Annotated in this window: 54 protein-coding genes and 4 tRNA genes (1 of these 58 only partly in view); 6 read left to right on the forward strand and 52 right to left on the reverse strand. The window is 52.5% G+C overall.

Annotated features, from left to right (window positions below; all coding sequences use genetic code 11):
• The 6 genes from rpoD to I4V53_RS01130 form a co-directional block, all read right to left on the reverse strand.
• On the reverse strand, positions 1–88 hold the beginning of the coding sequence (rpoD, locus tag I4V53_RS01105) for an RNA polymerase sigma factor RpoD (RefSeq protein WP_050697893.1). The gene continues 1,016 nt to the left of window position 1, outside the view; 88 of the gene's 1,104 nt are visible here — the first part of the coding sequence; the start codon lies at positions 86–88; its stop codon lies off the left edge, out of view.
• Between the two features lie 12 nt (positions 89–100).
• Complete coding sequence (dnaG, locus tag I4V53_RS01110; RefSeq protein WP_195983573.1) at positions 101–1,867, reverse strand: DNA primase; 1,767 nt, start codon at positions 1,865–1,867, stop codon at positions 101–103.
• Between the two features lie 28 nt (positions 1,868–1,895).
• Complete coding sequence (locus I4V53_RS01115) at positions 1,896–2,891, reverse strand: deoxyguanosinetriphosphate triphosphohydrolase (RefSeq protein ID WP_195983574.1); 996 nt, start codon at positions 2,889–2,891, stop codon at positions 1,896–1,898.
• A gap of 90 nt (positions 2,892–2,981) precedes the next feature.
• Positions 2,982–3,605, reverse strand: a complete 624-nt coding sequence (locus I4V53_RS01120) for a YigZ family protein (RefSeq protein WP_195983575.1) — start codon at positions 3,603–3,605, stop codon at positions 2,982–2,984.
• Between the two features lie 112 nt (positions 3,606–3,717).
• Positions 3,718–3,927 carry a 50S ribosomal protein L31 gene (gene rpmE, locus I4V53_RS01125; RefSeq protein WP_050697889.1) on the reverse strand — a complete coding sequence of 70 codons (210 nt, stop codon included), beginning with the start codon at positions 3,925–3,927 and terminating at the stop codon, positions 3,718–3,720.
• 138 nt (positions 3,928–4,065) lie between these two features.
• Positions 4,066–4,869: a M15 family metallopeptidase gene (locus I4V53_RS01130; RefSeq protein WP_195983576.1), complete on the reverse strand. Its 804-nt coding sequence runs from the start codon at positions 4,867–4,869 to the stop codon at positions 4,066–4,068.
• Between the two features lie 281 nt (positions 4,870–5,150).
• On the opposite strand from I4V53_RS01130, the gene pyk reads away from it, so the two are divergent.
• Positions 5,151–6,905 (forward strand): pyruvate kinase, encoded by a 1,755-nt coding sequence (pyk, locus tag I4V53_RS01135; protein WP_195983577.1) that lies wholly within the window; start codon positions 5,151–5,153, stop codon positions 6,903–6,905.
• Positions 6,906–7,292: 387 nt separating this feature from the next.
• Here the strand turns inward: pyk and I4V53_RS01140 are convergent, their stop codons facing one another.
• From I4V53_RS01140 to I4V53_RS01150, 3 genes are read right to left on the reverse strand one after another with little or no spacing between them, the layout of a single operon-like run.
• Positions 7,293–7,958 carry a DUF4097 family beta strand repeat-containing protein gene (locus tag I4V53_RS01140; protein ID WP_195983578.1) on the reverse strand — a complete coding sequence of 222 codons (666 nt, stop codon included), beginning with the start codon at positions 7,956–7,958 and terminating at the stop codon, positions 7,293–7,295.
• A 19-nt stretch (positions 7,959–7,977) separates the two neighbouring features.
• A complete protein-coding gene (locus I4V53_RS01145) occupies positions 7,978–8,631 on the reverse strand; it encodes a hypothetical protein (protein WP_195983579.1) in 654 nt (217 codons plus the stop codon).
• Positions 8,628–9,479, reverse strand: a complete 852-nt coding sequence (locus I4V53_RS01150; protein WP_195983580.1) for an ATP-binding cassette domain-containing protein — start codon at positions 9,477–9,479, stop codon at positions 8,628–8,630. Before I4V53_RS01150 ends, I4V53_RS01145 begins: the two co-directional genes overlap by 4 nt.
• A gap of 113 nt (positions 9,480–9,592) precedes the next feature.
• On the opposite strand from I4V53_RS01150, the gene I4V53_RS01155 reads away from it, so the two are divergent.
• The gene (locus I4V53_RS01155; protein ID WP_195983581.1) at positions 9,593–10,375 is read left to right on the forward strand and encodes a MerR family transcriptional regulator; all 783 of its coding nucleotides are present in this window, start codon (positions 9,593–9,595) and stop codon (positions 10,373–10,375) included.
• Between the two features lie 505 nt (positions 10,376–10,880).
• Here the strand turns inward: I4V53_RS01155 and I4V53_RS01160 are convergent.
• The 11 genes from I4V53_RS01160 to I4V53_RS01210 form a co-directional block, all read right to left on the reverse strand.
• Positions 10,881–12,284 carry an oxaloacetate decarboxylase subunit alpha gene (locus I4V53_RS01160; RefSeq protein WP_195983582.1) on the reverse strand — a complete coding sequence of 468 codons (1,404 nt, stop codon included), beginning with the start codon at positions 12,282–12,284 and terminating at the stop codon, positions 10,881–10,883.
• Positions 12,285–12,335: 51 nt separating this feature from the next.
• Positions 12,336–12,704: a biotin/lipoyl-containing protein gene (locus I4V53_RS01165; RefSeq protein WP_195983583.1), complete on the reverse strand. Its 369-nt coding sequence runs from the start codon at positions 12,702–12,704 to the stop codon at positions 12,336–12,338.
• A gap of 61 nt (positions 12,705–12,765) precedes the next feature.
• Positions 12,766–14,121, reverse strand: coding sequence for a carboxyl transferase domain-containing protein (locus tag I4V53_RS01170; protein WP_195983584.1), 1,356 nt, complete (start codon positions 14,119–14,121; stop codon positions 12,766–12,768).
• 180 nt (positions 14,122–14,301) lie between these two features.
• Positions 14,302–14,691 carry a hypothetical protein gene (locus I4V53_RS01175; RefSeq protein ID WP_195983657.1) on the reverse strand — a complete coding sequence of 130 codons (390 nt, stop codon included), beginning with the start codon at positions 14,689–14,691 and terminating at the stop codon, positions 14,302–14,304.
• Positions 14,615–15,457, reverse strand: a complete 843-nt coding sequence (locus I4V53_RS01180) for a pseudouridine synthase (RefSeq protein WP_195983585.1) — start codon at positions 15,455–15,457, stop codon at positions 14,615–14,617. The genes I4V53_RS01175 and I4V53_RS01180 overlap by 77 nt, the downstream gene beginning before the upstream one ends.
• A gap of 63 nt (positions 15,458–15,520) precedes the next feature.
• On the reverse strand, positions 15,521–16,696 hold the full coding sequence (locus tag I4V53_RS01185; protein WP_353616450.1) for a D-alanyl-D-alanine carboxypeptidase family protein: 1,176 nt from the start codon (positions 16,694–16,696) through the stop codon (positions 15,521–15,523).
• A 48-nt stretch (positions 16,697–16,744) separates the two neighbouring features.
• Positions 16,745–17,185 carry a GerW family sporulation protein gene (gene ytfJ / locus I4V53_RS01190; RefSeq protein WP_195983586.1) on the reverse strand — a complete coding sequence of 147 codons (441 nt, stop codon included), beginning with the start codon at positions 17,183–17,185 and terminating at the stop codon, positions 16,745–16,747.
• 40 nt (positions 17,186–17,225) lie between these two features.
• Positions 17,226–17,864, reverse strand: a complete 639-nt coding sequence (locus I4V53_RS01195) for a DUF2953 domain-containing protein (RefSeq protein ID WP_195983587.1) — start codon at positions 17,862–17,864, stop codon at positions 17,226–17,228.
• Positions 17,861–18,406 (reverse strand): SMC-Scp complex subunit ScpB, encoded by a 546-nt coding sequence (scpB, locus tag I4V53_RS01200; protein ID WP_195983588.1) that lies wholly within the window; start codon positions 18,404–18,406, stop codon positions 17,861–17,863. Before scpB ends, I4V53_RS01195 begins: the two co-directional genes overlap by 4 nt.
• Positions 18,376–19,116, reverse strand: a complete 741-nt coding sequence (locus tag I4V53_RS01205; protein WP_195983589.1) for a segregation and condensation protein A — start codon at positions 19,114–19,116, stop codon at positions 18,376–18,378. Before I4V53_RS01205 ends, scpB begins: the two co-directional genes overlap by 31 nt.
• A gap of 11 nt (positions 19,117–19,127) precedes the next feature.
• Complete coding sequence (locus tag I4V53_RS01210) at positions 19,128–19,820, reverse strand: site-2 protease family protein (RefSeq protein WP_195983590.1); 693 nt, start codon at positions 19,818–19,820, stop codon at positions 19,128–19,130.
• A gap of 203 nt (positions 19,821–20,023) precedes the next feature.
• Between I4V53_RS01210 and rpmB the strand changes: the two genes are divergently transcribed.
• The gene (rpmB, locus tag I4V53_RS01215; RefSeq protein WP_050697876.1) at positions 20,024–20,212 is read left to right on the forward strand and encodes a 50S ribosomal protein L28; all 189 of its coding nucleotides are present in this window, start codon (positions 20,024–20,026) and stop codon (positions 20,210–20,212) included.
• A 130-nt stretch (positions 20,213–20,342) separates the two neighbouring features.
• On the opposite strand, the gene plsY is transcribed toward rpmB, so the two are convergent.
• From plsY to I4V53_RS01275, 12 genes are all read right to left on the reverse strand, one after another.
• Positions 20,343–21,050, reverse strand: a complete 708-nt coding sequence (plsY, locus tag I4V53_RS01220; RefSeq protein ID WP_195983591.1) for a glycerol-3-phosphate 1-O-acyltransferase PlsY — start codon at positions 21,048–21,050, stop codon at positions 20,343–20,345.
• An 86-nt stretch (positions 21,051–21,136) separates the two neighbouring features.
• Entirely contained in the window at positions 21,137–22,459 is a 1,323-nt protein-coding gene (gene der / locus I4V53_RS01225) for a ribosome biogenesis GTPase Der (RefSeq protein ID WP_195983592.1), read from the reverse strand.
• Entirely contained in the window at positions 22,452–23,768 is a 1,317-nt protein-coding gene (locus I4V53_RS01230; RefSeq protein WP_195983593.1) for a DUF512 domain-containing protein, read from the reverse strand. Before I4V53_RS01230 ends, der begins: the two co-directional genes overlap by 8 nt.
• A gap of 72 nt (positions 23,769–23,840) precedes the next feature.
• On the reverse strand, positions 23,841–24,023 hold the full coding sequence (rpmF, locus tag I4V53_RS01235; protein WP_050697872.1) for a 50S ribosomal protein L32: 183 nt from the start codon (positions 24,021–24,023) through the stop codon (positions 23,841–23,843).
• Positions 24,024–24,048: 25 nt separating this feature from the next.
• Positions 24,049–24,543: a YceD family protein gene (locus I4V53_RS01240; RefSeq protein WP_195983594.1), complete on the reverse strand. Its 495-nt coding sequence runs from the start codon at positions 24,541–24,543 to the stop codon at positions 24,049–24,051.
• A 156-nt stretch (positions 24,544–24,699) separates the two neighbouring features.
• Positions 24,700–25,116, reverse strand: a complete 417-nt coding sequence (locus I4V53_RS01245; RefSeq protein WP_195983595.1) for a hypothetical protein — start codon at positions 25,114–25,116, stop codon at positions 24,700–24,702.
• A 54-nt stretch (positions 25,117–25,170) separates the two neighbouring features.
• Positions 25,171–26,511, reverse strand: a complete 1,341-nt coding sequence (locus I4V53_RS01250) for a glucose-6-phosphate isomerase (RefSeq protein WP_195983596.1) — start codon at positions 26,509–26,511, stop codon at positions 25,171–25,173.
• A gap of 207 nt (positions 26,512–26,718) precedes the next feature.
• Positions 26,719–27,867, reverse strand: coding sequence for a D-alanyl-D-alanine carboxypeptidase family protein (locus I4V53_RS01255; protein WP_195983597.1), 1,149 nt, complete (start codon positions 27,865–27,867; stop codon positions 26,719–26,721).
• Between the two features lie 220 nt (positions 27,868–28,087).
• A complete protein-coding gene (locus I4V53_RS01260; RefSeq protein WP_195983598.1) occupies positions 28,088–28,567 on the reverse strand; it encodes a 23S rRNA (pseudouridine(1915)-N(3))-methyltransferase RlmH in 480 nt (159 codons plus the stop codon).
• An 8-nt stretch (positions 28,568–28,575) separates the two neighbouring features.
• Positions 28,576–29,370: an MBL fold metallo-hydrolase gene (locus I4V53_RS01265; RefSeq protein WP_195983599.1), complete on the reverse strand. Its 795-nt coding sequence runs from the start codon at positions 29,368–29,370 to the stop codon at positions 28,576–28,578.
• 98 nt (positions 29,371–29,468) lie between these two features.
• Positions 29,469–30,752 (reverse strand): UDP-N-acetylglucosamine 1-carboxyvinyltransferase, encoded by a 1,284-nt coding sequence (gene murA / locus I4V53_RS01270; RefSeq protein WP_195983600.1) that lies wholly within the window; start codon positions 30,750–30,752, stop codon positions 29,469–29,471.
• A 451-nt stretch (positions 30,753–31,203) separates the two neighbouring features.
• Positions 31,204–32,700, reverse strand: coding sequence for a M23 family metallopeptidase (locus I4V53_RS01275; protein WP_286166973.1), 1,497 nt, complete (start codon positions 32,698–32,700; stop codon positions 31,204–31,206).
• Positions 32,701–33,178: 478 nt separating this feature from the next.
• On the opposite strand from I4V53_RS01275, the gene I4V53_RS01280 reads away from it, so the two are divergent.
• Positions 33,179–33,265 (forward strand) — tRNA-Leu (locus I4V53_RS01280).
• Positions 33,266–33,537: 272 nt separating this feature from the next.
• Positions 33,538–34,110 (forward strand): SOS response-associated peptidase family protein, encoded by a 573-nt coding sequence (locus tag I4V53_RS01285; RefSeq protein WP_195983602.1) that lies wholly within the window; start codon positions 33,538–33,540, stop codon positions 34,108–34,110.
• 54 nt (positions 34,111–34,164) lie between these two features.
• Here the strand turns inward: I4V53_RS01285 and I4V53_RS01290 are convergent, their stop codons facing one another.
• The 18 genes from I4V53_RS01290 to I4V53_RS01375 all read right to left on the reverse strand — a co-directional run bounded on the left by I4V53_RS01290 (position 34,165) and on the right by I4V53_RS01375 (position 52,647).
• The gene (locus I4V53_RS01290) at positions 34,165–34,542 is read right to left on the reverse strand and encodes a ComEA family DNA-binding protein (protein WP_207747803.1); all 378 of its coding nucleotides are present in this window, start codon (positions 34,540–34,542) and stop codon (positions 34,165–34,167) included.
• Positions 34,543–34,564: 22 nt separating this feature from the next.
• Positions 34,565–35,374, reverse strand: a complete 810-nt coding sequence (locus I4V53_RS01295) for a Cof-type HAD-IIB family hydrolase (protein ID WP_195983603.1) — start codon at positions 35,372–35,374, stop codon at positions 34,565–34,567.
• On the reverse strand, positions 35,375–36,256 hold the full coding sequence (locus I4V53_RS01300; protein ID WP_195983654.1) for an RluA family pseudouridine synthase: 882 nt from the start codon (positions 36,254–36,256) through the stop codon (positions 35,375–35,377).
• 46 nt (positions 36,257–36,302) lie between these two features.
• Positions 36,303–36,800, reverse strand: a complete 498-nt coding sequence (gene lspA / locus I4V53_RS01305) for a signal peptidase II (RefSeq protein ID WP_195983604.1) — start codon at positions 36,798–36,800, stop codon at positions 36,303–36,305.
• Between the two features lie 111 nt (positions 36,801–36,911).
• Positions 36,912–37,571 (reverse strand): DivIVA domain-containing protein, encoded by a 660-nt coding sequence (locus I4V53_RS01310; RefSeq protein ID WP_195983605.1) that lies wholly within the window; start codon positions 37,569–37,571, stop codon positions 36,912–36,914.
• Positions 37,572–37,586: 15 nt separating this feature from the next.
• A complete protein-coding gene (locus I4V53_RS01315; RefSeq protein WP_195983606.1) occupies positions 37,587–38,345 on the reverse strand; it encodes a YlmH family RNA-binding protein in 759 nt (252 codons plus the stop codon).
• Entirely contained in the window at positions 38,345–38,827 is a 483-nt protein-coding gene (locus tag I4V53_RS01320; protein WP_195983607.1) for a cell division protein SepF, read from the reverse strand. The genes I4V53_RS01315 and I4V53_RS01320 overlap by 1 nt, the downstream gene beginning before the upstream one ends.
• Positions 38,828–38,889: 62 nt before the next feature.
• Positions 38,890–39,621 carry a YggS family pyridoxal phosphate-dependent enzyme gene (locus I4V53_RS01325; RefSeq protein WP_195983608.1) on the reverse strand — a complete coding sequence of 244 codons (732 nt, stop codon included), beginning with the start codon at positions 39,619–39,621 and terminating at the stop codon, positions 38,890–38,892.
• Positions 39,599–40,978, reverse strand: a complete 1,380-nt coding sequence (locus tag I4V53_RS01330; RefSeq protein ID WP_195983609.1) for a biotin/lipoyl attachment domain-containing protein — start codon at positions 40,976–40,978, stop codon at positions 39,599–39,601. The genes I4V53_RS01325 and I4V53_RS01330 overlap by 23 nt, the downstream gene beginning before the upstream one ends.
• A gap of 13 nt (positions 40,979–40,991) precedes the next feature.
• Complete coding sequence (gene miaA, locus I4V53_RS01335) at positions 40,992–41,963, reverse strand: tRNA (adenosine(37)-N6)-dimethylallyltransferase MiaA (RefSeq protein WP_286166974.1); 972 nt, start codon at positions 41,961–41,963, stop codon at positions 40,992–40,994.
• Between the two features lie 32 nt (positions 41,964–41,995).
• Positions 41,996–43,960 carry a DNA mismatch repair endonuclease MutL gene (gene mutL, locus I4V53_RS01340; protein ID WP_195983610.1) on the reverse strand — a complete coding sequence of 655 codons (1,965 nt, stop codon included), beginning with the start codon at positions 43,958–43,960 and terminating at the stop codon, positions 41,996–41,998.
• Positions 43,961–43,984: 24 nt separating this feature from the next.
• Positions 43,985–46,603, reverse strand: a complete 2,619-nt coding sequence (gene mutS / locus I4V53_RS01345; RefSeq protein WP_195983611.1) for a DNA mismatch repair protein MutS — start codon at positions 46,601–46,603, stop codon at positions 43,985–43,987.
• Positions 46,604–46,717: 114 nt separating this feature from the next.
• Positions 46,718–47,122 (reverse strand): YlbF/YmcA family competence regulator, encoded by a 405-nt coding sequence (locus I4V53_RS01350; RefSeq protein ID WP_195983612.1) that lies wholly within the window; start codon positions 47,120–47,122, stop codon positions 46,718–46,720.
• A gap of 49 nt (positions 47,123–47,171) precedes the next feature.
• Entirely contained in the window at positions 47,172–48,536 is a 1,365-nt protein-coding gene (gene miaB / locus I4V53_RS01355; protein WP_502709348.1) for a tRNA (N6-isopentenyl adenosine(37)-C2)-methylthiotransferase MiaB, read from the reverse strand.
• 134 nt (positions 48,537–48,670) lie between these two features.
• On the reverse strand, positions 48,671–49,903 hold the full coding sequence (locus I4V53_RS01360) for a DUF4097 family beta strand repeat-containing protein (protein ID WP_195983614.1): 1,233 nt from the start codon (positions 49,901–49,903) through the stop codon (positions 48,671–48,673).
• Positions 49,900–50,250 carry a PadR family transcriptional regulator gene (locus tag I4V53_RS01365; RefSeq protein ID WP_195983615.1) on the reverse strand — a complete coding sequence of 117 codons (351 nt, stop codon included), beginning with the start codon at positions 50,248–50,250 and terminating at the stop codon, positions 49,900–49,902. Before I4V53_RS01365 ends, I4V53_RS01360 begins: the two co-directional genes overlap by 4 nt.
• Before the next feature lie 81 nt (positions 50,251–50,331).
• Positions 50,332–51,297, reverse strand: coding sequence for a glycosyltransferase family 2 protein (locus tag I4V53_RS01370; protein ID WP_195983616.1), 966 nt, complete (start codon positions 51,295–51,297; stop codon positions 50,332–50,334).
• Positions 51,298–51,384: 87 nt separating this feature from the next.
• Positions 51,385–52,647: an HlyC/CorC family transporter gene (locus I4V53_RS01375; RefSeq protein ID WP_195983617.1), complete on the reverse strand. Its 1,263-nt coding sequence runs from the start codon at positions 52,645–52,647 to the stop codon at positions 51,385–51,387.
• Between the two features lie 233 nt (positions 52,648–52,880).
• Between I4V53_RS01375 and I4V53_RS01380 the strand changes: the two genes are divergently transcribed.
• Positions 52,881–52,956, forward strand: a tRNA-Ala gene (locus I4V53_RS01380).
• A 376-nt stretch (positions 52,957–53,332) separates the two neighbouring features.
• On the opposite strand, the gene I4V53_RS01385 is transcribed toward I4V53_RS01380, so the two are convergent.
• Both I4V53_RS01385 and I4V53_RS01390 read right to left on the reverse strand, forming a co-directional pair.
• Positions 53,333–53,408 (reverse strand) — tRNA-Thr (locus tag I4V53_RS01385).
• Between the two features lie 5 nt (positions 53,409–53,413).
• A tRNA-Asp gene (locus I4V53_RS01390) sits at positions 53,414–53,490 on the reverse strand.
• Between the last annotated feature and the right edge of the window lie 8 nt (positions 53,491–53,498).

The following is a 53,498-nucleotide window of genomic DNA, read 5'->3' on the forward strand; positions in this document are numbered from 1 at the left end:
CCTTGGTGGAGAGCTGGCCCTTCGCTTTTCCCTGCTCGATCAAGTCTTTGATGACTGTTTTTTTATCCGGTGTTGCTGCTGCTCCCATGTGTACGTCCCCCTATTTCTTCTTCGACTTCAAGTCCGCGAGGTATTGTTCAATACTCTGCGTTGGAACCGAAGCGACATCTTCCATGTTTATTTTAGCATGCTCCTGTTCGATCACTTCTATATATTCGTCCGCATCCTCCCTGGTGGCGGATACGTCGCTGTATTTTGCAAAAATCCGGGCAATCGCACCGATTTCATCCACGGAAAATTCTCCGGAAATCTCCGTCAGCCCGTAATCCTTGCCATCCATCATTTTCCCCACGATTGTCTGATATACGCGGCGATTGAAAGAAGTGGTAAATTTTTCAGGCGGCAAACGGCGTACGACCTCTTTAGCATGATCCGGATATTTCGTAATATACGCAATCAGCGCCTCTTCCGCGCTTGCAGCGCGCAAATGCTTGACTTTTTCCGGATTGATGCTGTCTCCGATGCCGACTGCCTGCTGCTGAAATGTTTTAAACTGCTTCTGCTGGCGCTGTTTTTGCCGCTTCCGGCTGTTCTTGTCCACCTGCATCATGATGGAAGACCGGTCCACGCCGATTTCTTCCGCCAGCTTCCCGGCATAGATTTCCTGCTCCATCCGGTTGTCCAGCGTGGCCAGCAGCTCCGCCGCACCCGTCAGATAGGCTACTCGCCCGTCAGCGCTCTCCAGATTGCAGGTACTGCGAATTTTGGAGAGCCGGTATTCCACGTCGTTTCCGCAGGAATCCAACAGCTGCTTAAACCGGACCGGACCCTGCTCGCCGTACGATCGTATGTATTCGTCCGGGTCTTTTCCCCCCACAATTTTCAGCACCTTGACCAGAATTCCCGCGTCTCGCAAAATGGGGATCGCGCGCGCCGTCGCCTTTTGTCCCGCCTCGTCGGCGTCATAGCAGATGACAACCTCTTTTGCATACCGCGCCATCAGACGCGCCTGCTCAACGGTCAGCGCGGTACCCAATGTGGCGACAGCATTGGCAAACCCCGCCTGGTGCAGGGAGATGACATCCATATAGCCTTCCGCCAAAATGAGCTGTTCGCCGCCGTGATTCTTGGCAAAATTTAAAGCAAACAACGCGTCGCTTTTGCGGAATACCAGCGTATCCGAGGTGTTCAGATATTTTGGCTTTGCGTCACTGAGCACGCGGCCGCCAAAGGCAATGACATTCCCGCGCAGGTCGATGATCGGATACATCACCCGGTCGTAAAAGCGGTCGACCGTCCCGCCGTTTCGTCCCTTAAACGCGACGTTTGCAGCGATGATTTCCTCGGATCCATATCCTTTTTTTTGAAGATAATCAGTCAGCGCAAAGCGGGCAGACGGTGAATAACCCAAACCAAAATGCTTGATCGTTTTCATGGACAGCCCACGGCCCGTCAGATAGGAAAGCCCCGGTTCACCCTGCTCCGACAACAGCATTGCATGATAAAAGCGTGCTGCCTCCCGGTTAATCTCATAGATTCGGGTGCGCAGCTTTGCCATACCGTCGTCCACATGGTTTTCCGGCACCGGAATTCCCGCGCGCTGGGCAAGCAGGCGAATCGCCTCCATATAATCCAGGTTTTCAATGCGGCGGATAAACGTGATGACATCGCCCCCCGCCCCGCAGCCGAAACAGTAGAACGACCCGTTTTCCGGATAGACGTTGAAGGACGGCGTTTTTTCATTGTGAAACGGGCAGAGGCCCACCATGTTCCTGCCGCTGCGCCGCAGGGAAACATAGGACGAAACGACTTCGACAATGTCGCTCCGCATTTTCAGCTCCTGCAAAAATAACTCCGGCAAAGGCATGGCAATTCCTCCGATTCACGGCCGATACTCAAATATTCCAGGCCTTGGGAATATAAATCTCTCTGAACAGCTGAATCGCGAAATGGTCTGTCATCCCCGCGATATAGTCGCAGGCGGCCCGCTCCCGGCCCTCTTGCTCCGCAATCCAGCGCATATCGGGCGGCAGATGGTCCGGGTTCTTGAGATAGGTAAACAAAATCTCGATCAAACCGGGGACCTTCTTTTCCTCCCCTTTGGCATACGGGTTAAAATATACCCGCTCATACATAAAATCATTCAGCCGGTCGAACGCCTGTTTACGCTCCGGATCCATTTGAATGACGCCGTTTTGGCTGTTCTCTACAATAGCGCGTACCAGGCTGTTGATCCGCACGGATTTCCGGTTCCCCAGCAAATCCGTAATCTCTTTGGGAAGGTCGCTTTCTTTCAGCACCCCTGCCCGTTCCGCGTCGTCGATGTCGTGGTTAATGTAGGCAATGCGGTCCGCGTAACGGACAATGCGGCCCTCCAGTGTCTGCGCCTCCCGGCCCCTGGTGTGACAGAGGATGCCGTCGCGCACTTCCTTTGTCAGGTTCAAACCCTGCCCGCCTTTTTCCAGCTTCTCCACAATGCGTACGCTTTGCTCATAGTGCCGGAATCCCTCCGGCATAATCTCGTTGAGCGCCCGTTCCCCCGCATGGCCAAAGGGCGTGTGTCCCAGGTCATGTCCCAGAGAGATAGCCTCCGTTAAATCCTCGTTCAGGAGCAGCGCCCGCGCAATGGTGCGCGCAATTTGCGCTACTTCCAGCGTATGTGTCAGACGCGTACGGTAGTGATCCCCCTCTGGAGACAGGAACACCTGTGTCTTCCGCTTCAGCCTGCGAAAGGACTTGCAATGGATAATCCGGTCCCGGTCCCTCTGGTAAGGCGTCCGCAGCTCACATTCCTCATCCGGCACATCCCTTCCCTGGGTATTGCGGGACAGTGCCGCATAGGGCGATAAAATCTGCTCTTCAATATTTTGTGTCCGTTCTCTTACGGTCATGGTTACACACCCTCTTCCTATCAACGGTCGGTATAAAAGGCGCTTCCATGTATTATATACGCAACTTAATGCGATTTTCCTGCAAAATTTTTAAAAAACTCTAAAAAAATTTTTGCCAATTTTTGTCACAGTGACAGTCCCGCAGGTCGCATCCGCCAAACGCGGTTGAAGACGTTCCAGTTCCTCCTCTGTAATATGAAAGCAAATCTTCACCTGATCGGTAAACTGCGCGTCGTCCACCACGCCGCCGCATTCCGGTACCAGCGCCTGCAGCCGCCCGTACTGGTTGTAATCGCAGGACAGCTCTGCCAGAAGGCACTCCCGCATGGTGATTATCTCCGCCTGCTCCAGCGCAAGGGACGCACCATGCGAATATGCGCGCACCAAGCCCCCGGCGCCGAGCAGAATCCCGCCAAAATACCGCGTTACCACGACCACGGTATCGGTAACGCCGGATTTCAGCAAAACATCCAAAGTGGGAATCCCCGCGGTCCCCTGCGGTTCCCCGTCGTCGGAATAACGTTTCACCTGCCCGTCCCGCAAAGTATAGGCATAAACGTTGTGTGAGGCGTCCCAATACTTTCCCTTGAGTTCATTGATGAAGGCGATTGCTTCCTCTTCCGTCTTTACGGGCTTGGCATGGCCGATAAAGCGGGACCTGCGCTCCGTAAATTCCCCGCTGGCGCGGTTGAGCACCGTTTTATATTCCGTCATAGCGCCCTCCGGTATCCCGGCGTCCGGCGCGCCGCCAGAACGCCTGTGTTATAAAACAGAAGGCGACGCAACATCCATTGCGCCGCCAAAGTTGTTAAAATAAAGAACCCGATTATTTTTTGTCCTGAAGACCATAACGCTTCTTAAACATATCGACACGGCCGCTCGTATCAACCAGCTTCTGCTTACCGGTAAAGAACGGATGGCATTTGGAGCATATTTCAACGCGGATGTCTTCTCTTGTGGATCTGGTCTCGATCACATTGCCGCAAGCGCATTTAATGGTCGTCTCTTTATACTGGGGATGGATCTTTTCCTTCATCTGTTGTCACCTCTTTCAGCCAAACTGCAACCTAACGTTTGAATTTTAACACAGAACGACTAAAATTGCAAGAGCTATTGTATATTAATTTCCATTTCGCTGAAAAAGGGCCCTATCCGTCTGAAAACCGCCAAACGGCTAGCTGGATTGTTTGCGGATATACTGCGCGTACTCCTCCAGGCACATGGAGTATTCGCGCATTTTCATCGCATTTTCCCGGCCAACATATCGGAAGCAGGAGGGGTCGGATTCCATGCCTGTAACGCTGGTCTTATGATCCGGATACCGCAGGATAAAACCGTATTCCACGCCGTTTTTCACCAGCCAGCGGTATTCTGCGGAAGCAGAAAAGTCCGATTCCCCCTCCGCGGAAAACCGCACCAGCATGCCGGTCTGATATTCATTGTAGCCGCCGCGGCCAATCGTATTCTGCGCCTTGTCTTCCGCACGGACCTTACTGTAGCCCTGGTTTTGCGTCAATTCCTGCACCAGTTGGTCATACAGGGCATTCTGCTCCTCCGCGGAAATGTACCCGCCTGCAATCTGCAACGCGCATCCGTCTGCCTGCGCCGCCTCCATCATGCGTTCCAGCGCGAGCAGGATGCGTTCTTCAAAGGAGAATCCCTCATACTCTTTCAGATTAACAGTAAAATCCGATTTCAGCGGCTGGGTGGGATTGACTACAACCAGGCTGAACGCGTTGTCATAAACCGGTAGTTCCTCCCTTGCGGAAGATATTGGTCTGGAAGAGACAGGCGGGGCGCTGCTCACCGGGTCAAAAGGATGCTTAATTTCTACCCACGCCAGAATAGCGCCCGCCGCAACGGAGATACACAAAGCAACCGCTACAAATGTCATGACGACTTTGATCTTATGTACCTGGTCCGCTTTCTTCCAGCTTGGACGCGTTTTCACAACTTTCTCTGTTTTATCCCTGCGCATTTCTTCAGCCCCTTTTCCTGTTATCCCTTTATATGGATATGCCGCATCAGCGGACATATGTATTTTGATAAAATAAAACTTGTTCCCTATTGTATCGCGAAACACGAAATTTTTCAACAAACAGACCCGTCCTTGTATGCAAAATGGAAAACGCTGGGTACAGGCTTTTTCCCTGATTTTCTTGTTTACTTCTTAACAAAGGATACGGTATACTATATACTGAAGAAATTTTTAATATTATCCAAAGATTCATAAACAATTTTAAGGATGGGGTCTTAATTATGAGAAAAACAAAAATCATCTGTACACTCGGTCCTGCAACAGACGATGAATCCGTCTTAAAAGAGCTGATGCTCGCCGGCATGGACGTTGCCCGCCTGAATTTTTCTCACCAGACCAACGCGGAACAAAAAGTACGCATCGATAAGGTGAAACGGCTGCGCGAAGAGCTGGGCCTTCCGATCGCGCTGCTGCTGGATACAAAGGGCCCGGAAATCCGCACCGGAACCTTCGCAACATCTAAAGTAACTCTGGAGGCCGGAAAATCCTTTACGCTCACCACCAGAGAGGTGGAAGGCGATGAAACCATCACCAGCATCACCTTTCCCCGTCTTCCGCAAGAGGTCTGCATCGGTTCCCGCATCCTCATTGACGACGGCCTGATCGAGCTCCGCGTGGAGTCCTGCACGGAAACCGACATCCTCTGCACCATCGTCAACGGCGGCGTCATTTCGTCCCACAAGGGTATCAACGTACCCGGCGTGCAGCTGACACTCCCGTTCATCAGCGAGAAGGACAAGGAGGATATCGCATTCGGCGTGGAAAACGATTTTGACTTCATCGCCGCGTCGTTTACCCGTACTGCACAGGATATCCTCGACCTCCGCGCGGAACTGGAAAAACATAACTGCCATAAAATCCGCATCATCGCAAAGATTGAAAACTCCGACGGAGTGGAGAACATCGATGAAATCCTGCGCGTCTCCGACGGCATCATGGTCGCCCGCGGCGATCTCGGCGTAGAAATTCCATTGGAGGAAATTCCGGTCCTGCAGAAAAAGCTGATTAAAAAAGGCTACAACGCGGGCCTGCAGGTAATTACCGCCACACAGATGCTGGATTCTATGATGAAAAATCCTCGTCCGACCCGTGCGGAAACCACGGATGTTGCAAACGCCATTTATGACGGCACCAGCGCGATCATGCTTTCCGGCGAAACAGCAGCGGGCAAATATCCCATCCTCGCTTTAAAAACCATGGCAACCATCGCGGAACGCACGGAAAAAGACATCGATTATAAGGGCCGCTTCGCCAAGCGCGATGTCGCGGAGCAGCCCAACGTTACTTCGGCGATCTCTCATGCGACCGTTACAACGGCACACGACCTGGGAGCGGTCGCTATCATGACCGTTTCCAAATCCGGCAAAACCGCGCGTATGATATCCAAATACCGTCCCAACTGCCCGATCATCAGCGGCACCACCGATCCGACTGTCCTGCGTCAGATGAATCTTTCCTGGGGCGTGATTCCGATTATGGTGGATGAAAAAGACAACACGGACGAACTGTTTAACCACGTGGTCGACGTCGCACGCCAGCAGGGCCTGGTCAAAAACGGCGATCTGACTGTTATCACGGCAGGCGTTCCGCTCGGCATCTCCGGCACCACCAATCTGCTAAAGGTACAGCTTGTCGGCGACGTGCTGCTTTCCGGCATGGGCATTACGAAAAACATCGCGTGCGGCAACGTCTGCGTCTGCAAAAGCGAGGAGGAAGCGCTGGCTTCCTACAAAACCGGCGATATTCTGGTCATCCCGCAGACGAGTAATGCTATCCTTTCCCTGATCAAATCCGCGACCGGCATCATTACCGAGCAGGGCGGCTCCAATTCACACGCTGCAATCGTTGGTCTTGCGTTGGATAAGCCGGTGATTACAGGCGCAAGCAACGCGACTGAGATTTTAAAAAGCGGTACTACTATCACTCTGGACGCCTCGCGCGGTATCGTATACAGCGGCATTACACAGAGCATGTAATATTTTATCTACGACAAAAAGGTATCTACTCATAAAACAGTATTAACTAACAAACGGATAGGGTAGCTGCCAAACAGGGTGCAGAAAAAGACGAGTGAGAAGCCAAAACTTCTCGCCCGTCTTTTCTTTTGCCGTTACGCAGTAGACCGCCATTTTTAAGGGGATGTAAAATTATGTTTTTTGACCGTAACGCATTAGATGGATTAGCATAAAAGAACACGGTGATACCTTCTTGATCCTGCCGTATCCTTAAAAAAGGGTAACTTTATCACGTCCTCCGTATTTCTGATTTTCAAAAGGAAAAACGGCAGCTGAAATATGATATTCAGCTGCCGTTTACAAGCGTACTATGACCGAAACGCAAAGGTTCTTTATGAAGTGCAGACCTTATTCGCCAACAAACTCAATGTTGATATCCCCATTGTTATTCGACGCATTCAGCATTTTATCGCCGTCCTCCTTGTCTGCAGGCAAGTTGCTATTCCCCTTTTTGATTGTGGATGTGATAGCGTAATCCTCATATGTCCCCACGAGGGAGCCGGAAATATCTGCGTTCTTGGTGGCAAGTACGATTGAATTGCCGACATTCAGTGTTTCAAAGCTGATATTCCCGCCATTATTGGAAAGGCTTACTTCCCTGCCGATAGACAGGGCGGCAAGCGTAATGTCCTCATTCGTGGTAGATAACTGTAATGCGGAAAGTGTTTTGTCGGGCAAATGTAAAGTTATCTTTCGGGAGCCTGCGGCGGATTTGCCGCCGATGTAGTCCGTCCATTCCTTGTTCGTTTCAGCGATCATAGTCAGCTTATTGTCCTCGGAAACAGAAATAGTATTGTACTCTTCTTCATTTTCGTAGTAATCAATGTGGATATAGCTGTCAGTCGACAGAACTACTTCAATTTGTCGATCACGAACATCAACACAGACCCCGGTAATTTGGTCGCTGTCTGGTGTATAACTTTTAGGTACAAAAGCAGTTTCGTCGTTGGAGCAGCCTGTCAATGCCAACAGAACGAATAACAGACAGAGTAAAAGTGAAGCAATCTTTTTCATCAATAAACCTCCTAAAACTTTAAAGTGTTTTTCGTTTCAAAATCATAAGACCAACCGCAGATAATGCGGCACTCAACAAAAGGCAGACGCCAATGTGAAGCAGGGCGTTGCTGTTGAACATAATAAGCCCGAAAAATCCTGCCAACAGTCGGCGCAAAGGCGCAATCGGCGTAAATATGCAAATAATGGCGATCAAGACGCAATCCGTAATCCAGCCATACCAATGCTCCTGCATCGATAAAAGCACATGAAGAAACAGCATTGCGAGGAATAAAAAGACGAATTGCTGCACGAACGCAATGAAAACGCCGTTTTCCGTCCAGCCACACAAATCCATTAAATTGATTACTGTCTGTGAACGATTAAGAGGATCGATTAAAAGATGTATGCCAGTGTTAATTACGGAAATGGCAAATGCCAAAAGACTGTAACCGGCTATACTGCCAAGAAAGAAATCCCGTTTGTTCATTCCGAGGTGCATCAGCTTTTTGTAGTCATAGAACACAAAGAAGAACGGTGTCATTGCGGCAAGCAGCCAGGTATAGTTGCCGTTGCTCAAAACAATTGCAGAGTCCCCCGAAGTAGTCGCACATAGTACTACAAACACCGTTATGATAAAACTTATTTTGTTGCTGGCAAACAGGCGTTTTACAATCGCAAAAACTGCAGTCATTGTTTATTTCCTCCTTTATGTCCTACCATCTGAATAAAAAAGTCCTGCAAGGATAGCGGCGCAATTTCCAGCCTGTCTGTCTGCTCCGGGGGCCTGTCAAAAATATAACTTGTGACAAGCCCGCCGACAATATCTTGTCCGATCACATGCAAACCGCTTGCCGCGCTGTCTACATCTCTCTTTAATCCACTGATACTGTATGCCCTTTCCTCTACCGCTTGCAACGTGTCAAAAAAACGAATACTGCCCCTGTCAATGATAATCAACTTTTGAATGGTCTTTGCAATTTCCTCAATGATGTGGGTGGACACAATAATGATACGAGGATGTTTGTGGAAACTCTCGCTCAACATATCGTAAAACTCTACACGCATAATTGCATCAAATCCCAAAACAGGCTCGTCCAAAAGTACGACCTTTTTATTACTGGCAAGGCAGATGATGGTGGATACCATTGTTTTCATTCCGAGCGAGAGATGGTTAAATTTTTTCTTCCTCTCCAGTTCAAAGCGATCCATCATTTCATAGGCAAACTCCAAATCATATTCCGGATTTACTTCCGAAGCGATTCGAAGCAGCTTACCAACAGGCAGATTAAAGTGCCTGGCAAAGTTTTCAATGTAGCTTACGCCCGTGTCCAATGTCGCGGTGGAAATTGTCTGCCCATCTACTTTTATACTCCCCTCAGAAATATTCTGATACCCTGCCATGGCTTTCAGCAGCGTTGTTTTCCCTGCCCCATTTCTGCCCAACAGACAGTATATCCCCGGCTCGTCAATCGTTAGATTTATCTTTTTCAGTACAGTTGTTTGGTTATACTGCTTTCCAACATTTTTTAGTTCGATCACGTTGTCATTCCTCCTAATGAGTGGCTACTCGCCCATTGTTTTTCGTAACTTCCCGTGTTATAATAAATTATAAACTTTTGTGTTACACAAAGGTCAAGGAGCAAAAATAGAAAATGCAAGAATATTTTTCGGTAAGTGAAGCGGCAAAAGCTGCCGGTATGACCAGTGAAACACTGCGGCATTATGACCGTATCGGGTTAGTAAAGCCGAGTAAAAAAGATGAGTGGACGAAGTACCGTTACTATACCAAACAAGATATCGTTCTTTTGGACACTGTACACGCCTTACAGCAAATGGATTTGCCGCTGCAAAAAATTAAAGAAGTTTTGGAGTACGATAATCTTGAGCAAATTATCAATTTTTTGCAGGAAGCGGAACAGAAAGCAGATGAAAAGATCGTCCAATTACAGTACAGCAAGGCAAAGATACAATTAGCGAAAAGGGACTATGAAAACAAACTGCGCATGCGTCAGCATATAGGGAACGGCGAGGTAAAGCGTTTTCCAAAGCGCGTAATTTTGCTGTCCGATACTTTGGAAGCACCTACATTGGATAATCTTTGGGGGTATTTAACTCACTTCTACGATCAGATCGCCCCATCGCAGCGGGAACAATTTGCTTTTGAAGACGCAGCAGGAATATATACTGAAAACGGAGTATCCCGACTATTCGCGATATGCGCTCGATATACGGATATAGACGGGCTGAAAATATTGCCAGCGGGTGATTATCTGTGCGCGAATTGCAGCGAGGAAAATCGAGAGGAAAAAACTGCGGAACTGATACAAACCGCAATAAAGGAATATCACTCCAAGCCGCAATTTACGATACAGCAGGTCATTGTATCGGGCATATTACAATGGAATTACCAAGTGCAAGTTTATATAGGAACCTGAACTAAGAAAAACCGTTGTGGGCATACAAGTCCGCAACGGTTTTCTTTTCAGCATTTTTCAAGAAGCTTGTCTTTATGTTTGGCAAAATCACTCTAAAAAGCAAATTAGGTAATGAACAGCAAAGCCATCGCAGTCGTAATGCGACACTTATCCTCAATTTGGATGAGTACGGACCATCACAAATCACCCGTATTCCCAAAGGGCAACGAGACACATACTCTACCGCATTGCTAAACGACCTGTGAAACAAAGAAACGACATAGCCGAAGCTACGCCGTTCCCGAACACAATTCTACGCTTGTTTCATTAAACCGCCTACAGTGGGTTTTCCCTTTTTATGATACTCGAACCCACGACTATGACGGAGACAAGTACAATCATACTATCCGTCGGTGAATGGTCTTTTAATCCTGGTACAGTTTAATAGTGGATAGTTTTTCTATAAAAGCAAAACCCGGAGCACAGGAAAATCCCCTGTTGCTCCGGATTTCTAATTTACTCAATATTACACAGGATGAACCTGCTTCTCCACGCTGGAATGCTGGCTGTCAATGCCATACTGCGCATCTCTGCGTTTTTTGAAGAAGTCGAGCGCCACCTTCGGGAACTGTGCATAGGAGAGCACGTCCTCTTCCTGCTCAGACCATTCCGCAACCTCGCTGCGAAGCTTCTCCAGCTCCGGCTCCAGCAGGTCTGCCGGACGGCAGGTGATCGGCTTTTCGTCGCCAATGATCTTTTTAACAAACGCCGGATCAATCGGCATCGGCGTGGTGCCATACTTACCAGCTACCAGGTCTTTAAACTCCTTAGTGCACATCTTATAGCGCTCGCCGGTGATGACGTTGTAAACCGCCTGCGTACCGACAATCTGGGAGGTCGGGGTAACCAGCGGCGGGTAACCGGAATCCTTGCGGACACGCGGCACTTCCTTGAGCACGTCTTCGAGCTTGTCCGCCTTGCCCGCCTGCTTCAACTGGGACAGCAGGTTGGAGAGCATGCCGCCCGGCACCTGATAGACAAGCGCCTTGGTATTGGTGGCCAGCATGGACGGATCGAGCAGGCCGCTCTTGATGTACTTCGCGCGGATCGGCATGAAATACTCACGGATCTCATTGAGCAGGACCAGATCCAGGCCGGTGTCGTACTTGGTGCCCTGCAGCGCTGCAACCATGGACTCTGTCGGCGCATGGGAAGTACCCAGAGCCAGCGGGGACATTGCGGTATCGATCATATCGACACCCGCCTCAATGCCCTTCATCATGCACATGGATGCCAGACCGGAGGTGTAGTGCGTGTGCAGCTGGATCGGAATCTTGACTGCTGCTTTCAGTGCTTTCACCAGGTCGTATGTCTCATACGGGGTGAGCAGCGCAGCCATATCCTTAATGCAGATGGAGTCCGCGCCCGCATTCTCGATGCGCTTTGCGTACTTCACATAATAATCATTGGTGAAGACCGGGCCGGTCGTGTAGGAAATCGCAACCTGCGCGTGACCGCCTTCCTTCTTCGCCGCCTTAATCGCGACGCTCAGGTTTTTAATGTCGTTCAACGCGTCGAAAATACGGATGATATCAATACCGTTCGCGATGGAACGCTGTACCAGATATTCCACAACGTCGTCCGCATAGTGGCGGTAGCCCAGCATATTCTGGCCTCTGAACAGCATCTGCAGCTTGGTGTTCGGGCAGTGCTTGCGAATGGTGCGCAGTCTGTCCCACGGATCCTCGTTCAGGAAACGCAGGCAGGCGTCATATGTTGCGCCGCCCCAGCACTCCAGAGAATGAAAGCCAACTTTGTCCAGTTTTTCCAGAATCGGAAGCATGTCGCCGATCGGCATTCTGGTGGCAATCAGGGACTGGTGCGCGTCACGCAGCACAACTTCGGTAATTCCAATTTTTTTATTAGCCATTGTTGAAAAATCCCTCCTATAAATTTCTTTGTACGTTCAAACCGGTTTTGCTTACTGGAGGGAAACGAGGGCCGAACCGGATTCCACGCTCTCGCCCTTGGAAACATGAACCGCGGCGACTGTCGCGTCATGAGGAGCCATGATCTCATTTTCCATCTTCATTGCTTCCAGCACGATCAGAACGTCGCCCTTTTTGACAGCCTGTCCGGCATTCACAGCGACGGAAACGATGGTACCGGGCATCGGGGAAGAAACGACTTCCGCGCCGGCCTTCGGAGCCGGAGCAGCAGGAGCGGCAGCCTTCGGAGCGGGCGCAGCGGCCGGAGCCGGAGCAGCAGCGGGTGCGGACGCACCGCCGGCAACTTCTTCTACCTGAACATCATAGGGCGTGCCGTTTACAGTAATCTTGAGCGTTTTCATTATGTTATCCTCCTGACAATATTGACAAATTTAAAACAAATGATCCAGGATACCGTCCAGCTTAGATCTGGATGTTGGAGTGCTTCTTGGGCAGGCGGGAAACACGTTTGCCGTCCAGCATCTCCAGGTTGGCGATCAATCTTGCGCGCGTCTCTTCCGGACGGATAATATCTTCAATATAGCCCTCGGCAGCCGCCGCGAACGGGGTCGCCTCTGTGGCTTTGTACTCTTCGATGAGCTTATTGCGGGCGTCCTTGGTGTTTCCGCTCTTCTTCAGGCGGTCGCTCCACAGGAACATGGCGGCTGTCTGGGGCGCCAGCGGGCAAACAACTGCATTGGCCCATGCCATGGTGTAATCCGCATTCGCGCCGCGGCCTGCAACGGCCACATAAACCGGGCCATACGCCTCGCCAGTGATCACGGTGATCTTCGCCGTGGTCGCCTCGGAATAAGAATTGCTCAGCTTTGCAGCCTCGCGTACGGAGGAAAATTCTTTTGCATCCACCAGCGTTACAACCGGAATGGAAAACGCGTCGCAGAAGCGCACAAAGCGGGCCGCTTTGGAGCAGGCGTCCGCATCCAGCACACCGTTGTATGCAACAACGCCGACCGTCGCGCCGCCGATCAGGGAAAGGCCGGCTACCGCGGCGGTTCCGAACTGGCCGTTCAGCTCTACAAAGCTGTCCGTATCGGAAATTGCAGCGATTATCTTCTTTGCGTCCGCGCCGTTCGGAATCGCCGCACTTGCATTGCCCGCGTCCTCAAACACAGGAGCTCCGGAAAGGTTGTTGGAGGGGAGCACCGCAATCAGCTTGCGGACCTGCTCCATGGCCGCTTTGTCGTCCTTCGCAAGGATGGAACAAACGCCCATTTTCGCAGCATTTTCCGCTGCACCATCTTTGCCGCTGGTCTCAATTGTAAGCTCCGCCTTCTCCGCCATGACTACAAAATCCGCGCTTGCGGCGATCATTGCGGAGGTGCCGATGCACGGGCCGAGCACAAGGGAAATCTGCGGTACAACACCGGAAAGATTGTTGTTTCCCAAAAGAATTTCGCCGTATGCGGCAAGCATGTCCGCGCCCTGATTCAAGCGGCCTCCGATGGAATCGTAAATTCCCACCACCGGGGAACCGGTCTTGACTGCCAGGTCATAGATCTTTTTAATCTTTGCGGCCTGCGCTCTGGACATTGCGCCGCCGTCCACATCACTGTTCTGTATAAAGGCGTACACCGGGCTGCCGTTGATCTCGCCGTAGCCCGCTACCACCTCTGCGGAACCGTCGCCGGATTTTGCGAAGCTGTCGACCTCGTTGAAGGTGCCTTCGTCAAACAAAGCGGTGATGCGCTGAAATCCTTTTGTCTTTGCCGCGGCTTCACGGGAAGTCTGCAGCAATTCCGCACTGTTTCCTGTGCTCATGATGATAATTCCTCCATTCTATCGGTTAGGTGCTCCATTCCGCCCAGGGATTCGGCAGGCCGTTTTTCCGGGCGGTGAAAACATATAATGAAACGTTATCGCAATAAATAGATTATCACAATTGTTTTAATTATAATATATTCCAAAAGGCTTGACAAGAGTTAATTAAGCAATTCGATCTCATTCTTTACATATTTTCACAATCTTTGACAATTCGCAGACAAATGAATTTTCTTCTTCTACAAACCCGATGGGAGCGAGCAGCTTCCCCAAGCCTGCGATGTCCGTTGCGATGCGGTAAGCGCCCTTGTTAGCTCCATAAGAAGCCGCCGCGCGCATCAGGCTGTCCGAGCAGATCCGCGCGTTTAAATCCGGCTGCTCCAACCGGGAACCCTTGATTTCCATTTTGCGCATCCGCAGGACGGAATCCTTTATGTCCACCGCTACGTAGCCGAGCTCCTCGCTGGCATCCCCCATCAGCAGCACTGCCGTGTTATCTCCTCTGTCCGAAATGTCCGCCAGGATAGCTTCCTCTCTTTTTTTGTCTTCCATTGGCAGGATGGTGATCATTTTCCTTATCCCCTTTCTGATTTTCACTGGCGCGCTTGTCCGCTTTTGCCGCGGCCTTCAGGCGCTTGATTTCATCCGCCGTCAGCTCGCGCCATTTTCCCTGCTGCAGCATGCCGAGCCGCACCGGCCCGACCGCCGTCCGCTTCAGGCGTGCCACCTCCAGGCCGAGCGACTCGCACATTTTGCGGATCTCCCGGTTGCGGCCCTCATAGAGGACGATCTCCAGTACCACGCGCCCCGGCTCCTGCGAAATGACGCGTACGTCGGCGGGAGCCGTCTTTCTGCCGTCGACCTCTATGCCGACCGCAATCTGTGTCAGCTGGTCCTCCGTAACGGACGGGCGCACCGTAACGCGGTACGTCTTTGGGACGTGCCTGGAAGGATGCGTCATGGCGTTGGCAAACGCGCCGTCGTTCGTCATCAGCAAAAGCCCCTCCGAATCGCGGTCCAACCGTCCCACAGGATAAATGCGCTCCGGGATTTCCTTGACCAGCTCCGCCACGCACCGGCGGTCCATTTCATCGCTCATTGTGGTGATGAAACCGCGCGGCTTATGCAGCATAATATATATGTTATTCTGTGCGTGCGTCTCCACAGGTTTCCCCTTCACAATGATCTTGTCCGTTTTGGGGTCCACCTTATCGCCAATCTTCGCCGTCACGCCGTTTACCTTGACCGCGCCCGCTGCAATCAGCTCCTCCGCCTTACGCCGGGAAGCAATCCCGCTGTCTGCCAATACTTTTTGCAATCTGACATCTTTCGCCATACATTCAACATCCTTTACATTTTACAGGGCCATGCCGGAACAGCATGGCCCGCTTTTTGTTTTCTATAAGAACAGATGCTTGATTACATCCGCGATCTTTTGAAACAGAGTCTTTTCCACCACCGGGCAATCGACGCCTTCTCCAGCGATCAAATCCGTCTGTATGAGTGTCGTTCCGTTCAGCCGGTAGGTAACGCGCCCCACCGTCTGGCCTGCCGCCACAGGCGCGTAGAGAAAGCGCGGCAGCTCCACAACGCGCTCCACCTGCGCCGCCTTGCCGCGCGGCACCACGACGGGATCCCCCGCCTCGCCCATGACGGAGAGCGTGGGTACTGTTCCTCCCACGACCGGCACGGATACGCGGTACGAGCTGTCGTCCACCGTCATCTGCTCCAGCTGTGAGAACCCGTAATTCAGCATCGCCTGGTGATCGTTCCAGTCGTCCGACGCATTGAGTGTCACAGCGATCAGCCGCACACCGTCCCGCTCCGCTGCGGAAACCAGACAGCGTCCGGACTTTTTGGTAAAGCCCGTTTTGACCCCCGTGCAATCCTCGTACATACTCAGCAATTTATTGTGGTTGGTATACCGCCGGGTCTGGTCGGGGTGTATGTAATCGATATTCATCGCTTTTTGCCCCACAATGTTGGCAAAATCCGGATTTTTCATCGCCGCCATGGCAAGCTTTGCCATATCATGCGCCGTGGAATAATGCTGCTCGTCGTCCAATCCGGACGGCGTGACAAAATGTGTATGTTCCATGCCCAGCTCCTGCGCACGCTGGTTCATTAACACGGCGAAATCCTCCGCGGAACCCGCTACCGCGATCGCCGCCGAATTGGCCGCATCGTTTCCAGAGACAATCAGCATGCCCGCCGCCAAGCTCTTCAACGTCAGTTTATCGCCGGGCATCAGCCCCATGGAGGAACCCTCCACGCGCACCATCTGGTCGGTAATCGTAACGACCTTGTCGTCGGTAGAAGCTTTCTCCAATGCGATCAGCGCCGTCATGATCTTGGTCGTGCTGGCCATGGAATGCTGTTCTTCCTCGTTTTTGCCAAAGAGGATCTGGCCGTTGTCCGCGTTGATCAGCACCGCCGCATGCGCGGAGACCTGCGGTTCTCCCGCAGCGGCCTCCCCTTCGGCATACGCCTGGATAAAGCCGGGAAACGCGAGCATCCAGAAACATGTAACGCCCGCCAGTAACAAAGAAATTGTTTTTTTACACAAAGCAACCACCTGCCCATAAAGGTATATGCAGGCGGCTGCTTTATTTAGTCATCAAATTTACGGTTCTTCTTTTTTCTCATCCACGGCAATTTTTTCCGCCGCTTCCTTTTTGGCCTTTTTATCCTCGCTCTTTTTGCTGACAAATCCATTGATCTTGTCTACAACCTCCGGCACCATGCCGATGATCCGGTCTGCGGAGCTGTTGTACGGGTCAATCTGCAGCAAACGCACATTGCCATTGGAAATGGTCAGGAACGCGATGGGGTTGATGGTGATTCCGGCGCCGGTACCGCCGCCGAAAAACTCCTTGTCGCTCTGGACCTTGGAGGGAAAGTCTGATCCGCCAGAGGCAAAGCCATAGGAAATCTTGGAAATCGGGATGATCACGGTTCCGTCGGGGGAAGTGATCGGGTCTCCGACAATGGAATTGACGTCCACCATCTGTTTGATTTTTTCCAGGGTGGTATTCATCATGCCTTCAATGGGATGGTCGCTCATAGTCAGCACCGCCTTTTACAATATTGATATTCAATCAGCTTTATTTTGCCGGGACATTCTGTTGAACCGCCGCTTTTTCCTTTGCATCATGCATCCGTATGCGAACCAGTCGAACCAGCGCATGCAGCCCGGATATTCCGAGAAACAGCGGCTTGATCTTTATCTTGCAGGAAAAAACCACGCTGCTCTCCTTCCGGTCAAAATCCGGAACAATATGGACGTGATACCGTTTGCATTTGCAGTTGTGCAAGAACACACTCATAGCGGCGGACACGCCGCCGCAGACATAGCCGTATTGTATGGCAGCCTGCGCCGCGTCTTCATCCGCCACCACAATTTCCAGACGGAACCGGGTAAACACCAGATGGGACGCGACTTTTCTTGCCGTGCTTGCGGCGATGCCCGCCATTTCCTTCAGCATATGCAGAAAACCGGAAAGGCCCTTCTGCTCTAGTATCTCCTGAAGCTTCGTCTTTTTATGCTCTGCCGGCTGTTTTTCTTCCTTTGGCGCCGCCTGCTTTTCTTTTTCCGGTTTGGAAGACGGCGCGCGGTACGTAAAAAACAGGTAGCGGATTTTCAGCGACAGTTCGTTTTGATATTCTATCGTGACAGACATCGGACAAAGCAACAACAGTAAAAGGATGCCAAAAATGCCCAGGACGATCCATAAAGCGGTCATTCTGCCTCCTCCTGCTCCGCCTCTTCCCGCTGTTTATGCGGCAGGGGCGGCAGCTCGCCCAAGGATGAAATATCCAGACAGCGCAAAAAATCGGACGTCGTCCCGTACAACAGCGGCCGGCCGGGAAGCTCTAACCGCCCGCGCTCTTCTACCAGCCCCTTGGACATCAGGCTTCCCAATACGCCGGAGCAGTCCACGCCGCGGATTTGCTCGATAAACGCCTTGGTCACCGGCTGATTGTAGGCGACAATCGCAAGCACCTCCATGCCGGCCTGCGACAGCGGCGTATTCCGCCGCAGATCCAGCGCCTGCCGCACTTCGTCCGCATAAACAGGGTTGCTGCACATCTGATAGGCGTCGTCCAGTTTGACAATCCGCACGCCGCCGTCCTCTTTGTTAAAGTCGTCCATGACGTTCTGCATGAGCTTGGAGGCGGTCGCCTTATCCAGAGAGAGCACCTGCGCCACGCGGTCTTCTGAAACGGGATCGCCGCTGGCAAACAGGATCGCTTCTATGGCTCCTCGGATCTTTTTGATTTCCAATGTCTTTCACCGCCGTCCAACAAATTTACCACCGCCGTATCTCCTTCGCCCTCGACGCGGATCCGTTTTCCCTTGACCAGTTCCAGCACCGCCAAAAACGTCGCGACACGGTCGGACTTGTCCGTCTTTTCCGCAAACAGGCTGCTGTATTCCAGTGAATGTGTTTTCCACAGCCGCCGCAGCACATAGACGATCTGGGACGTCACGGAGACAATCCGGTGCGTGACAATACCGGAAAACACCTGCGGAGACGGCGGAACAAACCGTTTCCCTCTGCCCGCCGCGGCCAGGTATGCCTCCAGAATCTCCTTTGGCCTGTGATGCCGCTTGTAGCTTTTGTCCGGCTCAATCTCCATGGGCTTACGGATCATGACATTATAACTGAATCGCTCCGCAAGCATCGCGGCAACCTGCTTGCATTCCTGATATTCCAGCAGCTGCCCGGTCAACTCGCGTTTGAGCGCTTCTATTTCCTCATGCTTCGGCAGCAGGGAAACCGATTTCATATAGACCAGGCGCGCCGCCATCTCCAGAAACTCGCTGGCGATGTCCATGTCGGCTTCCTGCATCGCGTTAATCTGCTCCATATATTGGTCCAGAAGCTCCGCGATTTGAATTTCACAGATATTCAGCTTATTCTTGGTAATCAGATGCAGCAGCAGGTCGAGCGGGCCTTCAAAGGTTTCCAGCTTATAGGATAGCTTTTCCATTATTTTGCAACTTATAACAGGCCAAGCAACTGGAACGGCAGCTGCGCCAGCCACATCACGCCGTTAAAGCACGCGTTTTGCAAAAAACCGATCGGGCCGTCCAGGATACCGGTAAACAGCACCACAAACATCACCATGACAATGATGTTCTGATAACGGTAATAGGCTGCCAGCGCCCGGTCGGTCAGGAACGCGCCGACAATCCGGGAACCGTCGAGCGGCGGGACGGGAATCAGATTAAAAACCGCCAGACCCACATTGATGATGATATAATACTGGAAAAACACCAGCAAAAATGTCGGCAGGGAAAAATTTGTCGCGACCATCAGCCCCACATAGAGCAGCGCGCCGACCAGGGAGGCCAGCAGGTTGGAAACCGGGCCTGCAATTGCAGTGATTGCCATCCCCCGCTTCGGATTTTTAAAATTGTTGGGATTGACCGGCACAGGCTTTGCCCAGCCAAAGCCGAATAAGAGCAAAAACAGAGACCCCATCGGGTCCACGCTGGCCAGAGGATTCATCGTCAGCCTCCCGCTGTATTTGGCCGTACTGTCCCCCAATTTATAAGCCACCCACCCATGGGCAAACTCGTGCAGAGGCAAGATACAGAAGATGATGAACAAGACCGCCACAATCTGCATCAGGATGCTCATAAAGTCAACGGAACCGCCGCTGAACAGCGAGCGGATGACACTAAACAGCATAAAAACACTCTCCTTTTTTATCGTATCATTATAATCGATTTGGCTGGAAAAAACAAGGCATTCCCGCCGCAGCACACAGCAATTGTGGAAATGTTTGCCGGTTTCACAAATATTCTTGCGAAAAAGCTTGCAATTGCAAAATGAATCTGATAGAATACTACTGTTGCAATACGATTAAGCCCTTTTAAAGGAGGTGCAGACACATGGCAAAATGTGATGTTTGTGGCAAGGATATTGCTTTCGGTATAAAGGTTTCTCACTCTCACAGACGTGCGAACAGAACCTGGAAGCCCAACATCCGGCGCGTCAAAGCGGTTGTAAACGGCAGTCCCAAGCGTATTTACGCCTGCACCCGTTGCTTGCGTTCCGGCAAGGTTACCCGTGCCGTCTAATGCAAAAAACCATAAAGTGTGAAGGAGCCTTTGGAGGCTCCTTTTTGCTTGCCTGATTTTCATACATAAAAAAGCAGCCAGAGGATTCGGAGCACAGACCGTGCCGTCTTCTGGCTGCTTTTTATGTAATTCAGTGCTTTTTCACGCTGAGCTTCTTCTCCGTGCCGTTGCGGAGGCGTTCGATGTTGCCACGGTGCTGCCACACCAGCAAACCGCCCAGCAGCGCAGCCGCAATGACGCTGAGGATACAGTAGGTGGCGGATACGCTTCCCTTCCATACGCAGTCAACCAGATAGTTGAACAGAAACGTACTGACTGGAAAGGCGATTCCCGCGCTGATTGAACCTGCTGAAACCATTCTGGTGAACAATACCATTAAAATAAAAACGATTATGACAAACAGGAAGGTACGCCAGTCGATCAGCAGGATAATGGACCAGCTGGTCAAAACGCCTTTTCCTCCCTTGAACCCGAAGAACGCCGGGAAATCGTGCCCCAAAACGCAGAGCGCGCCTGCAAGATACGCGCCGTATTGGACAAATTCCCACGCCGGGACACCGGCCAGCGGATAGGCTGCCGCAAAATACTGAAAAATCAGCTTGCCGATAAAGACCGCCAGCACCCCTTTGGCAAAGTCAAAAATGAACGTGCATACCGCCGCCTTCGCGCCGACGGAACGCAGCACATTGGTAGTGCCCGCGTTGCCGCTGCCCATCTTCCGGATGTCCTCATGGCTGAACAGCTTTGTGAAAATGATAGAAAAGCTGATGCTGCCCAGCAGATATGCAATGACGATTGTGAGCACAGCGGGTAAAACAGCCCCCAGCAAAATCTCCATTGTGATACCTCCTCAAATATTCTATTTGTCAACTGACGCCGCACCGCCGGATTTCATCCCGCCGCGCGGCAGCCAACCGATCACCGTTACTTCCCTTCGCGCTCCCGGATAATAAAGCGCACGGGCGTTCCTTCCAGGCCAAAGGTTTCCCGAATCCGGTTTTCCAGATACCGCTGATAGGAAAAATGGAACAGCTCCGCCGAATTGACAAAGCATACAAAGGTGGGCGGCTTCACGGAAGCCTGCGTCATGTAGTAGATTTTGAGGCGCTTACCCTTATCGGTAGGCGGCTGAACGCGCGCCGTCGCCTGCGCCAGCACATCGTTGAGCATGCCGGTCGCAATGCGCATCGCGTTGGAATTTGCCACATGCTTAATCAGCTCAAACAGGCGGTCAACCCTCTGCCCCGTCTGCGCGGAAATAAAGATAAACGGCGCATAGGACATAAACGAAAAATCATTTTCCAGCTGCCTGCGGTAGGCCGACATGGTATTGCCGTCTTTTTCAATCGCATCCCACTTGTTGACCGCGATGATGCAGCCCTTACCCGCCTCGTGGGCGAGGCCCGCGACCTTGGAATCCTGATCGGTGAAGCCAACCGTCGCGTCAATCATGATGACGCAGACATCCGCACGTTCAATTGCCATCTGCGCACGGATAATACTGTATTTCTCAATGCTGTCGTCCACCTTGCTGCGGCGTCTCAAGCCCGCGGTGTCAATCAGGATAAACCGCCCGTACTCATTCTCAATCGCAGTATCGATTGCGTCGCGCGTCGTGCCCGCGATATCGGACACGATGCAGCGGTTCTCACCGGAAATGCGGTTGATCAAAGAGCTTTTACCAACATTCGGCTTGCCAATGATCGCCACCTTGATGAGCTCGCCGTCCTCCTCCTCGTCCGTTTCCGGCGGCAGGAATTCTACCACGCGGTCAAGCAGGTCGCCCGTTCCGTGGCCGTGCACCGAGGAAACCTGCACCGGATCGCCCAGGCCCAGATTGTAAAACTCGTAGAACTCCGCGGGCGGATTTCCGACCGTATCGCACTTGTTGACGCACAGAATCACAGGCCGTCCGCTTTTCTGCAGCATGGCGGCGATGTCCGCATCCGTCGCCACAACGCCGGAACGGAGATCTGTCACCAATACAATGACGTCCGCCGCATCGATCGCCAACTGCGCCTGCGTGCGCATCTGCGACAAAATTACATCGTTGGCGCTCGGTTCGATACCGCCGGTATCGACAACGGAGAACTTCCGCCCTTCCCACTCACACTCGCCGTAAATTCGGTCCCGGGTCACGCCGGGGGTATCGTCCACGATGGAAAGGCGCTGACCAATCAGCTTATTAAACAGTGTCGACTTACCGACGTTCGGGCGGCCGACAATCGCTACTACAGGTTTAGCCATTTGTATCACTCCCTGTTACCGCGTCCAACAGCACATAGCCGTCGTTTGGCACGGTCACAATTTTCACTTGTAAAGCCTCTGACAGCTCCTCCAGAGACAGATCGTCCAAAAAGATATCGCCCTCGCGCCGGAGCATCACGTCCGGCAAAAGCAGCGCATCGCCAAGCGGTTTGCCCTTGAGCTGTTTTAAAAGATCGCCGCCGGTCACCAGACCCGCAACGGTGATAGTATCTCCAAAAAAGTGGTTAACAATAGGTACCACGCTGCATGTTAAATTATTACATTTTCTTCGCAGTTCGTCAAGCAGCGTATCCAGAAAAGGAGCGGCAGCCTCACCGGTTGCAAGCGTAACATGGCGCTGTCCCTGCGGCGGTACAAAATCCTCCAGCGCATCGCAGAATTCCTGCTTCAGGCTGGCGAGAAGACCCACGCCGTTTTCCAATTGGTCAAAATCGCCGTAAAACGCCGCGGGCGGAATCGGCAGCTCCGCTTTTAAATAAAACTCGTCCGCCGCATAGCAGATGCGCTGCCCATATTGTTTCAGGAATCGCTCCCCATACGCCTCGATCTGCCGCACCGTATCACAGGCGCTCTGCGCGTCGTATCCGATCAGCGGGTACAGCCCCTCCCGGTGCTTGGTCAACCCGATTGGCACCACCGCAATACTCTGCACAGATGGCCAAAGGGCGCCCAGGTCCTGAAGCGTACGGTCCAATTCCGGGCCGTCGTTGACGCCTCTGCAGGAGACAATCTGGCAGTTCAGCTTGATACCCGCCTCCGCGAAGTGATATAAAATCCGCAGCCGTTCCCCTGCAAAGCGGTTGCCCATCATTTTGACGCGCAGCTTCGGGTTTGTCGTGTGAACCGAAATATTGATTGGGCTGATGTGCATTTTAATAATGCGCTCCACCTCGCGCTCTTTCAAGTTCGTCAGCGTCACATAGTTGCCGAACAAAAAGGAAAGCCGGGAATCGTCGTCCTTAAAATACAGACTGTCGCGCATCCCTTTGGGAAGCTGGTCAATAAAACAAAAGATGCATTTGTTCGTACAGGAATGCTGCTTATCCATCAGGTACGTTTCAAATTCCAGTCCGATGGATTCGTACTGTCCCTTGCGGATCTGCACCGTGCGTTCTTTCCCCTGCGCATCCTGCAGGACAATGGCGAGCTGCCGGTCCGTCTCATAAAAGCGGTAGTCCAGGACGTCGCATATTTCATTCCCATTGATGGAGACCAGCGTTTCCCCCGGCAGAATGTTTGCGCGCTGCGCTGCGCTGCCGTCATCCACCGATCGAATTGTTACAGACATACTCACCCTCCGTTTGAACAGAGCAAAAAAATAGAGAAGGATTGCTCCTTCTCTATCCTTCGGAAATCAAAATTAGGCTTCCTTCTTGATTACTTCTCTGCCGTTGTAGTAACCGCAGCTGCCGCACACTCTATGAGGGGTCTTATACTCCCCGCACTTCGGGCATTTCATCAGAGCAGGAGCGTGAAGCTTCCATACGTTGGAACGTCTCTTATTCTGTCTTGCACTGGATACTTTTCTCTTTGGTACCGCCATCGTCAGCACCTCCTTACAAAACTATCTAATCTATCAGTTTTTTAAGAACCTCCAGGCGAGGGTCAATCTGATGCGTTTGGCAATCACATGCGCCGTCGTTCAGGTTTTTACCGCATTTGGGACATAACCCCTTGCAGGCTTCCCTGCACAGGTATTTGGTCGGCAATTCCAACAGAATGTCGGAGCGAATCAGCTCGTCCAAATCCAAGCGGTAATCGGGCACCTGAATGTACTCGTCACTGTCTTCATTTTCCAAAGACAGAACCAAAACATACGAAAAGGAATACTGTTCGTGCTTATCGATCTGTGTGATGCAACGGTCACAGGGAATGGAAAAATCAAACTCCGCGGTTGCGGCGAGCTGCACAACACCCGCATGATTCTCCACAGTACCTTTCACCTCGACCGGCGAGACAAACGGATAAACGCCATTTACGTCAATGGACTGTAAATCCAAAGCATGCCGGAAGGGCCGCATTGCGCCCTCTTCCAAAAACACATTCTTTAAATCAAGAAGCATTTCACACCTCGACGCTACATTAGCTTATTATATAGGTTAATATACGCTTTGTCAATACAATTTGTAGGGAAAATTTGCGAATTACGGCAAAATATTCGCACAAAGATGCTGCCGGGGCGCGTCCGCAACCCGGCAGCATCAAGGTTTTGTAAGAACTTAAATCTGTGTGGCGAGTTCGCCGACACCATCCGGCAGATCGCTCTTCTCCGCAGAAACCAGCAGGGTAATATTGGTGTCCGCGCTCTCAGAAAGCTTGCTCATTCTGCCGACAAACGTCTTCAGGTTCTCCATATCCTGGCCGATAATCTTCAATGTGGAATCTACAAAAATATCGGTCACATCGTAGTTGCCGGCGCAGATGCCGCTGATGAAACCCGCCAGAGCGTCCATTCCCTGGATGCTGTAGCTGTCACTGTCCACCAGACGCGCCTGATGAGAGATGTCATACGTCAATTTAAGGCCTTTTTCGATAACGACGACGTTACCGTTGGATGTTTTAACCGCTTCATTTGCGTGTTCGATCAGTTTTTTTGTTTTTCCGGAACCTTTTTTTCCTACGATCAGAGTAACCATTGAAACTCCCCCTGTATGATTTTATTTCCGCCTCAGCGGATAGAACGCTCGCCTTTATTTTTTCAGTCTCGCTTCCAGCGCTTCTTTTTCCGCCTCATAGCCGGGCTTGCCGAGAAGAGCGAACATGTTCTTCTTGTAGCTTTCCACGCCAGGCTGGTCAAACGGGTTCACGCCGAGCAGATAACCGGAAATTGCACATGCTTTTTCAAAGAAATAAATGAGATAGCCCAAGGACTCCTCGGAGAAGTCCGGCGCGTGCAGCACTACGTTGGGCACGCCGCCGTCGGTATGCGCCAGCACAGTTCCCTCAAAGGCTTTTTCATTTATGTACGCCATGCTCTTGCCTTCCAGGAAATTGAGGCCGTCCACGTTTTCCGGATCGTTGCCGATGTAAATTTCCTGTTTGGCTTTATCGAACAGGACAACCGTTTCAAACAGGGAACGGCGGCCCTCCTGAATGTACTGTCCCATGGAATGCAGGTCGGTAGAGAACACGACGGACGCCGGGAAGAGACCTTTATTATTCTTGCCTTCGCTCTCGCCGTAAAGCTGCTTCCACCACTCGCACATCATCGTGTAGCAGGGCTCGTAGCTGACCAGGATTTCAATTTCCTTACCCTTGCGGTACATCATATTGCGAAGCGCCGCATATTCGTAGCACGGATTGGTATACACATCCGGGTTGTTATATTCCTGCTGGGCTTTTGCCGCGCCGGCCATCAACGCATCAATGTCCGCGCCGCAGACCGCGATGGGCAGAAGGCCGACCGCCGTGAGGACGGAATAACGGCCGCCGACATCGTCCGGAACCACAAAGCTCTCATAGCCTTCCTTGGTTGCCAGCTGCTTGAGGGTGCCGCGCGCCTTATCGGTTGTACAATAGATACGCTTTTTGGCTTCTTCTCTGCCATATCTTTTTTCCAGATACTCACGGAAGACGCGGAACGCAATGGCAGGCTCCGTCGTCGTACCGGACTTGGAAATCATATTGATGGACACATCTTTGCCTTCGCACAGCGCGAGCAGTTCGCTCAGAGCGGAAGAACTGATGCTGTTGCCTGTAAAGTAAATTTCAGGCGTGTCCTTTTTCATCGCATTATAATTCGGGGACTTCAGGAATTCAATCGCCGCGCACGCGCCAAGGTAAGAACCGCCGATGCCAATGACAATAAACACCTGCGTATCGGACTTGATCTTCTCCGCCGCCGCCTTAATGCGGGCAAACTCTTCTTTATCATAGTTGGTGGGCAGGTCCACCCAGCCGATAAAATCATTGCCGAGGCCCGTGCCGGAATGAAGCATTTCGTGAGCCAGCTTCACCTGCGGCGCAAGCGCCTTATATTCATTCTCATTGATAAACCCGGATAGATGTTGTGTATCAATCCTAATTGACATATGAAATCCTCCTAAATGTTGCAAATATGGGTCTGTTGTTATTTTACAATAGATTGCCCCTATTTGCAAGGGAAGTCACAACTTTTATAATTAAAATTATTTGGAAGGTTGCGCTCTTGTGCAAATTGTGTATTTCTTTTTGAGAGTAGTCGAAAAAGAACCGCGCGCCTGTCAAAACGGACGCGCGGACCTGATTGGACGTTCTCTCTACATCGATACAAAATTACGGAACAGAAGCTGGAACACCGCTGAGAAAGTGATCTCCGGAACAGAGGTTTTGGCAAGAATGTTGTACTCCTTCAGCGTCTCATCCCCCAAAGTGCAGGTGATTTTTCCCAGCACCTGCCCTTCCTCCACCGGTGCGGTCAGATTTTCTCCCATGGAGACCTGATACTGGATTTCCTTTTCCCTGCCCTTTGGAACCAGCAGGACGCCGTCCGCTGTGACGGTGGCTTCCACCTCGTCCACCATACCGTTCAGTACCGGAACCGGCGCAAGGGCATCCTGCGGCACCTCTGGCGCGGCAACCGCCCAGTTTGCAAAACCGTAATCCAGGAGGGTTGCCGCGGACGCAAAGCGATCTTTTGTATTCGCCGCACCCAAAACAACGGCAATCAGCTGCACACCGTCCCGTTCCGCGGTGGCGCTGATGCAGCTTCCCGCCTTTCCGGTTGTGCCTGTTTTCAGGCCGGTAATCCCCTTGTAGGTTTTAATCAGCTTATTGGTATTAACCAGTTGTGTCTGTCCGCCGCGCACATAATCGATCCAGATCATCGTATAATCAAAAATTTTCTTATGCTTCATCAGCTCACGCGACATGAGGGCAACATCGTTCGCGGAGGTCAGGTGGCCGTCTTCGTCGAGCCCGTTGCAGTTCAGGAACGTGGTGTCCGCCATACCGAGCTGCTGTGCCTTCTCGTTCATCTGCCGCAAAAATTCATCCTCGCTGCCGGCCACAAACTCCGCCAGTGCAACGGCTGCGTCGTTGGCGCTGGCCACCACCGTGGCCTTCAGCATATCGTCCACCGTCATGGTCTCGCCTTCTTTGAGCCAGATGTCCGATCCGCCCATGGAAGAGGCATGTGCGCTGGCGGAAACCGTATCCGTCAGGGAGATTTTCCCGGAGTCCAGCGCCTCCATCACCAGCAGCAGCGTCATGACCTTCGTAATTGACGCGCACGGCCGCTTTTCGTGCGAATTCTTTTCATATAGAACCTTTCCCGTCTGCGCTTCCATCAAAATCGCGGCGGGTGCTTTGACTTCCTCTTCCGACAGCGCAGCCGCCGTTCGCGTAGGCACAGTCAGCCCCACCAGCAAAGCGGCCAGCAGCCCCGCTGTGATCCTTTTGAACTTCATATCCGACACCTCCTAGTTCTGGTTCCAGCCCAGGGCCAACCGCCCGAACGCGGCAGGCGTTTTGGCCCTGCTCTGGCATTCCACTAATTCTTATGCCGGATCGTCCCTCATTATGGCAAATACACAAAACATTCTTGTCTTAATATGCTGTGTCAGTGGCAGCAAAATGAAAAGCAGCTTATCTCATTTTCTATGAGGCAAGCTGCTTTTCAAAAAAGTCCTATTTATGATATTTTCCATGGTTTAAAATCTGAAACGCCCGATAGGTCTGCTCACAGAGCATCACGCGCGCCAGCTGGTGCGGAAAAGTCATCGGCGATATCGAGAGGCGCAGCGCCGCCGCCCGCTTGACCGCATCACTCAGCCCAAAAGAGCTTCCGATGGCATAGCAGAGCGTGCTTGCACCGCTGACCGCGAGCGCGCCGATCTTTTCCGCCAGCTGTTCGGAGGACGCCGGCTTCCCCTCAATGCAAAGGGCGAACAATGGCGCTCCGTTTGCAGCAGCAAGGATTTTTTCCCCTTCGGCCCGCAGCGCCGCTTCGATCTGCGATGCGGAGGGATTGTCCGGCAAGCGGCTCTCCGGCAGTTCTAAAATTGTAAAACGGCAAAAAGCGGAAAGCCGCTTCGCATACTCCGCACAAGCTTCCCGCCAATAGGATTCCTTTAACTTTCCCACACAAATCAGGTTGACTGTAAACATGATCGCTCCTAAAACAAAACGGACTGCCCCGTGCAATTTTCACGCGGCGCTACACAGAGCTTGTAATCTATTTTTTCCTTCATACCCGCCAGGGACAGGGAGCACACCGACGTCTGATAGGCCAGCTCCGGCGTGTTGTTTTCCGCGCTTAAATGCGCCAATACAAAACGCGTGGTCCCCATCTCGACCATGCGGCACAGCTCGTCTGCACATGCGACGTTGCTGAGATGCCCTATCTGCGACAAAATACGCTTTTTCAGCGGATACGGATACGGGCCGTTTTGCAGCATACGGACATCGTGGTTTGACTCTATCGCGATCAGGTCCGCCCCGCAGAGCGCGCCGCGCACTGTATCCGTCATGTACCCCAGGTCCGTCGATACCGCCGCGCTGCGCCCGTCCGCGGTAAACACGCGGTATCCCACGCTTTCCGCACAGTCGTGCGGGGTGCGGAATGACTGAATATACATCCCGGCGCACTCTACTCCGTCCAGCGTGATCTCCTGGACCGGGAAGTCCCCCTCCAGGCAGCCCATCTGCAACAGCGCCTGCAAAGTTCCACGGGAAGCATATACTGGGATATGATACCGGTTTGCCAGCACGCGGAGGCCCTTCACATGGTCCGAATGTTCATGCGTAACAAAAATTGCCTTGACCGCCTCCGGCTCTGTCCCGCACGTCCGCAGCATATTTACAAGCTGTTTGGCGGAACGTCCCGCATCGATTAAAACACCCTCTGCGGATGAACCTATGTAATATGCGTTGCCGCTGCTGCCGCTGAAAAGCGGCGTAAATCTTGCCAAAAGACCCGTCCCTTTCTCCTATGCGGGCAGTCCGAAAGGGACTGCCTAAAAAACAAGAGAATGGATGTATACCCATTCTCTATTGCCCACTGGTTTTCTTAAATCGCCCGTGCAATCACCGGTTCCGATACGTGGATGCGCTGAATATCCGCACCCAGACTGCTGAGCTTTTCTTCCACATTTTCGTAACCGCGTTCAATGTGCTGAATATCCTCCACCTGAGAAGTTCCCTCCGCACAGAGAGCGGCAATCAGCATCGCAGCACCCGCACGCAGATCCGTCGCCTTGACCGGCGCGGCGGACAGATGCTCCACCCCTTCGATGACCGCCAGACGGCCGTCCACAGAAATCTGCGCGCCCATCCGCTTCAGCTCCTCCACATAACGGAACCGGTTGTCCCAAACGCTTTCGTTGATGATGCTGGTCCCGTTTGCAATGGCGAGCAGCACCGCAATCTGGGGCTGCATATCCGTCGGGAATCCGGGGTGCGGCATTGTTTTGATATTGCATTTATTCAGGCGCGCGTCTCTGCGCACCCGGATGGAGTCGTCATATTCCTCTACCTCCACGCCCATCTCCTCCAGCTTTGCGGTAATGGACTCCAGATGCTTTGGAATGACGTTTTTAACCAGCACATCTCCGCCCGTTGCGGCGGCGGCGACCATATAGGTGCCTGCTTCAATCTGGTCGGGAATAATCGAATAAGTCGTGCCGTTCAGATGGTCTACCCCATAAATTTTGATAACGTCCGTACCGGCGCCGCGAATGTCGGCGCCCATGGAGTTCAGGAAGTTTGCAAGATCCACGATATGCGGCTCCTTTGCCGCATTTTCAATCACTGTCAGCCCCTGCGCGCGAACTGCCGCCAGAACAATGTTGACCGTCGCGCCTACGGAAACGACGTCCAGATAGATATGGCTGCCTTTGAGCTGCTCTGCGCTGACATCGACCATACCGCCGTCCAACTTGTAATTTGCGCCGAGCGCGCCAAAGCCCTTCAGATGCTGATCAATCGGCCGCACGCCGAAGTCGCAGCCGCCCGGCATCGTGACCACGGCATGGGAAAAGCGGCCCAAAAGCGCGCCAAGCAAATAATAGGAGCCACGGATATGCTTTGCCAGCTCATAAGAAGCGACGCAGGTATGAATTTTGCGCGGATCAATCTCAATGGTCGATTTATCAATGGTGCGCACCTGCGCACCCATGTCATACAAAATACGTGTAATGGAAGTCACATCGGTAATATTCGGTATATTTTCAATACGGCATACGCCGTCCGATAAAATCGCTGCGGGAATAATTGCAATTGCGGCATTCTTTGCACCGCTGATCGTTACCTCGCCGGTAAGCCGGTTGCCACCATTAATCACAAATTTGTCCAATGCGGCACGCTCCAATCTCAAAATTCACATAATCCTACCCAGATGTCAGGGAATTGGACCCAAATAAAAAGCCTGCGCTTCTTTCCGTTTTAAAAATGAAAGTATCACTATCTTTTGCAGAAACCGCAAAATTAGTGATGTCGCAGACTGTTAATATTTACAAAATGATTCAGTTATATTCTTCAAAAATCACGAAACATTTGCCTAATATGAGCATCGTTTACTCCTAACGATAATAATACACCTGCCGCTAAAAGTCAAGCAAAGCCAGACAATCTGGAAAACTTTGTGAATGTAAATAAAAATAATTGAATTGCAAAAGACCCCTTGTATGTAAATCTGTGCACAGGGATGAACTTTACATAATTTGCCTTTTCTTTGCGGCATATTGCGCCAGCCATGGAAAAAGAGCGCCCTGCAAATTCAAACGTGCAGAGCGCTCTTTTTTCGTTTATCTCACATAATTAAGCGGATTTTGGCGGCTTCCATTTCGGTACACTTCAAAATGACAGTGCGGTCCGGTAGAATTGCCCGTGCTTCCAACCAGCGCGATGGCCTGCCCTTTGGCAACCTTTTGCCCCGGCTTCACCAGAAGCTTACTGCAATGCCCGTACAGCGTCTGCAGACCGTTTCCATGATTGATCTGCACCCGCAGGCCGTAACTGCCCGAACTCCCGGCCGCCGTGACGGTTCCGCCGTCGGCTGCCACGATGGTTTTGCCGTACGCGCCGCTGCCGGAAATGTCGATGCCGCTGTGGAAACTGCCCCAACGGTACTCGTAATACGTGGTAATCGTGTGCAAGGATGGGACCGGCCACATCATGGTTCCTGTACTATAGCCAGGTTCAGCGGATTTGGGCCGCTTTTTCGTTCCGGTTACCACCACTTTATCCACCGGGTCCTGCAACGTCTGCTTGCTGATATTCTCCCTGCGCACCTCGCTGCCGTTTCGATACGTCACTTTATCTACGCACTGCTGCTGCCCATTGACGCCTTCCGTCAACACCTTGGAATAATCGGTATACTGCGAATCGTCCTTTTGGGTAATCGTCTTGTAGGGAAGCGCCACTTCATAGGTCTCCGTCTTGGTCAGCTCCACGCTGAGCCTGGGAACCGCGACCTCAATGTTAATCAGGTCGCCTTCATGCATCACGTCGCCAATCTGCCCATCGTTGACGCTGTTCAGCTGTGCGATCGTGAGGTTGTGCGCCTGCGCGATCGAGGTTGCGGTATCCCCTGCTTTGACAGTATAGATGACCGCATCCTTCTCGGTGCCCGTCAGCAGTTCCCGCATCTGGTCACTGGTCATCACACTGTTGGTCGGGAACAGGCCGCTGACCGTCTCCACGTTTTGTGCAAAAGAAGCGTCCGCCGCGGTATCTCCGCCGCGCGCATCGTTTAGAATATTCTGTAAGATGTAGCGCAGGTCTGCACTGCTCTTCACCGCGCCGATCAGCTCGCCGTCCACATACAGGCCGCTGGCTTCTTCAATGATGCCGTCGGACTGCTTGATAATCATATCGCAGACGGCGCTTGCGGCGGCATAACGGCTTTCATCCACAACGGAGAGCTTGAAAGCCGGCGTGATCTCCACTGTGGCCTCTTCTCCTTTAGCGTCATGGATCATCCGCTGATTGACCATCTCTGTCGCCTGCTCAAACACGGATTCGCTTTGAATGGTCGCGATTTCCTGTCCGTCGTAGGTTAATACCAGGCCGTAATTCAGATTGTTCCAATACTGTACGGTAAAAACCAGCAGCGCCAGCGCCCCCAACGGCGCCAGCACGTTCAGCAGACCGCACAGGAACCCTTTATGCCGCACAAAGCTTTTGCCTGTAATCTTCAGGGACTCTACCATGGCCTGTCCCATCCCCTGACGCTTCGCCTGTTTTAAACGGCGTCCGGCGATCAAAAAACCTTCTTTAATGGAACGGAATTCATTTTTCAAACGATGGACCTGTCTGCCGATCGTCCGTGCGTAAATCCGCTTTAAAATCGTAATAAGCGGCAGAAAAAAGCGGTGGAGCCTTTTGTGGACTCGCTTGATAATACGAACCGTTTGTATCCCCACAATGTATAAAAAGCGGCAGAAGTACGCGAAAAAGCAGCGCACTCGCTTGCTGTTGATCCATCGGCTTTTTATTTCTGCCTGCGCGGAAGGTTCAACAGACGACGCCTGTTTTTCCTTTTTTAGGAGCTGCATCACTCTATTCCCTTTCCTTGTTCATAAATTGGTTACAACTTTGTAATGTTGATACCTTATAATACAACAAAAGTTACAAACTTGCAACCCTTTTCAGAAATTCGCAGAGAATTACAAAATTTTTCAATTTTTTTTAGAATACCGCTTGACAATCTGTTTTTGTATATGCTATACTAGCCAAGCAGTCGGGCGAGAGCCCAAATGCAAGAGCAAAACCAAATATGCAGGTATGGCGGAATTGGCAGACGCGCATGGTTCAGGTCCATGTGAAAGCAATTTCATGGAGGTTCAAGTCCTCTTACCTGCACCACAAAATCCGAACCGATTGGTTCGGATTTTTTCTTTTCTCCAAACAAATACGAAACGAAAAAATATTATAATTTCCTGCGTTTTGCCTTGCCTAGTTTGGCTGTCGGTATGCTTTTCTTTACGTTTATACGTTTCGATAAATGATAGGCAGTAAAAACATTACTGGAAACACCTGCCTTTGCCGCTTCTTTTTGGCAATAAAACCATCTGAACATATCCTCTGCAAAATTGGGTATTTTATGATAGAACCCCATGACCTTGAGGAGGATGACTATGTGCGGACGGTATACACTATTGGAGGACGATCGAAACCAAAACATTCGGGAAATTCTGGAACAGATTGAGCGGAAACACGGCAGGGACTGTATTAAGACGGGGGAGATCTTTCCCACTGCTGCCGCTCCGATTCTGGTGGACGGCGAAAACGGGATCCAGCCGGATATGGCTAAATGGGGATTCCCTCACTTCGCGAGTGGCAGTGTCGTGGCCAACGCGCCTGTGGAAACAGCCGAAAAAAAGTGGATATTTCACAATAGCCTTTACACGCGGCGCTGCCTGATTCCCTGCACCGGCTTTCGCAAATGGGGGCCTGAATCCTCCAGACAGCGCTATACCAATCCCGACCATACCCCCGTTTATATTGCCGGTATGTACAACGATTACGATCAGGAACGGCATTGTGTAGTCCTTACCGCACCAACAGGAGACCATACCGGAAAGCGGGAAGAACGCCTTCCCGTCGTGATCCCCGCCGAACGGGCGGATGAATGGCTCTCCGATACCGTTTCCGCGTTTTCCATGCTGCGCAGTGAGCCGTCCGCATTGGAAAAAACAGACGAAACATAAAAACAGGAATCAAACGAAAACGCGTCGTTTGATTCCTGTTTTTATTGAAGCGCTTTACGGCGGCGACACCGTTACCCTGTCCTTAATTTGTTCAAACAGCTTCTCCCCTATACCATCTACCTCCATCAATTCTTCCACACTGTAAAAGCCGCCGTATTCCTCGCGATAATCCACGATCCGCTGGGCGAGAACGGGACCGATTCCATTCAGCGTGTCGAGCGCGGCCGCCGTCGCCGAATTTAAATCGATTTTCTCAACAGGCTTCTGTGGGACATACGATTCCGTGCCATTGCTGCCGGGCATTTCATCGGTCCACACCTCAGTTTGCAAAGGGATATCCGGTACATAAAAGGCATTGTAGCCGATGATCAGCGCACAGAGAAACGCCGCGATTCCAATCAGGATCCGCACCTGCTTCTTTTCCTCTTCCAACCGCTTCCACCGCCCTATCTTCTTACGAATGCCTGTACTCAATCTCCTCGATCAAATCCGCCACCGCTCCCTGGAAGCAATGCCCTACCACCAGGTCGGCCCGCCGCTTCATGTCCTCCGGCGCATTCTCCGGAACAGCCGACACACCCGCGGCCTCCAGAAGCTCCGTATCGTTGTAGTAGTCTCCAATCGCATAGACCTGTTTTAAATCATAGCCGGCCGTCTGCACAATCTTTCGCAGGGCGTTTCCCTTGCTGGCCTGCGCGGGAAGCATTTCCAGATAATTTTCAGAAGATGAAACAAACCGCACATCCTCATGTGAAAAAGTTCTGGCAAAGGCCTCCATTTCATCCTTTCTGTCCGGATCGTCTGCAAACAGCGCTTTATACCAGGGTTCGTCTGCATCGATCGGCGGGCCCTCACTCCACGATACACTCTCATGGTTTAAATGCTCCGTCACATATGCGTTGTTGCGCAGGATATGAATAGTCTTAACGCAAAAATATTCAATTCCCGCCGTTGGGAACCGGTCGTAAAACTTTTGGATATAAGCGGCCGCTGTGTGCTGGTCCAAACGGCAGTCCCACACAATCGTTTGTCTTTGATAATCATACAGAATCGTTCCATTTAGACAGATACACAGCCCCTTGGGATGGATTGTCTCCGCGTATCTTCCGCCGGATAGAATTGACCGTCCAGTTGCAATGGCAAAACTGCCCCCTGCCTTCTGAAAGCGCTCAATCGCCCGGAGGTTTCGTTCCGGCACTGTAAAATTTTCACCGATCAGCGTGCCGTCCAAATCGCTGACCAACAGGACTCCACTTAAATCCATCTACACACCTCCCGCGGACAGTTTGTTTAAAAACGCGGTAAAATAGTCCGGCAGTTTGCTGGTGATCTCCAGATACGCCTCCGTGCGCGGATGAATAAAGCCGATGGTGCGCGCATGCAAACACTGCCCGTCCAGATTTGGGACCGGCTTCTTCGGGCCGTAGACGGGGTCTCCTGCCACCGGATGACCGATATATGCCATATGCACGCGGATTTGGTGCGTACGCCCGGTCTCCAGCTTCAACCGCACATGGGTAAAGCCTGCATACCTCGCCAGCACCTCGTAATGCGTAACGGCGTTGCGCGCGTGCTGGTCCGTCACCGCCATGCGCTTCCGGTCCGTCGGATGCCTGCCGATCGGCGCATCCACCGTCCCGCTGTCCACCTTTAAATTGCCGTGGACCACCGCTTCATAAACGCGCGTAAAGCTGTGCACTTTAATTTGTTCTGCCAGCTTTTGATGGGAAAAGTCGTTCTTTGCGACAATCAGCAAGCCGCTGGTATCCTTGTCTATCCGGTGGACAATCCCGGGACGAATGACGCCGTTGATGCCTGACAGGGAATCTCCGCAGTGCGCCAGCAGCGCATTGACCAGCGTATGGCTGTAATGGCCCGCCGCCGGATGCACCACCATTCCCTTCGGCTTATCGACCACCAACAGATCGCCGTCTTCATAGCAAATATCCAGCGGAATATGTTCCGGCCGCACGTCCAGCGCGACGGGTTCCGGCAGCGTTACAAAAAAGATATCCCCAACACGCAGCCTGTAGTTCTTTGCGACCGGTTTTTCGCCGCAACGGATCATCCCCTGCTCTGTCAGCTTCTCCACTGCAGAACGGGTACAGTCTTCCAGCCTTTCCGCCAGAAATTTATCCATACGCATTCCCACATCGTCTGGCGCCGCCGCAATTTCAACTATTTCCGCCAAATCAACGCCCTCCGGAGGACGGATCCTTCGCAGTCAGCCTTTTCCCCTCTTTCTGATCGGAGAAAAACAGGATGTACAGCATCAAAAGAACCGTTCCCACTGTCACACAGCAATCGGCAAAATTAAAAATAGGAGGAAAGAAGGAAACATGGATGTAATCGATCACATACCCATAGAGCAGCCGGTCGATCAGGTTTCCAATCCCGCCGCCGATGATCAGAATGGAGGACGTCAATGAAAGCCAGTTGTGCTTTTTATAGACAAAAAGCCCCGCGATCAACAAAAGGGTAATTAACCCGGTCACAATAATAAAAAACCAACGCTGATCCGGAAGCATGCCGAATGCCGCTCCCCTGTTTTCCAAGTAGGTAAAGTCCAAAAACCCCGGAATGGCCGTAACCGAGCCCACCGGCTGCAGCTGTGTTGTGACAAGCCACTTGATCCACTGATCCGCAGCGACGGCCACGGCGGCTAAAAGCAAAGATATCACCACTGTCATAAAATTCTCCTTTGCGCGTCTCCGCGCATAGCTTCTTCGTATGGAAAAAGAGCGAACTTACGCCCGCCCTTTCTTTTATCGTTTCTAAATTTTTACTGAACGCCGCCCGGCTCAGTCTAAAACGTCCGTGTCACCGCCGTGGGCAAACGGATCCAAATTCGCGGAGGTTTGCTCCTCGTCAAAATTCGCGATCGTCACATGAAAATCGTCCGGAAAACCGGACTCCTCCGTCTGCGGCGCGACTGCCTGCGGCTCCTTGGTCAGCTTGATTTCCGGCGGACGCTCATTCGGAATGGCATCGATCAGGGTCAGATGCTGCTTATAGGTTTCCAACAGCTGCGCGCGGAACGCGGCGGTTTCCCTTTTGAGAAGGTCCAGCTCCTGCTTCTGTGCAAGGACATTTTCATCCGCACCGGCTATGATGCGTTCCGCCTTTAAGGTGGCATCCTTGATAATAATCTCCGCTTTATGGCGCGCTTCCCGAACCGAAGCGTCTCCCAGCTTCTGCGCGCTGACAAGGGCGTTTTTAATCTCGTTTTCTTCCTGACGGTAGTCTTCTATTTTGCCCGCCAAAACCTCCAGCTTCTTCTGAAGCTGGTCATATTCTTCCTTCTGCTTCTCCATCTCTTCCTTTTGCTCGATGTTTTTACGAATCATTTCGTCGTAGGATTCCTTCACCTTATCGACAAAAACATCCACATCGTCGGGATGGTAACCAGAAAATTTTGTTTTTCTAAAAGTGACATTGATAATGTCATTCAGCGTAAGCATAAAAGAAGCCTCCCATTATATATATTTCCTGCCTGCAACGCTCAGCCGCCCCTTCTTTGTCATGGGACCGAGACGGTCCAGAACGTACCGCCCTTTGCCGCGGACCGAAAGCTTATCCCCCTCCGCCACCTGTGCCGAGGCGGAGGACTGCACCTCATGGTTCAGCATAACCAGACCGGCGCGGACCAAATCCGCAGCCTTCTCCCGGCTGAGCCCTAAAGCCAGCGCGGCGATACAATCCAGCCGTGCGGACGCCACCACACCGGAAAACGGAGAAAATGCATGGGGCTCCGGATATGGCAACGACGCCCCGGGTGAAATTCTCACGCCGACGCGCCCGATCTTATCAACCTGCTGTGTCAAAAAGGGAGCGATTTCCTCCCGCACAAACAGGACGGAGCGCCCCGGCTCCACCAGAATGTCTCCAACCGTTTCCCGCACAATCCCTTTTGACAACAGCGCGCCCAGAAAGTCGCGGTGCGTCAGGGTATCGCAGGTACGGTAGGAAAATGTCAGCGTCTCCATCGGAAACAGCTCCGCGGCGGGTTCCATGTAGTCGGGAAACGCGCCAAACAGGACGCGTTCCGCCTCGTCGTTTCCGCCCCAGAGCATATAGTTTGTAAAACCGGCCCGGCGCATTTGCCGCTCTGCCAACGCCGCCTGCCGTTCATCCAGAAAACCGATAAAATGCGGCCTGCCATTCGAGGCAAAGCGGCAGGCATCCTCCAGCTTTGCCTCCAGCACCGCGTCCTCTGTTCCGGCGCGCTTTTCCATTAGAAGTACACGCCGTTGCTTTCCAGCTCGTCGAGCACGTCGTCCCCTGTCAGATCCACATTGTACGGCGTGATGATAAAGGTGCTGGTCGCGACGCGCTTAATCTTGCCGCCGTTGGCATACGCCACGCCGCTGAGAAAATCGATGATCCTGCGGGATACGTTCTTCTCGGTGTTTTCCAGATTCAAAACCACGGTGTGCATTTTCAAAAGCTCGTCCGCCACCGCGCGGGTCTCCTCGCCAAAGCGCTCCGGCTTGAACAAAACCACCTGCAGCTGGGCGGTTGCATGAATGTTGACTACCTTGTTGTTGGAAGAACTGGACGGCGCGCGCTTAATGGTATCGCGCACTTCGCGCTCCCGCGGCTCTTCCCGTTCCGGCGGTGCGCTGTCCTGCGCGGAATCCTCGTAATCATAGTCGTAATCGTACTCATCGTCCGGGGGATTCCACATATTCTTGAATTTCTGTACCAGTCCTGCCATAAAGTTAGCCTCCTATAAATTCTCCCGGTCTCCATACGGCGGCCGATTTTTTAGTAAACAAATCAATACTGCCTTGCCCCAAACAGGGCAGATCCGACGCGTACCATATTCGCGCCTCGCAAAATTGCCTGCGCATAATCGGCAGACATCCCCATGGACAAATAGTCCATGGTAACATTATCTATTTTTTTGGCTTTCATGTCAATAAAATAATCGGACATCTTTGAAAAATAGCGGTCCATTTCCATGGAATTGGCGTCCGCCGGTGGAATTGCCATCAATCCACGCACTTGAATACCAGGAAACACGGCAATTTCTTCCATAAGTTCCGGCAGTTTCTCCGGCATCACACCGGACTTATTAGCCTCTTTTCCAATATTTACCTCAATCAAAACCTGTATATTCGATTTGTTCTGCATACAAAGGCGGGAAATCTCTTTTGCCAGTTTCATGCTGTCCACAGACTGAATCATACTGACTTTGCCAATTAAATATTTTACTTTGTTGGTCTGCAAATGACCGATAAACTGCACATCCGTCTGCTCCTTGCGCAGAGAATCATATTTATCGCACAACTCCTGCACACGGTTTTCCCCAATGTGATCCAAACCGATTTCGATCCCGTGATTGATGACCTCCACCGGCACGGTTTTGGTCGCGGCCAGCAGGGTAATTTCCTCCGGCTTTCTGCCGGACCGGACCGCGGCCTCCGCGATTTTCTCCCGAATCCGTTTCAGGTTTTCCTCCAGGTCCAGAAACCGGCGTTCCAGATCATTTGACGACTTTTCCATCATATAAATCCGTCCCTTCCACGACGATCTCGTCATAAAGATGCACCGTTTGATCGGTGAACAGGCCCTCCATCGGGTCCTGAGGCGCTTCCTGCCCCTCATACTGCACAAACGGCTTTCTGGCCATATCCTTTTCTTCGTCCTCCGTCAGCGACTTGCAGATGACATAGCTGTTCGTACTGTACAGCGGAATAATCTGCCGGAACTCCAGCTCGCTGCCATGCATGACATACACACCCTTAACTTCTCTGGTGACGACGCCGTTGTCGTTGCCATCCTTGTCCTTGGTCTTTTTGGTAATCGTCTCAAAGTGAATGGCCTTCTGGCTGACGCGCAGGCCGCTGTACTCTTCGATCTGAATCTGCACGGTCTCATTGCGCAGCTGCGCCAGGGATGCGTCCATATTATTACAGCGCATGATGATCGCCGCATCGGATTCCTTGTCCTTCTGGTTTACCTTGACCACTTCCGCGGGAACCGGCGCGGCCGCCGCAAACGGGAAGGACAGCGTCACCAGCTTGCTTTCATAGCGGGTCTGGTTGGCTTTCTCCTGGAATTTCAACGCGGTATTCGCATCGACCACGCACACAAAATACCAGTTGAATTCCCCGCAGATTTTCCCCACTGCATTGGAGGGAGCAGGTTGCAGCGCGGCCTTTTCCCGCACCTCCTCCGGTGTAATCTGCTTGATGTTCTGATAGTCAAAAACGCCTTCAAAGCCGTCCAGACGGCTGATAAAATATCCGGATGCAGGCGAGGCAATCGTGCCTGTCTGTGCGCCGTGAGAAGCCGCCAACGCATTCCGCTGCGCCTGCAGGGAACTGATGCGGGCGTTAAAATCCGTCACTTTTTCTGTGACGATCTGTTTTTCATTGAGCAAATACAAAAACTGTTCCCGGCTATCTGAAAGCTCGCTGAAGCCGTTTTTGCGCGAACCGATCAGCAGGTCTGTGAACTGCTGGTTAATCTGCTTGTTCAGAGAGTCCGGGTTAGCCGCGTATGTATCGCCGGGCGAATTCAGCTTTTGCAGCTTGGCAATCTCATTGTCCAGATCCTCCAGCTGCCGCTGCGCCGCTGCATCGGCGTCGTTGGCGTAAGTAACGGCGACTGTGCCGCCTTTGAATACCCGGCCTCCGTCCTCCACCACGTAGGTGATTACCCCGTTGACCGGCTGCTCAATCAGGCTTTCGTCGCGCACTGCGATGCCGCTGGTCTGGATCGTATCCGATTCCATTTTGCTGTAGACGGTTTCCGTCCGCACAGAGCTGTAATTGGCATTGTAGATTTGGTAGCCTATATAGAGAAACAACAAAAAAGCGACAAACAGGGAAAGCAGCCGCTTCAGCATGGGACTGTTCACAGGACGCCTCCTTTCAACGGATGTTTTCCAGCCACGCGTGTAAAACCCGCGCGGCCTCGTCGGCGACGGATGAAAAATCCGGATGCTCGTCCGCCAGAATCCAATGGATCTCCTCATCGCGCCGGAACCAGGTGCGCTGCCGTTTGGCATAGCGGCGGGTTTCCTGCTTAATGGAATTCACCGCTTCCTCCAACGTACCATTTCCGGCAAAACAGGGAAGGAATTCCTTGTAACCAATCGCCTGCGCTGCGGTTTGTGGACTCTGCGCAAGGACCTCGCGCGCCTCCTGCTCCAGGCCCAACGCAAGCATCTCATCCACCCGGGCATTGATGCGGTCGTAGAGAACCTGCCGGTCTGCAAAGTCCAGCCCGATGATACAGGCATTGTACGGGGAAGTAAAGCGGCGGGACGCTTCCAACTGCTGCGTCATGGTTCTCCCCGTCGTGTGATAGATTTCCAGAGAGCGAATCACGCGCCCGACGTTATTGGGATGGATGCGCGATGCGGACGCCGCGTCGATCCGGCGCAGCTCGTCCCAAAGGGCCTGCGCGCCCTCACGTTCCGCACGGGCCGCCATCTGTGCACGGAACGCGTCGTCGCGCTCCTCCTCGGTAAACTGGATATTCTGCAGAAACGAGCGCACGTACAGGCCTGTCCCGCCAGCCAGAATCGGCAGCTTGCCCCGTCCGTAAATGTCCCGGACGCATTTCGCGGCCAGCTCCACATATTCCGCCACGCTAAAGGGTTCCTCCGGATCGGCAAAATCGATCAGATGGTGCGGCACGCCGCGCATCTCTTTTTCTGTCGGCTTTGCGGTTCCAATCGCCATCCCTTTATAAATCTGCATGGAATCCGCAGAGACGATCTCTCCGTCAAACCGCAGCGCGAGCTCCACCGCCAACCGGCTTTTGCCGGACGCCGTGGGACCGACCACCGCCGCAACGGGAATGTTCTGCTGTTTCGGTAACGTCTGAATCGACATCATTTCTATTATAACCTCAATCGCTGCATATTCTGTCAGATACGGCCGAACTGCTTTTCCAAATCGCGCTTTTTCAGCACAATGGACACCGGACGCCCGTGCGGGCAGTAGCGTATATTGGGATTCTGTTCCAAGCGCTCTGCCAATGCGAGAAGCTCCTCCGGGCGGCTTTCGTCCCCGGCTTTCACCGCCGCGCGGCACGCCACATTGTGATACAGCCAGTCGAGCTTTTCTGTGGTCAGGTCGTTTTTGGACGACTGCAGGTAGCCGGCAATTTCCATCACCGCGTCAGCCACATCTTCGCCGCCCAAAATCAGCGGCGCGCTGCGCACCAGAACGGTGCCTTCTCCAAAGTCTTCCAGCTCAAAGCCGGCCTTTTCGTAGAGATCCATCGCATTCAGCACCGCCGCGTATTCGTTCTTTTCCAGTGTCACCGGGATGGGCTGCAACAGCAGCTGCGGCAGGGCCTGTTCGCCGTTCGCCTTCAACTCTTCATAGAGCATGCGCTCATGCGCCGCATGCTTGTCGATCACAACCAGCTCGTCTCCCCGTTCCAACAGGATGTACGTGCCAAACGCTTCGCCTGCCAGCCTGGCAGGCGGCTTTTCCGGTACAATCGGTGTTGGAGCTGCCTCAGCCTCTGATTTTCTCTCCAAAGCCGCAGGCGGCGTTTCCATCGCCGCGTCAGCTCCTGCGGATTTGTCCTGTGCCGGCGGCTGTTCTCCCTCCTCCGGCCCGGATACCTCCGCCTTCCGGATGTCAGCGCCAAAGCTGTGGGTCAGGCCAGACGGAACACCGCTGTCCCGCACTGTCCAATCTGTCTGAACAGGCGCCGGCCGGAAGCGTTCCGCCTCCACCGTCGGAATCTTTCGTTCCGGTTGCATGGGTTCCACCTGACTGATGGAAACGGTTTCCCGTTTCTGCGGGGTTAAGACGGTCTGCGCTTCCGTTTTAGTCTGCGGAAACGGCGCAATCGGAGCCGAAGCGTGCAATTTCATCACACTGGGGGAATCCCACTGATTCAGCGCCGTTTTGACGCCGTGATAGACCGCGTCAAAGATGGGGCGCTCGTTGATAAACCGAACCTCAATTTTCGCCGGGTGGACATTGACATCCACCGACTGGTACGGAATCTCCAGATGCAGCACGCACGCGGGCATTTTGCCAACCATCAGAGAACCCTTGAACGCCTCTTCCAGTGCCGCCATCGCGGTGCGGCTTTTGACATACCGCCCGTTGATAAAGAAATGCTGCATGCTGCGGTTGGGGCGCGCCGCCGCCGGCTTACTGACAAAACCGGAGACCGATACGCCGTTGTATGCGTATTCGACCGGCATCAGCCCACTTGTAAACTCCTTGCCGAACACAGCGTAGACAGCGGATTTCAGCTTGCCGTCGCCCGGGGTGTGCAGCGTTTCCTTGCCGTCTCGAATCATGCGGACGGACACCTCCGGATGAGACAGCGCCAAACGGTCCATGACGCTTGCAATGGCATTTGCCTCCGTCACGTCCTTTTTTAAAAACTTCATGCGGGCGGGCGTATTAAAAAAGATGTCCCGCACCACAAACGTCGTACCCTGCGCACAGCCGGCGTCCTCGCAGAGCTCTTCTTCGCCGCCTGCGATCACATAGCGCGTCCCGGCCAGTTCGTCCGCCGTCCGGGTCAGCAGCTCCACACGGGAAACCGCCGCGATGGACGCCAGCGCCTCACCGCGAAAACCGAGCGTCGCGATTTTTTCCAGGTCGTCCTGTCCGCGCACCTTGCTGGTCGCGTGGCGCAGAAACGCCGTGGGGACGTCCTCCCGCGCAATGCCGCAGCCGTTGTCCGTCACGCGCATAAACGTGGTGCCGCCGTTCTTAATTTCGACTGTCAAAACCGTCGCGCCCGCGTCCACTGCATTTTCCACCAGTTCCTTGATGACGGACGAGGGGCGTTCCACCACCTCTCCTGCAGCAATCAGCTCTGCGACATGCTTGTCCAAAACATGGATCTTTGCCATGCGGCACCTCCTTGTATCGTAAATTTAAGACGAATGGGCCAGACGGCTCAATTCAAACAGGGTATTCATGCACTCGATCGGCGTCAGCGTGTTGACGTCCAGCGCGCGCAACCGTTCCATCACTTCCGTTTCGTTCGGCGGGATCAGCGCCAGCTGCATATCCTCCTGCTCCAAAGCGGATTTTCTCCCGCGGCGCTTCGGCATGGAAACCTCCTGCCCGCCCTCCAGCTCCGCCAGTATCTGCTTGGCACGCACGACCACCTTGTTGGGAACGCCGGCCAGTTTTGCCACCTCAATGCCGAAGCTGTCGTCCGCACCGCCGCGCACAATGCGCCGCAGGAAGGTGATGTCGTCGCCGCGTTTTTTAACGGCGATGTTGTAATTTTTTACCCCTGCCAGCTGTTCCTCCAGGGCAGTCAGCTCGTGGTAATGCGTGGCGAACAGCGCCTTGGCCCCCAAGGTCTTTTTATCCGCCACAAACTCCAGTACCGCGCGGGCGATGCTCATGCCGTCATAGGTGGAGGTTCCGCGTCCAATCTCGTCGAGGATTAGCAGGCTTTTGTCCGTGGCGTTCCGGATGATCTCCGCCACCTCCGTCATCTCCACCATGAAGGTCGACTGCCCGGAGGCCAGGTCGTCCGACGCGCCGACGCGCGTAAAGATGCTGTCCACAATGCCCAGCTCCGCATGTGCGGCAGGCACAAAACAGCCGATCTGCGCCATCACCGCAATTAAGGCAATCTGCCGCATGTAAGTGGATTTACCCGCCATGTTGGGGCCGGTGATAATCGCCACACGGTTTTCATCCTTGTCCAGCTGCACGTCGTTTGGAACAAACGGCGCGTCCAGCAGGGCTTCTACAACCGGATGACGGCTTTCCTTCAAAATAATCTTGCCGTCCAGATTGACCACCGGGCGCGTGTAATCATTTTTGACGGAAACCTGCGCAAAGGAGAGCAGCACGTCCAGCTTTGCCACTGCCTGCGCGGTCTGCTGTACGCGGTTCAGCTGCGCGGCAACCGTTTTGCGCACCTCGTCGAAGAGCTGGTGCTCCAGCTGTACGGACCGGTCGTGCGCGCCGAGAATGCGGCCCTCCAGCTCTTTGAGCTCCGGCGTGATGAATCGCTCGCAATTGGTCAGCGTCTGTTTGCGTATGTACTCTGCCGGGGCCTGTTCTTTATAGGAATTGCTGATTTCAATATAGTAACCAAACACGCGGTTGTAGCCGACCTTCAGCTTGGGAATGCCCGTTCGCTCGCGCTCCTTGGCTTCAATCTGCGCAATAATTCCCTTGCCGTCGCTCATGTCGCCCTTCAGCAAATCCAGTTCCTCGCTGTACCCCGGGCGAATCATGCCGCCGTCGCGGATGGAGAACGGCGGGTCGTCCACGATGGCGCGGTCGATCAAATCCTGCACATCCTTCAAAGGATCGATAGCATGATGAATGCCAGACAGCAGTCCCGACTTCGCCTCCTGCAAAAGCGCCCTCAGGCCCGGCAGCTTTGCCGCTGCCGCTGAGAGGGAACGAAGCTCCCGCCCATTGGCCGAACCGTACACGATACGGGACATCAACCGTTCCAGGTCGTGAATCCCGGTGAGCTGCTCCGCCAGACTGTCCCGCAGAATGGCGTCCTCTGTCAGCTCTTCCACCGCGTTCTGTCTCCGGCCGATCTGTGCAGGGCTGAGCAGCGGCTGCTCAATCCAGGACCGGATCAACCGTTTCCCCATCGCAGTGCGCGTTTTATCCAGCACCCACAGGAGCGAGCCGCGCTTTTCCTTGTTGCGCATGGTTTCGAGCAATTCCAAATTCCGGCGTGCGTTCAGGTCCAGCCGCATAAACTGCGCCCCGCTGTAGAGCTCCACCTGCGTCATACGCTCCAGCCCGGTGCGCTGCGTCTGCTTTAAATAACGCAGCAACGCGCCAACCGCACATACTACCAGCGGACTTTCCCGCAGGTCCAGCTCTTCCAGATCACTTTTTTGAAACTGCTCCAAAACAAGCGCTGTACAGACGTCATTTTCAAAGGCGCTATTCTCCAAAAGCTCCAGGCTGGCAGACAGGCGTTCCCTGATAAAGGGCGGCAGCGCCTTGTATGCGAGCGCCGCAGGATTGATCAGAATCTCCCGCGGAGAATAGCGTGAAAGTTCATTTTTCAGCTGCTCTTCCAGCTCCGTACTGTCCAGCGTCGTCGCGTGCAGCTCCCCGGTGGAAATATCGGCAAAGCAGATACCCGCCTGGTTTTCCTCCGCGCAGAGGGAACAGATGAAATTGTTCTTTGTCTCGTCCAGCATGCTGCTTTCCAGCACGGTTCCGGGGGTAATCACGCGCACGATGTCGCGCTTGACCAGGCCTTTTGCGAGCGCCGGGTCCTCCATCTGCTCACAGATGGCCACTTTGTATCCCTTGGCCACCAGGCGGGCAATATAGGTCTCCGCGCTGTGGAACGGAACGCCGCACATGGGCGCGCGCTCCTCCTGCCCGCAGTCCCGTCCGGTCAGGGTGAGCTCCAGCTCCCGGGACGCTGTCTTTGCATCATCAAAGAACATTTCATAAAAGTCGCCCAGGCGGAAAAACAGCAGCGTATTCGGATACTGCTCCTTGATCTGAAAATACTGCTGCATCATCGGGGATAAATTCGCCATGCGCCGCTCTTCCTCCTTCAAAAAGAAACAATCCGCGCCGGAAAAATCCGGCGGGATTTCGTTTGTTCTCATTCTATCTGCTGATCCGCACGGGACAAGCTTTTTATGCAAAAATTAATGGCAGCCGCCGCAGGAGGAACAATTTCCACCGCAGGACTCCACATAGTCCGCCGTCTCCGGGTCCTCGCCGTCCGCACTCTGGCTGATGATCGCACTGACGCGGTTCAGAAGCTTGTCCATCTCCTCTTTGGCGCGGTTATACGCAGTCATATTCTCGTTCTGCATGATGCGGGCATACACATGGCGGAGTTCCCCATTGAGTTTTTCCAGCTTTTGCTCGTCGCGGGACTCGTTCTGCATTTCGTTATTGATCGCAATGCGCTTGAGGTTAAATTCGCCGATCAGGTTTTGCAGTTCCTCGTCCCTATCGCAAGTGGCGCTCACCGCACGCATCTGCAAATATCTTTCATCCTGCTGCAGGGCTTTTCCCAGTTCTCTGGTCAATTCAATAATATCCATTTTGTTTCTCCATTCTGTATTTCATATATTTGATTCCGCTTGTGGATGTTCAGGCAAGTACGCCCTTTAAGATCCAGTTGCGGGCTTCTGTAATGCTGACGTCTGCGAATGTCCCGATCAGGGCCGGATCGCCCGGAAAGTCCACCACAATATTGCCGTCTGTTCTGCCGGCCAGCAACCCCGTTTTGGCATTCTGCTCCTCCACCAGCACCCGCTGTACCGTACCGATCATGGAGGCGCAGCGGCGGGCGGCAATTTTCTCCTGCTCCGCGCACAGTTCCTGGAACCACTTGGATTTTTCTTCCGCCGGAACCGGGTCCTCCATCTTTGCGGCACGCGTGCCGACGCGCGGCGAATAGATAAAGGTGTAAAGCGAGGTGAACTCCACCTGACGGATTAAATCGACCGTGTCCAAAAACTCGCTGTACGTCTCCCCCGGAAAGCCGACGATGATATCGGAAGTCAGGGAAAGATCGGGAATCCTCTCCTTTGCATAGCGGATCAGGTCCAGATATTTTTCCCGCGTATAGCCGCGGTTCATTTCTTTCAGCACACGGTTGTTGCCCGATTGAAACGGAAGGTGCAGATGATGGCTGATGTGCTTCCCCGCCGCAATGGTGTCGATCAGCTCGCGGGTTGCGTCCTTCGGATGGGATGTCATAAAACGGATGCGGTAATCGCCTTCTACCTCGTCCAGCAGGCGGAGCAGTTTGGCAAAATTGACATCCTCCTGCAAGTGTTTTCCGTAAGAGTTGACGTTCTGTCCCAGTAACGTAATATCCTTATAGCCCGCACGCACCAAGCCGGTAAACTCCTCCAAAATCGCCTGTGAGGACCGGCTGCGCTCCCGGCCGCGCACGTAGGGAACCACACAGTAAGAACAGAAATTGTCACAGCCGTACATGACCGTGCACCATGCGCGGAACGTGCCGTCCCGATGAACCGGCAGGCCCTCCACAATCTGCTTATCCTCGCTGTCGTCTCCGCGTTCAAACACCCGCCTGCCGTCCGTCAGCGTCCGGAACAACAGCTCCGGCAGCTTGTGAATCACATGCGTGCCAAACACCAGATTGACATACGGAAAGCTTTTTTTGATGCGCTCCGCCACGTGTTCCTGCTCCATCATGCAGCCGCAGAGCGCCACCAGCAAAGACGGGTGGCGGCGTTTTACGTTTTTCAGCGCGCCGACATTGCCAAACACCCGGTCTTCCGCGTGCTCACGCACCGCACAGGTGTTGAACAGGATGAAATCCGCTTCCTCTTCCTCTTCGGTGAAGCCGAACCCCATCTGCTCCAACTGGCCTTTGATCTTTTCCCCATCCGCCACATTCTGCTGGCATCCGTAGGTGCGCACCAGGGCCATGGGTTGGGAACCGCGCGCCCGAATCGCCATGATCTGCGCAACGTCCTCCATATATTGAGTCTGGGTTATCTCTGCCAAAAAGTTAGCCTCCCCCATCTTGTACCGTTTTCGAGTTATTATACCATATTGTGCGGTAACCTTCAAGGCAAAAACTTCCCGCCGGCAGAACCGGCGGGAAGCACGGATTATTCTTCAAATGTCACATCGATTGCGCCGATGCGGGTTTCCACCCGCAGCTTTTTGGAACCGTCTCTCTTATTTTCCAGATTGTTGACGCCTAGGGTCTTGCTGGTTTGTATCTGATAATCCGATTTTTTTCCCTGTATGCTGCCGCCAATCGCACCGTTATGGGTCTCCAGGCTGATGTCCGGAGAACGAAGGCCTGTAAATACAATCATTCCATTGACGGTTTTTACCTCCGCCTTCACGGGCGCCTCAACCGATTGCAGGGAAATCTGCCCATTTTCGGTTTCAACCTCCACTGTATCCGCTGTGCAGGACCGCAGCTCAATCTCTCCGTTTTTCGTTTCTACATCCAGCTTTGCCCCCGCCTGTACTGTTTCTACAGAAACGCGTCCGTTGCTGGTTTCAACGGAAACCTCCAGGGCGGAGATTTTTTCCAGCTCGATTTCCGCGTTTACCGCTTCACAGTCCAGCTCCTCCAGATTTTGCAGCTCCTTTGCTGTAATATGCCCGTTGCCGGTTTCCGCCTTGAGCTTTCCAGCATACGCCTTTGGAACCTGGACGGCAATCCGATATATTTCACGATTCTCGTCGTACGGGATATTCCTGCTGAGGTCCTGATTCTTCACCTCATATTCTCCGGGCTTTTCCTGGAGCAGCGTATAAATCTGTGTTTCATCCGTCTCGTATTGGATGCGGAATTCCGTTCCATCTACCGCTTCCAAATGGATTTGTTTGTTCTGCACATCGAGTTTCAGCTCCCGGACGTCCGATAATGGAATCACAAATTCTTTTGTCTCTTTGACGCCGGAAGCAATCGGATCTGCCGTCGCCGCGGGCTGTCTGGACGCCTGTTCCTGTTCGGAGGAATTGAGAAACGGCCGTTCCGAGGAAACCTCCAAGCTTGAAGCGGAAAGGTGCTCTTCCCCTCTCCCCGGCAAAAGAAAGCTCGCATAGAAAACACCGGTCAGCAGAAAAAGGATTAACGCGGTCACCCCCAGCGCTACAAGAAAGGGTTTCGCTCCGCCGGGCCGCCGGTTGGGATTCTCAGAAAGAATCTTCTGCGCCAGCTGCTGCACATCACCCAAGTCCGCCAGTGCCCGTTCCTCCGGAATTCCGCTTTCTATCTTGTCTTCTACAATCTCCTGATAGAACGCCAAAATTTTCTCCCGGTCATCGTCCGGCAGTTTCTTCAGATATTTCCGCAGCGTTTGAAAATAAGCTTCCCTTGTCATCTCTTTTCCTCCTCCTTAATTGCACGTTCCGCCGCTTTCCGGCCGGCCTGTTCTATAAAGCAGTGTATTTTCTCCAGTTCTCTCCACTCCTCGCAAAAATCGTACAGCCTGCGCTTTCCCAACTCCGTTGTCCGGTAGTATTTACGGAGCCTCCCGTTGTGTGCGAGAGAATAGGTTTCCAGGCAGCGGTTTGCCTCCAGCCGGCGGAGAATGGGGTACAGCGTCGATTCGGAAATTTCCACACATTCCGAAATATCCTTAATGATCTGGTAACCATACGAGTCCGCCTGATCCACAGCCGCCAACACGCAGACTTCCAAAAGGCCCTTCTTTAATTGAATGTCCAAAGCATATACCTCCCATTGGCTTATATTATACAATGCATAGTATATGCTGTCAAGAAAAGGCTGCCATTTCAGCAGCCTTTTTTATGGTTTGCATTTATACATCCATGGGATCAGATTCCAGGTACGGAGCTGACGTTTGAGCGCCTTGTCCGTCTTACGGCCGGAAAGCAGCAGCTTATCGTACTCCAACAGCCGCAGCTGACCACGAATCGCGTTGTAGCCGTTGCCTTCCCGCAATAGCACATCCACACAATTCATAATGGTTTTGGGGATCACCTGATCAGTAAAGAGCGCCAGCAGTTCCGCATCCTGTTTATAGCTGGTCCGCAGGATCAGGCCTATGCGGAGCATCGCCTCCACTTTTTCAAAAATATCTTTGCCGATCGGCTTTGTCTTTCCCCGTTTCAGTTCAAACACAGTATTGCGCGCCAGGACCGTAGGAGACTGCACAATGGTCTGCGCCTGCAGCAGGCAGCGGTATACAAATTCCTCCACATAGCCGTACCGGCATTCTTCGTGGAAATAGAGCTCCTTCTCCCGCAGAAAGCTCTTTCGCAGCAGCACTGCGGAGATGTCGATTTTTACGGCGCCGTTGATGACCGTTTTCATATATTCCAGGCCATCCTGTTTCTGCACCGCCTTGCTGAGCGCCCGGCGTTCCGCCGTGCGGACGTCGTCTTCGCTGAAGCTGCCAAAGACAAAGTCCGCGTCCGTGCGCGCGGCTGTGTCCAGATAGCCTTTGAGGAAATCCATATACAAACGGCGTGCAAAGATAAAGGTGACGTAATCTCCGGACGCCTTTTGAATCCCCGTGTTTAAAGCGGCGGAAACACTGCCGTCCCCATTTTGCACCACAAAGCCGCGGAGCTTTTCGTCCTTAATAAACTGAACGCATTCCAGGACCGTACTGTCTCTGGAACCCATATCAACGATTAAGAATTCTGTTTCTATTCCATTTACCTGGCTGATAACCGACCGCAGAATCCCGCCGATCTCCTGTTCCACATTTTTCACAGGAAGTATAATGGATAAGCTTAGCGTCTGCATCCGCCCACCTCCGCCAGCAAATTGGTTTGGTAAGAGTAAGTATAGCACATTTATTAAAAGATGATAGCGTGAAAAGGGCCAAAGATTTTAGGCGGATTCGCTTTCTTCTTGTTTCGGAAGCTTCAAAGTCAGCTGTGTTGCATGATGCGAGGTCGCTTTTGAAACGACAATTTGCAGACCCTCAAATGTAAAAGCATCCCCCACCGCCGGTATTTTTCCAAGAAGCTCCATCGCCCAGCCTCCCACGGAGGAGGACTCGAAATCGTCGGAATCGCCCAGATCAAATTCTTCAAACAAATCGTGCAGGTCCGCGCTGCAATTGATTAAGTACGTCCTGTCGTCAATCTGTTTAAAATAATCAATGACCACATCGTGCTCATCCCAAATATCACCGACCAGCTCCTCAATGATGTCTTCCATCGTGACCAGTCCCTCCGTGCCGCCGAATTCATCAACGACAATTGCCATATGGGATTTGGATTTCTGGAGCGTGCGCAGCAGGTCAGAAATTTTAATACCACTGCTGATATAAAGGACCTTCTTCAAAACCTGCTGAATGTCGGTGACGCCGTGGTGCAGCGCGCTGAAATAGTCCTTTTCATGGATCATTCCAATGATATTATCAATGGAATCCGAATAAACCGGAAGGCGCGAATAGGTATTCTGGACAAAGATGTCCGCTATTTCAACAAACGGACACTCCTCATCCACGCCAACAATATCGACGCGGGGTGTCAGAATATCATCCGCGGTCAAATCGTCAAATTCAATCGCCGAGCGAATGAGCTCTCCCTTTTTCTCGTCGATGCCGCCTTCGTTCTGCGCCTCATCCACAATGGTTTTCAGTTCCTCCTGCGTCATCCGGTTGTCGGTGTTCTTTTTAAACAGCCGGCTCAGCAGCCTCTTCCACTGTGAAAACAGGAAATTGATGGGCGTTAAAATGGTCATCAGAAATCTCAGGAAAGGAGCGCTGAACCTGGCAAACGACTCAGGGTTTTCCTTCGCAAGGCTTTTAGGAGATATCTCGCCAAAAATCAGCACCACAATCGTCATGACCGCCGTGGAAACGGAGACGCCCGGGTCCCCCATCCACCTGGTGAAGATAATGGTCGCCAGGGAAGCGCCTGCAATATTGACAATGTTATTGCCGATCAGGATCGTCGACAGCATCTTATCATAATTTTCGGCAAGTGAAAGGGTTAAGGCCGCCCTGCTGTCCCCATCCTCCGCAGCATTTTTCAGACGGATGCGGTTCAGTGTTGTAAAAGCTGTTTCCGAAGCAGAAAAAAAGCCAGAAAATAACACACAAACCAAAATACCAATCAATATTCCTATGTCAGAACCTTCCATTTTTCGTCTCCTCATTTACTGAATTTTAAGTTTGTAAAAATATATTTTAGCAGAGTCCAAGGGGATTTTCAATCATTCCTTGTTAAGAAACGAAAGATCAATCGTTTTTGTGAGTTGCCTAAACCGTGTGATCCTTTTCTTCTATAAAATAGCGGTATTTTTTTGTAAAAACCTCTTGCGTTCTATCAAAATATGTGCTAATATTATGAAGCTGTTCCGCGGCAAATCAATTTGGGGCATTAGCTCAGCTGGGAGAGCGCTACACTGGCAGTGTAGAGGTCAGCGGTTCGATCCCGCTATGCTCCACCAAAAGCCGAACTTCTTTAACAAGAAGTTCGGCTTTTTCTTTTTATCCGCCGGTTGATCGCCGTAAGCGTTCACCACCAAACTGGATACCATTTGAAAACAAACAAGATAAAGCATCCATCTTGTATATCACAAATTTACATCGGATGTAAAATACGTTTTTACAATTGGAATGGCCGGATACCGTATTGTACGCTGTTTCCCTTCTTCTGCTCGCCCACAGGATGAAAATGCTTTTCTTCCTCTTTGTCCAGCAGAATTTTTCCTTCTTCACGGTCTCTTTTCAGCACACAGTTTTTTTGATGCCACCTATTCACGGCTTTATTAGGTCCAAGTAAAATAAAAAGTCCAGTAACCTGCACGGTTACTGGACTTTTTATGGAGCTGCTAACGCGATTCGAACGCGTGACCTCGTCCTTACCAAGGACGTGCTCTGCCAACTGAGCCATAGCAGCAAAATTGGCGACTCGGAACGGGATCGAACCGTCGACCTCTAGCGTGACAGGCTAGCGTTCTAACCAGCTGAACTACCGAGCCGTATTGGC

The sequence above is a fragment of the Clostridium sp. D33t1_170424_F3 genome (assembly GCF_015667585.1).
Taxonomy (GTDB): domain Bacteria; phylum Bacillota; class Clostridia; order Oscillospirales; family Acutalibacteraceae; genus Anaeromassilibacillus.

Coding starts and splice junctions, on each gene's coding strand:
- dnaG (WP_195983573.1), bottom strand. CDS start 1,867: ATGCCTTTGCCGGAGTTATTTTTGCAGGAGCTGAAAATGCGGAGCGAC.
- I4V53_RS01115 (WP_195983574.1), bottom strand. CDS start 2,891: ATGACCGTAAGAGAACGGACACAAAATATTGAAGAGCAGATTTTATCG.
- I4V53_RS01120 (WP_195983575.1), bottom strand. CDS start 3,605: ATGACGGAATATAAAACGGTGCTCAACCGCGCCAGCGGGGAATTTACG.
- rpmE (WP_050697889.1), bottom strand. CDS start 3,927: ATGAAGGAAAAGATCCATCCCCAGTATAAAGAGACGACCATTAAATGC.
- I4V53_RS01130 (WP_195983576.1), bottom strand. CDS start 4,869: ATGCGCAGGGATAAAACAGAGAAAGTTGTGAAAACGCGTCCAAGCTGG.
- pyk (WP_195983577.1), top strand. CDS start 5,151: ATGAGAAAAACAAAAATCATCTGTACACTCGGTCCTGCAACAGACGAT.
- I4V53_RS01140 (WP_195983578.1), bottom strand. CDS start 7,958: ATGAAAAAGATTGCTTCACTTTTACTCTGTCTGTTATTCGTTCTGTTG.
- I4V53_RS01145 (WP_195983579.1), bottom strand. CDS start 8,631: ATGACTGCAGTTTTTGCGATTGTAAAACGCCTGTTTGCCAGCAACAAA.
- I4V53_RS01155 (WP_195983581.1), top strand. CDS start 9,593: ATGCAAGAATATTTTTCGGTAAGTGAAGCGGCAAAAGCTGCCGGTATG.
- I4V53_RS01160 (WP_195983582.1), bottom strand. CDS start 12,284: ATGGCTAATAAAAAAATTGGAATTACCGAAGTTGTGCTGCGTGACGCG.
- I4V53_RS01165 (WP_195983583.1), bottom strand. CDS start 12,704: ATGAAAACGCTCAAGATTACTGTAAACGGCACGCCCTATGATGTTCAG.
- I4V53_RS01170 (WP_195983584.1), bottom strand. CDS start 14,121: ATGAGCACAGGAAACAGTGCGGAATTGCTGCAGACTTCCCGTGAAGCC.
- I4V53_RS01175 (WP_195983657.1), bottom strand. CDS start 14,691: ATGATCACCATCCTGCCAATGGAAGACAAAAAAAGAGAGGAAGCTATC.
- I4V53_RS01180 (WP_195983585.1), bottom strand. CDS start 15,457: ATGGCGAAAGATGTCAGATTGCAAAAAGTATTGGCAGACAGCGGGATT.
- ytfJ (WP_195983586.1), bottom strand. CDS start 17,185: ATGAGCGACCATCCCATTGAAGGCATGATGAATACCACCCTGGAAAAA.
- I4V53_RS01195 (WP_195983587.1), bottom strand. CDS start 17,864: ATGACCGCTTTATGGATCGTCCTGGGCATTTTTGGCATCCTTTTACTG.
- I4V53_RS01205 (WP_195983589.1), bottom strand. CDS start 19,116: ATGGAAAAGCTATCCTATAAGCTGGAAACCTTTGAAGGCCCGCTCGAC.
- I4V53_RS01210 (WP_195983590.1), bottom strand. CDS start 19,820: ATGCTGTTTAGTGTCATCCGCTCGCTGTTCAGCGGCGGTTCCGTTGAC.
- rpmB (WP_050697876.1), top strand. CDS start 20,024: ATGGCAAAATGTGATGTTTGTGGCAAGGATATTGCTTTCGGTATAAAG.
- plsY (WP_195983591.1), bottom strand. CDS start 21,050: ATGGAGATTTTGCTGGGGGCTGTTTTACCCGCTGTGCTCACAATCGTC.
- der (WP_195983592.1), bottom strand. CDS start 22,459: ATGGCTAAACCTGTAGTAGCGATTGTCGGCCGCCCGAACGTCGGTAAG.
- I4V53_RS01230 (WP_195983593.1), bottom strand. CDS start 23,768: ATGTCTGTAACAATTCGATCGGTGGATGACGGCAGCGCAGCGCAGCGC.
- rpmF (WP_050697872.1), bottom strand. CDS start 24,023: ATGGCGGTACCAAAGAGAAAAGTATCCAGTGCAAGACAGAATAAGAGA.
- I4V53_RS01240 (WP_195983594.1), bottom strand. CDS start 24,543: ATGCTTCTTGATTTAAAGAATGTGTTTTTGGAAGAGGGCGCAATGCGG.
- I4V53_RS01245 (WP_195983595.1), bottom strand. CDS start 25,116: ATGGTTACTCTGATCGTAGGAAAAAAAGGTTCCGGAAAAACAAAAAAA.
- I4V53_RS01250 (WP_195983596.1), bottom strand. CDS start 26,511: ATGTCAATTAGGATTGATACACAACATCTATCCGGGTTTATCAATGAG.
- I4V53_RS01255 (WP_195983597.1), bottom strand. CDS start 27,867: ATGAAGTTCAAAAGGATCACAGCGGGGCTGCTGGCCGCTTTGCTGGTG.
- I4V53_RS01260 (WP_195983598.1), bottom strand. CDS start 28,567: ATGTTTACAGTCAACCTGATTTGTGTGGGAAAGTTAAAGGAATCCTAT.
- I4V53_RS01285 (WP_195983602.1), top strand. CDS start 33,538: ATGTGCGGACGGTATACACTATTGGAGGACGATCGAAACCAAAACATT.
- I4V53_RS01295 (WP_195983603.1), bottom strand. CDS start 35,374: ATGGATTTAAGTGGAGTCCTGTTGGTCAGCGATTTGGACGGCACGCTG.
- I4V53_RS01300 (WP_195983654.1), bottom strand. CDS start 36,256: ATGCGTATGGATAAATTTCTGGCGGAAAGGCTGGAAGACTGTACCCGT.
- lspA (WP_195983604.1), bottom strand. CDS start 36,800: ATGACAGTGGTGATATCTTTGCTTTTAGCCGCCGTGGCCGTCGCTGCG.
- I4V53_RS01310 (WP_195983605.1), bottom strand. CDS start 37,571: ATGCTTACGCTGAATGACATTATCAATGTCACTTTTAGAAAAACAAAA.
- I4V53_RS01315 (WP_195983606.1), bottom strand. CDS start 38,345: ATGGAAAAGCGCGCCGGAACAGAGGACGCGGTGCTGGAGGCAAAGCTG.
- I4V53_RS01320 (WP_195983607.1), bottom strand. CDS start 38,827: ATGGCAGGACTGGTACAGAAATTCAAGAATATGTGGAATCCCCCGGAC.
- I4V53_RS01325 (WP_195983608.1), bottom strand. CDS start 39,621: ATGATGGAAAAGTCGTCAAATGATCTGGAACGCCGGTTTCTGGACCTG.
- miaA (WP_286166974.1), bottom strand. CDS start 41,963: ATGATGTCGATTCAGACGTTACCGAAACAGCAGAACATTCCCGTTGCG.
- mutL (WP_195983610.1), bottom strand. CDS start 43,960: ATGGCAAAGATCCATGTTTTGGACAAGCATGTCGCAGAGCTGATTGCT.
- mutS (WP_195983611.1), bottom strand. CDS start 46,603: ATGGCGAATTTATCCCCGATGATGCAGCAGTATTTTCAGATCAAGGAG.
- I4V53_RS01350 (WP_195983612.1), bottom strand. CDS start 47,122: ATGGATATTATTGAATTGACCAGAGAACTGGGAAAAGCCCTGCAGCAG.
- miaB (WP_502709348.1), bottom strand. CDS start 48,536: ATGGAGGACGTTGCGCAGATCATGGCGATTCGGGCGCGCGGTTCCCAA.
- I4V53_RS01360 (WP_195983614.1), bottom strand. CDS start 49,903: ATGACAAGGGAAGCTTATTTTCAAACGCTGCGGAAATATCTGAAGAAA.
- I4V53_RS01370 (WP_195983616.1), bottom strand. CDS start 51,297: ATGCAGACGCTAAGCTTATCCATTATACTTCCTGTGAAAAATGTGGAA.
- I4V53_RS01375 (WP_195983617.1), bottom strand. CDS start 52,647: ATGGAAGGTTCTGACATAGGAATATTGATTGGTATTTTGGTTTGTGTG.